Genomic DNA, 56,499 nt, shown 5'->3' with positions numbered 1-56,499 from the left:
GCGTGCGGCAGGGCAAGTCCGTCACAGACAGGCAGATCCCGGCATGAGCCTCCACGGCAAGCGCATTCTTCTGATCATCGGCGGTGGCATCGCGGCCTATAAAAGCCTCGATCTCATCCGCAGGCTCAAGGAGCGCGGGGCCGAGGTGCGCCCGATCATGACATCGGCGGCCGAGCAATTTGTAACGCCGCTTGCCGTTGGGGCGCTTTCGGCCTCCCATGTCTATACAGATCTCTTCTCGCGGGAGGATGAGCAGGATGTCGGCCATATCCGGCTGGCGCGGGACTGCGATTTGATCGTGATCGCGCCTGCGACCGCCGATTTGATGGCCAAGATGGCCCATGGTCTCGCGAATGACCTGGCCTCTGCCGTGCTTCTGGCGCGCGACAGGCCGGTGCTGGTGGCGCCTGCCATGAACCCGCGCATGTGGGAAAACCCCGCCACGGCGCGCAATGTGGAGCAGCTGACGGGCGATGGCATCCGCTTTATCGGTCCCATGCGCGGCGAAATGGCCGAAAGCGGCGAGGCGGGCCTGGGCCGGATGGCCGAACCGCTGGAGATCGTCGCCGCTGTCGAGGCGGTTTTCACGCCACAGCACAGACCCTTGGCTGGCAGGACGGCGATTGTCACCTCCGGCCCCACCCATGAGCCGATCGATCCGGTGCGCTATATCGCCAACCGTTCCTCCGGCAAGCAGGGCCATGCCATCGCCGCTGCCCTTGCCCGGCTGGGGGCAGAGGTGACGCTGGTCTCCGGCCCCGTCGCGCTTCGCGATCCCGATTGTGTCCATGTCGTGCATGTCGAGCGCGCCGAAGAGATGCGCGACGCCGTTCTCGCCCATCTTCCTGCGGATATTGCGGTCATGGTGGCTGCCGTTGCCGATTGGCGGGTGGCAAGCTCGGCGGAGCAGAAAATCAAGAAACAGCCCGGCGAAGGCCCGCCAGTGCTGCAGCTTACCGAAAATCCCGATATTCTGGCCACGGTCGGCCACCACGCCAACCGCCCGCGCCTCGTCGTCGGCTTTGCGGCGGAAACCCAGAATGTCAGCGCCAATGGCCGCGCCAAGCTTGAGCGCAAGGGGGCGGACCTGATCGTCGCCAACGACGTCTCTCCGGAAACCGGCATTATGGGTGGAGAGAAAAACAGCGTGCGGCTGATCAGTCGGCAAGGGGAAGAGAACTGGCCGGAGCTTTCCAAAGCCGAAGTGGCTGAAAGGCTGGCAGAGAAGATTGCGGCGATGCTGGGCTAGAGCACGTCCGGTGAACACGGGTTCACCGGACGTGCTCTAAGCTTCTGTTTTTACGCATTTCCGGACGGAAAACCGTGACTACACTTTTCCTGGAAATGCTCTAATCGCTGACTGGTTCCGAGAGAAGTTTCGTCGCACTTTTCCCTCCGGAAATACATAGCATCTCCAGCCTTCCCGTGTTTCAATGAAACACGGGAAGGCTGGAGATGCTTTACCCTTCGAAAAACTCCTTCATCCGGGCGAAGAAGCCGGTGGATTCAGGGTTGTTTTCCTTGGAGGAGATCTGTTCGAATTCCTGCAATAGCTCGCGCTGGCGCTTGGTGAGCTTTTGCGGGGTTTCGATCTGGATCTGGATATAAAGGTCGCCCATCTGCTGCGAGCGCAGCACCGGCATGCCCTTGCCCTTCAGGCGGAACTGCTTGCCGGACTGGGTGCCCTCCGGCACGGTGACGCGGGATTTCGTGCCGTCCAGCGTGGTCACGTCGAAGGTGCCGCCGAGGGCGGCAGTGGTCATCGAGATCGGCACGGAGCAATAGAGATCCGCGCCCTCCCTCTGGAAGAACTGGTGCGGCTTGACCGACAGGAAGATGTAGAGATCGCCCGAAGGGCCGCCGCGCAGGCCCGCTTCTCCCTCGCCCTGCAGACGGATGCGCGTGCCGTCCTCGATCCCCGCGGGGATGGAAACGGAAAGCTGGCGCTCTTCCGTGACGCGGCCCTGGCCGTGGCACTTGGTGCAGGGATCAGAAATCGTCTGGCCCCGGCCATGACAGGTGGGGCAGGTCCGCTCGATGGAGAAGAAGCCCTGGGCTGCACGCACCCGGCCCGAGCCCTGGCAGGTAGAGCAGGTGGTGGGCTTGGTGCCTGGCTTTGCGCCGGAACCGGAACAGACATCGCAGGTTATGGATGTTGGAACCCTGATCTGCGCCGTCTTGCCCGCATAGGCTTCCTCAAGCGAAATTTCCATATTGTAGCGCAGGTCGGCGCCGCGTTCGCGCCCGCCGCTGGAGCGGGCTCTTGCGCCACCGCGTCCACCGCCCATCATCTCGCCGAAGATGTCTTCGAAAATATCGGAGAAGCCGCCGCCTGCGAAACCGCCGCCACCGCCAAAACCGCCACCGCCCATGCCGCCCTGCTCGAAGGCTGCATGGCCGAAACGGTCATAGGCTGCCCGCTTCTGCGGGTCCTTCAGCGTTTCATAAGCCTCGTTGATCTCCTTGAACGTCTTTTCCGCCTCGGCATCGCCCGGATTCTTGTCCGGGTGATATTTCATCGCGAGCTTGCGAAAGGCGCTTTTCAGCTCCTTTTCATCCGCGCTTCGGGAGACGCCGAGGGTCTCGTAGAAATCTGCCTTTGCCATGGTCTTACAAAGCTCTCAAAGCCCGTTCCACGCCAGCGTGGTTGCCCGTTTTCTGTCCGGCCTGCACATCGCAGGCTGCCATATCCCTGCTGAAATCGGCTGCTGCCTCCCGCGCGTCGCTCATCAGAAGCTTGCGGGGTTCGCCACGCTGGGTGATGGCCTGCGCAAGCGAGGTCGCCGCAAATCCCAGTGAATGCGCCGCCAGATCGCAGGAGGACACCTGTCCGCCTGCCTTCTTGCGCTTCAGGCCGTTTTCGATCAGGGGCGCCAGATCGTTGACGGTCTTGCGCAAAAGCGCCGAATCCCGTCTGGAAACAGCCTGGAGAACGGCGGCTTCCGCTGCACTCACCTTCTGACGGACATCGTTTGCCGATTGCGCTTCGGCAACGGAACCGATCATCAAAGCAAGGACGGCTGGCCCGAAGGCCAGCCACTTCTTCCGAAAGGACATCGTGCGAGACGTCTGCATCAAGCCGACTTCTTCGCAGAATCGTCCTTCACTTCTTCATAGTCGGCATCGACCACATCGTCCTTGCCGCCAGCAGCGCCTTCCTGACCGGCTTCAGCCTGCTGCGCCTCGTAAATGGCCTGGCCGAGCTTCATGGACACTTCCATGAGTGTCTGGGTCTTGGCCTGGATGTCATCGGCATCCGGCTCGGAGGCTTCGAGCGCCGTCTTGACGCTGGCAATCGCGTCTTCGATGGCCTTCTTGTCGGCTTCCGAAACCTTGTCGCCATAGTCCTTCAGCGACTTTTCGGTGGAGTGAACGAGGCTTTCGGCCTGGTTCTTGGCTTCCACCACGGCGCGGCGCTTCTTGTCGGCTTCGGCATTGGCTTCGGCGTCCTTGACCATCTTCTCGATGTCGGCGTCAGAAAGACCGCCGGAGGCCTGGATGCGGATCTGCTGTTCCTTGCCGGTGCCCTTGTCCTTGGCGGAAACCTGCACGATGCCGTTGGCGTCGATGTCGAAGGTCACTTCGATCTGCGGAACGCCACGCGGTGCCGGCGGCAAGCCAACGAGGTCGAACTGGCCGAGCAGCTTGTTGTCGGCAGCCATTTCGCGCTCACCCTGTGAAACACGGATGGTCACGGCCTGCTGGTTGTCTTCGGCGGTGGAGAACACCTGGCTCTTCTTCGTCGGGATCGTCGTGTTGCGGTCGATCAGACGGGTGAAGACGCCACCGAGCGTTTCGATGCCGAGCGACAGCGGGGTTACGTCGAGCAGCAGCACGTCCTTGACGTCGCCCTGCAGCACGCCGGCCTGGATGGCGGCGCCCATGGCAACCACTTCATCCGGGTTCACACCCTTGTGCGGCTCCTTGCCGAACAGCTGCTTGACGACTTCCTGCACCTTCGGCATGCGGCTCATGCCGCCGACCAGAACCACTTCGTCAATTTCGGAAGCGGTAACACCGGCGTCCTTGAGAGCGGCCTTGCAGGGGGCAACGGTGCGCTGCACCAGATCGTCCACCAGGCTTTCGAACTTGGCGCGGGTCAGCTTCATCGTCAGGTGCTTCGGACCCGACGCATCGGCGGTGATGAAGGGCAGGTTGATTTCCGTCTGCTGCGAGGACGACAGCTCGATCTTTGCCTTTTCAGCGGCTTCCTTCAGGCGCTGCAGGGCAAGCTTGTCGTTCTTCAGCTCGATGCCGTTGTCCTTCTTGAACTCGGCTGCGAGATATTCGACCAGACGCATGTCGAAGTCTTCACCGCCAAGGAAGGTATCACCATTGGTGGACTTCACTTCGAAGACGCCATCGCCGATTTCCAGGATGGAAATATCGAAAGTGCCGCCGCCAAGGTCGTAGACGGCAATGGTCTTGCCGTCGCGCTTGTCCAGGCCGTAGGCGAGGGCGGCTGCTGTCGGCTCGTTGATGATGCGCAGCACTTCAAGACCGGCGATGCGGCCTGCATCCTTGGTGGCCTGACGCTGGGCGTCGTTGAAGTAGGCCGGAACGGTGATGACGGCCTTTTCGACCTTCTCGCCGAGATAGGCTTCCGCCGTTTCCTTCATCTTCTGGAGAACCATGGCGGAGATCTGCGAGGGCGAATAGCCCTTGCCATTGGCTTCTACCCAGGCATCGCCATTGTCACCCTTGACGATGTGGTAGGGAACCAGACCCTTGTCCTTCTCGACGGTCGGATCCTCGAAGCGGCGGCCGATCAGGCGCTTGACGGCGAAGAGCGTGTTGGTGGGGTTGGTCACGGCCTGACGCTTGGCAGGCTGGCCGACCAGACGCTCACCATCTTCCGAAAAGGCCACCATGGAGGGCGTGGTGCGTGCGCCTTCCGAATTCTCGATCACCTTCGCATCCTTGCCGTCCATGACGGCAACGCAGGAATTGGTCGTTCCGAGGTCGATACCGATTACTTTTGCCATGTTATTCTCTCCTTGAAGCAGGCTGTCGGAACCCCAAAAGCATTCCTGGGACAGCCCCTCGACGTGGATTATTCTCTTCGGGTTTGCGCAGCGATGCTGCCTTATGCGGCGTATATAAGAACGGGAATTTGCGACTGCAAGGCACCAAATTCACTGTGTTTCAAACCGTGTGAAAAGGCTGCCAAATCCTGTCGCAACTCCCCGCGGCAGAAACCTGCCAAGCAAAAATTCCTTCATCTTTAGTTTGCCTGGCTTGCGCCGGGCGTAAGCGGCAAGGTTCTCACCGCCCCATGATGATATCGAGCAGCGTGGTATTGCCGCCCTGGCGTCGCGGTACCGGGGCCGTCTGATCCTCTCCCACATCGCCCGGTGGCACCATGGTGTCATAGGGCGGCGGCGCTTCCTCCTGCGGCCAGCCGTTGGCAGGCGCGCGCTGGGCAGGATAGTGCGGAGGGTATGGCTGGCCGTCAACCTGCGGCGCTACATCCGGCTGCCCACCTGCAGGTGGCATCTGTCCGGCAGGGGCCATTTGCCCGGCGGGAGAAGGGGCGGGCGGATAGGCGTTGACATTGCCGGTGTCTTTTTCCTTGGTGCCGGACAGAACCTGCTGGATCAGCGAGGTCAGCGACGGTTCGCTCTCTTCCGCCGGGCGCTGGTCACCGAAGAGCGGAACCGGGGTCAGGCCCTTATGCGCCGCCGTCATGAACTCCTTCCAGGTCTTGGCCGGCAGGCCGCCGCCCGTCACCTTCTTCATCGGCGTGCCGTCGTCATTGCCAAGCCAGACACCGGTGGTCAGGTTGCTGGTAAAGCCGACGAACAGAGCATCGCGGAAGGATTGGGTCGTGCCGGTCTTGCCCGCCACCTGCCAGCCCTTGATCTGGGCGGCCTTGCCGGTGCCTTCGGTCACGGTGCCCTCCATCAGCCGTGTCATCTGCTGCACCACCTGCTGGCTCAGCACGCGCGGCGGCTCGCCATAATCGGCCTTGTAGAGGGATTTGCCATTGAGATCGGTGATGTCGGCAATGACATGCGGGGTGGCCTTGAAGCCGCCGTTCATGAAGGGAGCATAGGCCGAGGTCAGTTCCAGCAAGGACACTTCCGAGGTGCCGAGCGCGATGGAGGCATTGCTTTGCAGATCGGATTCGATACCAAGGCGATGAGCAAGCTTGATGACCTGATCCGGCCCCACCTCCATCACCAGCTGGGCGGCGATGGTGTTCAGCGAATGGGCGAAGGCATAGGCCAGCGTTACCGGGCCATTGTATTTCTGTTCGTAATTTTCGGGCGTCCAGTTGCCGATGCGGATTGGCGCGTCGTTGCGCACCGTATCCGGCGTGTCGCCAATCTCCATGGCGGCGGCATAGACGAAGGGCTTGAAGGCCGAGCCCGGCTGGCGTTTAGCCTTGACGGCGCGGTTGAACTGGCTGGTGGCATAGTCGCGCCCGCCCACCAGCGCCCGGATGGCGCCATTGCCGTCGATGGCAACCAGCGCCCCCTGCGAGACGTTCTGCTTGGCGCCATCCTTGGAAAGCGTCGTGGTCAGCGCCTTTTCCGCTTCCTGCTCCAGGCTCGTGTCGATGGTGGTGGTGACAATGACGTCGCCCTTCACCTCGCCGATCAGGCCCTTGACCTCGTCCATCACCATATCGGCAACATATTGCCCGGCCCCGGACCAGTAGCTCTTGGCCCGGGCCGGGGGCTGCGCCATGGCGCGGGAGAAGTCGCTGTCGTTGATGAAGCCCTGTTCGCGCATGGCGCCCAGTACTACCTTGGCGCGGGCCTGGGCGGCTTCCGGATTGGCGGCGGGCGAAAGCTTCGAGGGCGCCTTGACGAGGCCGGCCAGCATGGCGGCCTCGCCGAGATTGATATCGCGGGCGGACTTGTTGAAATAGCGCTGTGAGGCCGCTTCCACGCCATAGGCATTCGAACCGAAATAGACACGGTTCAGATACATGGCGAGGATCTGCTCCTTGGTGAACTTGTGCTCGAGCCAGAGCGACAGCAGCACTTCCTGCACCTTGCGCTCCAGCGTCTTGTCCGGGGACAGGAACAGGTTGCGCGCCAATTGCTGGGTGATGGTGGAAGCGCCCTGCGCCTTCTGGCCGACCAGGATATTGGTGACGAAGGCGCGAGCAATGCCGATGGGGTCGACGCCGAAATGCGAATAGAAGCGCCGGTCCTCGATTGCGACGATGGCCTCCGGCAGGTAGGGCGACATTTCCTCCAGCGCCAGCGCCTCGCCGCCGGTGGCGCCGCGATTGGCAATCACCGTGCCATCGGTGGAAACGATCTTGATATTGGGCGGACGCTCGGGAATGGTCCAGCTGCTGGCGCTGGGCATTTGCGCGGCAAAATAGATGACAAGCCCCGCCACCGCGATGCCGCCCCAGATGCCGAGCACGACACACCAGTAGAACAGCCGCCGGATCAGGCCAAAAAAGCCGCCGCGGGGTTCATCGCGCTCCCTGCGGCGCTCGCGGCGAGCTGCCCTGTCGCGGGCGGGCTTCGCCTTGCGGGAGTTCGTCTTGCCACGGCCACCCGTGACGCGGTCGTCGCCGTCCAGACGAATATCGTCTTCCTCCTCGTCATCCGAGGGGCCAAGGGTCGGTTCTATGCGTCTGGGTGAATTGCGAGTGCCTGCCATGCGTAGCGGCCAGTCTCCAAAATGCCGGGTCATCGAGACCCCTGCCTATAATGGATCGATGCCGGTGAAAAGACCAGGTCATGCTTTTGGCGCGCTCAAAACCCCGCGACTGAGCCCCTTTGGCTGTGTCGGGACGGCAAAAAACGGAACAAATTCCGCTGGCGTCCGTTTTCGAAGCAGATCAGGCAGATGCATCAGAAAAGGAGTTGTCATGGCCGACAATATGCGAATGCAAGCCGAAATGCGTGAACTTCAGGCTCAGATTGCCCAGTTGAAGGACAGTTTGACCTCGCAGGGCTATTCAGTGGCCGATGAGGTGCGTCATCGCACTTCCGCCGCTGCCCGCCAGGCCGAGCATGCCGCAAAATATGCCCGTGACGAGGCCGCGACCGTGGCTGGTATCGTCCGGGAGCATCCGACGGCAGCCTCCACGGCGCTGCTCGGCATGGCGCTGGTCGGTGGTCTTGTCGGCTATCTTCTGGGCTCCCAGCAGCCGGATCATCGCCGTCGCTGGTACCAGTATTGATAACCAGCCTGCGCTCCAGTCGGGTCGGGTGAGGAGGAAAGGGTGGTGCCTGCGGGCACCGCCCTTTTGTGTTGAGATTTATACGAAGAGTCATTGAAGATGACTCTTCGTATTCCCCTTTCGAATATCTCAAGCCCATGATGCATTTGAGATATTCGAAATTCCTTCAAGGCGAGGATGCTGTAAGACTTTAAATCTGCTGCATAGTTTTATCCTTAAATCGGTTCCGATTTAAGGATAAAACTATGCAGTAGCATCTTCGAGCCTTGGTATTATTGACAGACATCCACCCATTCGGCCGCCGTCAACGTGACCAGACGGTCGGGCGTCAGCTTCACGGCAGAATTATGCGCGCCCGCCGCGGGCACGATCTCCTGATGATCCTTCAGCGACAGGTCGCAGAAGACCGCAAGCGGTGTGGCAAGACCGAAGGGGCAGACGCCGCCGACGGGATGGCCGGTGAGTGCCAGCACCTCTTCCGCCTCCGGCATGCGCGGCTTGGCGCCGAAGCGGTCTCGGAACTTCTTGTTGTCCAGCCGCCGCATGCCGGCGGCCACCACCAGCACCACCTGATCACCGGCACGGATGCACAAGGTCTTGGCGATCTGGTCGGGTTCCACGCCATGGGCCTCCGCCGCCATGGCAACGGTGGCCGAGCTTTTCTCGGTCTCGATTACGGAAATATCCGGCGCATGGGTGGCGAAGAAGTCTTTGACGGATTGCAGGCTCATCGTTCGGAATCACACCTTCTTCAATGCTGGAAACAGGGGGGGCTTGAACAGGTACAAGCCCATCCCCATTTCATCGTCAAGTCATTGGGCAGATTTATGCGTAATGTCGAAATTGCTGACAATGCTTAACCTGTTGTTAGGCATTTGGCGCAATCATCCTTCTGAAGCGGATGGACATGCCTCTGCTCAATGTCTGGGCCTCGCGCCTTTCTGACCACGGATGTACTGGCAGAATGGGCAGCGAGTGACGAAAGGTCGGGATTGCTCCCGACCTTTTTGTTTTTGCGGGAGATGCTTTATGCGTCGCGCTTTCCAAGCGCCGCCATGATCCTGATCCACGAGCGAATGCCCTTGTGGAAGGAGTTGAGCTCGTATTTCTCATTGGGCGAGTGAATGCGGTCGTCCACCAGGCCGAAGCCGACGAGCAGGGAATCCATGCCGAGCATGGTTTGAAAATCGCCGACGATCGGAATGGAGCCTCCCATGCCGATGGTGACGGCAGGCTTCGGCCATTCATCTGAAAGCGCAGTCTTCGCCTTGGTCAGCACCGGCGAGTCAAAGGGCAATTGAATGGCGGGGGAGGCGCCATGTTCGGCGAATTCCACCTTGCAGTCCGATGGCAGACGGGCTTCCACGAAGGCCCGGAAGGCTGCGCGGATCTTGTCCGGATCCTGCTGGCCAACGAGACGGAAGGAGACCTTGGCGGAGGCCTTGGCGGCGATGACGGTCTTGAAGCCTTCGCCGGTATAGCCGCCAATCATGCCATTGACCTCCGCCGTCGGGCGCGCCCAGGTCAGTTCCAGCACGCTGCGGCCCTTTTCGCCCGCAGGTTCGGAAAGCCCCACTTCCGCCAGAAAACCGGAAGCGTCCCGGCCCAGCGTTTCCCAGGAAGCCTTGATGTTTTCCGGCGTTTCCTCGACACCCTCGTAAAAGCCGGGAATGGTCACGCGGCCGGTTTCATCATGCAGATCGGCCAGGATTTTCGCCAGGATATGCAGGGGATTGGCGGCAGCGCCCCCGAACAGGCCGGAATGCAGGTCGCGGTCGGCGGCGAGAATGGTGATTTCCTCGCCGACGAGGCCGCGCAGGGTGGCAGCGATCGCCGGGGTTTCGCGGTCCCACATGCCGGTATCGCAGACAAGCGCGAAATCCCGCTTCAGTTCCTCCGCATTGGCCTCCAGGAAGGGCTTGAGCGAGGGGGAGCCGGATTCTTCCTCGCCCTCGAACAGAATGGTCACGCTGATCGGCAGCTCTCCGAGCGTGGCCTTATAGGCCCGGCAGGCTTCCACAAAGGTCATCAACTGGCCCTTGTCATCGGCGGTACCGCGACCGGTAATGACCTTGCGGCCCGGCGCGATCTCCTTGATGGCGGGCTCGAAGGGATCGTTTTCCCAAAGCTCCAGCGGGTCGACCGGCTGCACGTCATAGTGACCGTAGAAGAGAAAATGCGGCGCATCCGCTGCTGCCGCCTTGTGATGTGCCACCACCATGGGATGGCCGGGCGTGTCGCGCAGCGAAGCCTCGAAACCGAGAGAGGCCAGTTCCGCCACCAGCCACTCGCCCGCCTTGCGGCATTCCGCCTTGTAGGCGGGGTCGGTGGAGATGGACCTGATCCGCACGAGATCGAAAAGCCGGTCGAGGCTTTGCGGCAGGGCCTTGTCGGCGGCGTCCAGAACGGTGGTGAGAGAAGTCATGATGTCATCCAAACGGCTGATTGCGTCGTGCGGGACGTTATCCTGTCCTTACCCGTGAGAAAAGACGGGCTCGCGAGACGAAGCGCCTTCCTCCAGAAGCGGGTCGCCTTTTTCGTCCCGCTTCGGAGAAATCGCGGTCAAGGGCAGGGTCAGTGTCACGATGGCGCCGGTTTCGGGAAAATCGATGGAGACGGTGCCGCGCACCGCGCCGATGACACGGTTGATCAGCACGGAACCGAAGCCGCTGGAACCGGGCGAGGGCGGGTTGGGAGCGGGGCCGCCGATTTCACGCCACTCCACCGTCAGTGCCGGTTCCTGCATGTCGTCCCGGGTGATCGTGTGCAGATGCCAGCCCAGCCTGATCTTGCCGTCCTGCACGGACAGCGCGCCGTATTTGGCGGCATTGGTGCCGAGTTCATGAAGGATGAGGCTGAGCAGCACCACGGCCTGACCGCTGACGGGCACCAATGGGCCATGCAGGTCAAGCCGCACGGTTTCCGCCTTGTCGAAGGGCTCGAGCGCCTGAATGATGACGCTTCTCACCGTGGTTTCATCGCCAGGTCTCAACCCGCGCAAAAGAAGGTTGGAGCGCGCCATGGCGTTCAGCCGTTCGCGCAGCGAGCGGGCGAAGCTCTGCACATCGCATGCATGTTTTTGCGACAGGCTGACGATGGCGTTGATGGTGGCAAAGACGTTTTTCAGCCGGTGGTCCAGTTCACGGGCCATCACCTCCTGCTGCTCTGCCAGCATTTCCACCTCGGCCCGGGCCTTCTGCTCGGCGCGATAGGCCGACATCATCAGCGCCGTCAGCCCGAGATCGGTGATGACCACGAACGTGTACAGCGCCATGGCCAGCACGGTGCTCAGCGACGTGTCGAAAGTGTAGTAAGGCGGAATGAACATGTACCAGGAGGCAAGGCCGCACAGAAATGCGACCAGGGCGCCCTGGGCAATTCCGAAGAGAAAACCGACGATCAGCACCGCGGGAAAGAAGGTGACATAGGGAAAGGTGCCCTGCAGCAGCGGGTCTATCCACAGCCGAAGGCCCACCATCGCCATGAAAATCACCAGCGACGCAATATAGGTGAGAACCAGTTCTGCAACCGTCAGCGGCTTTCGCATCGCCTTGAAGGACGGCAGTCGATCCAGCTTGCTTCTGAGGCGCATTCGTTTTTCCGCTTCGCCGACCATTCGAGCGCGAAGAATAGACCAGCCATCGAATATGCGCAATCAATGGAACATGCTGAAATTGAGAGATAACCGGCGTTCCGCAGCCCGTCTCTACAGCGCCGTGCGTCCAAAGGTTCGCGGTAGCGCTTCATAGCTGCTGCATGATCCTTAAATCGATTCGGATTTAAGGATCATGCAGCAAGCCGGGCTGCGGGTAAGATCGACTATTCGCCGAGGCCCGCGAAAAGTGCTGTGGAAAGATAGCGCTCCGCGAAGGAGGGGATGATCACGACGAGGGTCTTGCCAGCGTTCTCATCCCGGCTGCCCACCTTGATGGCCGCCGTCAGTGCCGCGCCCGAGGAAATACCGACCGGCACGCCCTCCAGTTTCGCCACCAGACGGGCGGTCTCGAAGGCCTCGTCATTGGTCACGGTAATGACTTCGTCGTAGATTTCGGTGTCGAGGATTTTCGGTGCAAAGCCTGCGCCGATGCCCTGGATCTTGTGCGGGCCGGGCTGACCGCCGGAGAGAACCGGGCTGTCGGCCGGCTCCACAGCGATCACCTTGATGCCGGGTTTGCGGGCTTTCAGCACCTGACCGGTGCCGGTAATGGTTCCGCCGGTGCCGATGCCGGAGACGAAGATATCCACCGCGCCATCCGTGTCGTTCCAGATTTCCTCCGCCGTGGTCTTGCGGTGGATTTCCGGATTGGCCGGGTTTTCGAACTGTTGCGGAATGATGGCATCGGGAAGCGCGGCGGCCAGTTCCTCGGCCTTGGCAATGGCGCCCTTCATGCCCTTCGGCCCTTCCGTCAGCACCAGTTCGGCGCCCAGCAGCGCCAGCATCTTGCGCCGTTCGATGGACATGGTTTCCGGCATGGTGAGAATGAGGCGATAGCCCTTGGCGGCGGCGGCGAAGGCCAGCGCAATGCCGGTATTGCCGGAAGTGGGCTCCACCAGCACGGTCTTGCCGGGGATAATCTTGCCCTGCGCCTCAAGGCTTTCGATCATCGCCACGCCGATACGGTCCTTGACGGAGGCGATGGGATTGAAGAATTCGAGCTTGGCCAGAAGATTGGCCTTCACACCCTTTTCCTTCGCCAGCTTGTCCAGCCGGACAATCGGGGTATCGCCGATGGTTTCGGTGATCGAACCATAGATGCGGCCGCGGCCGGGCTTTTTCGTCTCCGACATGGATGTCTCCCTTCAACTGTTTTCGCCGCGAAGAGTAAGGGCAAAGGTGCAATTTCACCAGAACCCTTTATTCATCACCATGCGCTGCCGAGGAAAAAACGCGTCGAAATGCGGTTGGTTTCAAATCTTTATTTCAGGCTGCCCTGACGGCGATCCAGGCGGCGGTCGTGGCCAGAATGCTGGCGGCAGCCCGGTTGAGAACCTTGAGCGCAGACGGCTTTTTCAAAAGCTGACGGGCGCGGGCGGCAAGTAGAATGTAAGGAACTAGCACTGCCAGCAGAACACTGAAGGTGATCACGACAAGAGCTGCATATTCCCGAAGCCCCACCAGTTGCAGCGGAATGAGCGTCGGCACCAGCGCCACGTAAAACAACATGGTCTTGGGATTGCCAAGCGTCACCAGCAGGCCTGACACAAAGGCGGAAAACAGCGAACCGGAGGGTTTGTATGCCTCCACATCCTGGGCAATAAGCCCGGCAGTCCAGAGTTTCCAGGCAATCCAGGCGAGATAAAGCGTGCCGAGGAGCTTGATGATGAGGAAGGGCGTGACGAAACTTTGCGCAAGCCACGCAAGGCCGAGAATGACGGCGGTGAGATAGGTAAGGTCCCCCAGGATCAGCCCAAGTCCCATAAACAGGGTCGGGCGAAATCCCGAACCGAGCGCACGCGCGACAATGGCTGTCATGCCCGGACCCGGAATGGCCGCAGCTATGAAAAGAGCACCGGCATAGGCAAAAAGCGTGGCGAAAGACATAAGACACCTTTATCAGGTCATTCAAATCTATCTGTTAGGGGCTGCTGCGGCAAGAGAACACTACACGCCGGTGGAGCCGAAACCGCCTGCTCCGCGTGCCGTATCCGTGGTTTCGCCGACCTCGGCCACGCGCACCTGCGTGACCGGCGCAATCACCATCTGGGCAATGCGCATGGCGCGGGTGATGGTGAAATCCTCCTCACCGAGGTTGATCAGCAGCACCTTCACCTCACCGCGATAATCGCTATCGATGGTGCCGGGCGTATTGAGGCAGGTCATGCCATGCTTGAAGGCAAGGCCGGAGCGCGGACGGATCTGCGCCTCGAAGCCCTCGGGAATTTCCAGGATGAAGCCGGTGGGCACCAGCGCCCGCTTGCCGGGAGAAAGCGTCAGCGGTGCCTCTTCCGCCACGGCGGCGCGAAGGTCCATGCCTGCGGCCCCTGCGGTTTCATAGGCGGGCAGGTCCAGTCCTTCGCCATGCGGCAGGCGCTGGAGGAGGAGGCGGGGGGCAATCACATCGGTCATGGCGCTTTCCTTATTTGCGCTCCTCAATTGCATAATCGGCTCTGAAAGGCTAGATAACGCCCAATTCACAAGGATATTGCAGACCCATGCCCGAGACGCTCGCAGAAGCGGTCGCCCGCCGCCGCACCTTTGCCATCATTGCCCACCCGGACGCCGGTAAAACCACGCTCACCGAAAAGCTGCTGCTGTTCGGCGGCGCCATCCAGCTCGCCGGTGAGGTCAAGGCCAAGAAGGACCGTATCCAGACGCGATCCGACTGGATGAAGATCGAGCGCGAGCGCGGCATCTCCGTCGTGACCTCGGTGATGACCTTCGAATATGACGACAAGGTCTACAATATTCTCGATACGCCCGGTCACGAGGACTTTGCCGACGACACCTACCGCACGCTGACCGCCGTCGATGCCGCTGTCATGGTCATCGACGCCGCCAAGGGTATCGAGCCGCGCACGCTGAAGCTGTTCGAAGTCTGCCGCATGCGTGACATTCCGATCATCACCTTCATCAACAAGATGGACCGGGAAAGCCGCGATCCCTTCGAGATTCTCGATGAGGTGGAAGAAAAGCTGGCGCTGGACACCGCCCCCGTTACCTGGCCGGTGGGGCGGTCCAAGACCTTCTGCGGCTCCTACAATCTCAAGGAAAACACCTTCCGGGGCAATGACACGCAGGTGGAAGGCCTTGCCGTCAACGGTCCGCAGAGCGTGGCCGAGCATCTGCCGGAAAACGAGCGCGAAGCCTTTATCGAGGAACTGGAACTGGCCCGCGAAGCCTGCCGCCCCTTCGATGTGCAGGCTTTTCTCGAAGGCCATATGACGCCGGTTTTCTTCGGCTCGGCGCTGCGGAATTTCGGGGTACGTGATCTCATCAACGCGCTCGGGGCCTTTGCGCCGCCGCCGCGCGATCAGGTGGCCGATATCCGCAAGGTGCATGCGGCGGAAGAAAAGATGACGGCCTTCGTCTTCAAGATCCAGGCCAATATGGACCCGAACCACCGTGACCGCATCGCCTTTGCCCGCATCTGCTCCGGCAAGCTGGAGCGCGGCATGAAGGCGCGGCTTGCCCGCACCGGCAAGCAGATGGGCCTGACCGCGCCGCAATTCTTCTTTGCCTCGCAGCGGCAACTGGCCGATACCGCCTATGCCGGTGACGTGGTAGGCATCCCGAACCACGGCACGTTGCGCATCGGCGATACGCTGACGGAAGGCGAAGCGCTCGTCTTCCAGGGCGTGCCGAACTTCTCGCCGGAAATCCTGCGCCGTGTGCGGCTGGAAGATGCGATGAAGGCGAAGAAGCTCAAGGAGGCCCTGCAACAGATGGCGGAAGAGGGCGTGGTGCAGCTCTTCCAGCCGGAAGACGGCTCACCGGCCATTGTCGGCGTCGTCGGTGCGCTGCAGCTTGACGTGCTGAAGGAGCGGCTTTCGGCGGAATATGGCCTGCCGGTGTCGTTCGAAATGTCGCGCTTTTCGGTCTGCCGCTGGATTTCCTGCGACCAGCCCGCCGAGCTTGAAAAGTTCCTGAATGTCCAGCGCGGCAATCTCTGCCGAGATCTCGATGGTGATCCCGTGTTCATGGCGCAGGACAGTTTTTCCCTGCGCTATGAATCGGAACGTTATCCGGCCATCAAGATGGCCGCCATCAAGGAATATCACGTCGCGAAAGCGGCGTGATTAGAGCATAATCCGACCGGAGTGAAACGAGGATCGATCAAGATTATGCTTCAAAAAGAAAAGATTAGAGCGCCGATCTGAGGCAATCAGATCGAAAAGCGCTCTAGTCCCGGCGCGGATAGCGCTGGTTTTCCTCCAGCACGTTGAGGTCCATGTGGTTGCGCATGTAGCGCTCCGAGGCCTTTTGCAGCGGCTGGTAATCCCAGGGGAAATAGGCCCCGTTGCGCAGCGCCGGATAGACCACCCAGCGCCGCGCCTGACTTTCCCGCACGGCGTCGTCAAAGCGGTAAAGATCCCAGCGGGCGCGCATCGCCGCCGTCATCCGCGCCAGTGTTTCAGCATGGGCGGGGTCTGCGGCGAGATTGGTCAGTTCCTTCGGGTCGTTTTCCAGATCGAACAGCAGGGGCGGGTCGGCCTCGCAGAGTGTCAGCTTGTAGCGACCGTCGCGCAGGCCGATCAGCGGGGCGATGGATCCTTCCGCCGCATATTCCATCGGCACGGCGCTGCGGCTGCCCTTGCCCGTGGCGAGCGGGGCGAGATCCTCGCCATCCGTCCAGCGGGCCAGCGAGGCAAGGTCAAGACCTGCAAGGCCGGCAAGCGTCGGCGTGACATCCAGCGTCGAGACCGGCTGGTCGATCCGGCCCGGTGTCCAGCCCGGTGCGGCAATCATCAGTGGCACGCGGGCCGAGCCTTCGAAAAAGTTCATCTTGAACCAAAGGCCGCGCTCGCCCAGCATGTCGCCATGGTCGGAGACGAAGAGGATGATGGTGTTGTCCGCCATCCTTCCGCGTTCCAGCACATCGAGGATCTCGCCGATCTTTTCGTCCACGTAGGAAATATTGGCGAAATAGCCCTGCCTTGCGCGGCGCACATCCTCCTTCTTAATGTCGAAGGCGCGAAAATCGCAGGCTTCCATCAGCCGCTTCGAATGCGGGTCCTGCGCCTCGAAATCGATTGCGACGACCTCAGGCTCCAGCGCCTCGCAATCCGCATAGAGGTCCCAGAAGCGCCGCCGCGCCACATAGGGATCATGTGGATGGGTGAAGCTGACGGTAAGGCACCAGGGCCGCTCATCCTGCCGCCGCGACAGATCGTAGAGTTTGCGGGTGGCGTGATAGGCCACCTCGTCATCATATTCCATCTGGTTGGTAATTTCGGCCACGCCCGCGCCGGTGACGGAACCGAGATTGTGATACCACCAGTCGATCCGCTCGCCGGGCTTGGTGTAATCCGGTGTCCAGCCGAAATCAGCGGGGTAGATGTCGGTGGTCAGCCTTTCCTCGAAGCCGTGCAGCTGGTCCGGCCCGACGAAATGCATCTTGCCGGAGAGCGCCGTCTGGTAGCCCGCCGCCCGCAAGTGATGGGCGAAGGTCGGGATGTCGGAGGCAAATTCCGCAGCATTGTCGTAGACGCGGGTGCGGCTCGGCAACTGCCCGGACATGAAGGACGCCCGGGCCGGGGCGCAAAGCGGACTTGCGGTATAGGTGTTGGCAAAGCGCACAGAGCGCTCCGCCAGTTTTTTGAGCGCCGGGGCATGGAGAAAACCGGCAGGGCCATCGGGACACAGCGTTCCGTTGAACTGGTCCACCATGAGAATGAGAATATTCGGCTGCGGCATCGATAAGCTTAAAGTCCGATTGCGGTTTTCACGGCGGCCAGACCGGGCTTGCCATCGAGCGTCGTCACACCCTTCAGCCAGGGTTCGATCACGGCAGGATGGGCCTTGAGCCAGGATTTTGCCGCCGCCTTGGCATCGGTGCCGCCAAGAATATCGCCCATCAGCTCGTTTTCCATGCCGATTTCAAAGCGGAGCTGCTTGAATAGCGTTGCAGCATTCGGGCACTGTTGCGCCCAGCCGCTGCGGGCCAGCGTATAGACTTCGGCGCCGCCGAAATTCGGGCCGAAATAGGCATCTCCTCCGGAGAGATAGGCGATCTTGAAATCCCTGTTCATCGGATGCGGCGCCCAGGCCAGGAAAACGATGTTTTCCTTCTGTTGTTCGGCGCGCTTGACCTGCGCCAGCATGGCCTGCTCGCCGGACTCCACCACCTCCCAGCCCTTGAGGCCGAAATCATTGGCGTCGATCATTTTCTGAATATTGGCATTGGCGGGTGCGCCGGGCTCGATGCCGTAGATCTTGCGGGAAAAGCTGTCGCCATTCTTCGCCAGATCGGCAAAATCATGAATGCCCTTGTCCGCCACATATTGCGGCACGGCCAGGGTGAACTTGGCCCCTTCCAGGTTCCGGCCCAGCACGTCTGCTGCCTTGGCCTTGTCGAGATCGTCGCGGAAGGCTTTTTGCGCAGGCATCCAGTTGCCGAGGAAGACGTCGATCTCGCCATTCTTCATCGACTGATACCCGATGGGCACGGAAAGCGTCTTCACATCCGGCTGGTAGCCGAGCGCGTCCATGAGGGCGGACGCCACACCGTTGGTCGCGGTAATATCCGTCCAGCCGGGATCGGAAAGCCGAACCGTCTTGCAGGCCGGGGCATCGGCAGCCTCAGCGGCGCCGGTTGCGGCAATGGACAGGAACAGGCCGGCAAGAAGCCGGAGCGAAGCATGGGCAGTTTTCATGTGCGCTTCCCCTTTATCTCTCTTTACGCATTCCGCACGGAAAACCGGTTCCCACTTTTCCTGGAAATGCTCTATTCATAAATCTTATTGAAATGCCACCACAGGAGGCCTGTGAAGGCGGTGTTTTTCGATTGCAGGGATAAAGAAAATTTATGGCAGAGCGCGCTCTCGATCTGGGCTGGATGCGGGTATTCCGGGAGGTCGGGCGTCTGAAGACGCTGTCTGCCGCCGCCGAAAGCCTTGGGCTCAGCCAGCCTGCTGTCTCCTATCAGATCCGCCAGCTGGAAGAGGCGCTGGGGGTAGGGCTTCTCATCCGCCAGCATCGCGGTGTGTCCCTGACGGACGAGGGACAGCAATTGTTCGAGGCCGTCTCAAAGGCGGTGGAGGATATGGATGCGCTGGCGGCAAACTTCCGGGCAAGGCGTGAGAGGCCGGTGCTCAGGGTAAAGACCGATTATGCCTTTTCCTCGCTCTGGCTGATGCCGCGCATGCAGATCTTCCGCGACGCCCATCCCGACATGGATATCCAGATTGTCGCCACCCAGCGCACCCAGCACAATCTGTCCGAGGCCGGTGAGGTGGCGGTGGTCTTCGGCACGGCGGAGGAATTTGCGAGCCATGGCACCTTGCTGCTGCCGGAGCGGGTGGTGCCGGTGTGCAGCCCCGGCTGGTTCACGCGGCATGGGACGCTGGACGACCCGGCGGGCACTCCGCATCCTGAGGGGCCGAGGCTGCTGCATCTTGATGTGGAGCGCGCCGCACCCTGGTTCGACTGGGCTGCCTATTTCGACGCAACGGGCCTGCGCCCCGCCGCTGGAATTGCAGTTGGAGAACTGCGCTTCAACACCTATGCGCTGGTGGTGCAGGCCGCTATTGCCGAACAGGGCGTGGCGCTGGGCTGGATGGGGCTGGTGGATGAATTGCTGGCGGCAGGGCTGTTGGTCAAAGCCGGGCCGCAGGTGGAGAAAGCCGGGCGCGGCTACTGGCTTTTGCCGCCCCGGCAGAGATCGGCGGGTGCCGATCACCTCTGTGCGTGGCTGCGCAGCCAGTTTACCGGCTCCGGATGATCGCCCGCCTGCTCTTCCTCGGTCAGGTCGCGCAGGAAATCGTCACACCAGCGGGTGACATCATGTTCCAGCAGGTGGTCCATCATCTGCCGCCAGCGGGCCTTGCGCTCATCGAGCGGCATGTCGATAGCACGCGCAATGGCATTGGCCGTGCCTTCGATATCGTAGGGGTTGACCAGCAGCGCGCCGCTCATTTCACGGGCCGCACCGGCAAAGCGCGATAGCACCAGCACCCCGGGGTTTTCCCCGTCCTGCGCCGCCACATATTCCTTCGCCACCAGATTCATGCCGTCGCGCATCGGCGTGACCAGGCCGACGCGGGCAAGCCGGTAAAGCCCTGCCAGCACCGGACGCGCTACCGAGCGGTTCATATAGCGGATCGGCACCCAGTCCACCGTGCCCAAGGCGCCATTGACCCGGCCCGCCTGCTCGGCCACGGTGCGCTGCATGGCCTCGTATTCCGGCACTTCCGAGCGGGATTTCGGCGTGACCTGAAGATAGGTCACATTGCCCTGATGCCTGGGATTTTCCAGGATGAAGCGCTCGTAAGCGTCGATGCGCTGGGTCAGGCCCTTGGAATAATCCAGCCGGTCCACGCCGATGATCAGCGGCCGGTCAGCCATGCTGTCGCGAGCGCGCCGCACCATGCTGTTATGGGCAGCCCTTTCGGCGAAGCCGGCAAAGGCCGCCGTTTCGATGCCGATCGGGTAATGGCCGCCGCGGAAGCGCCGCTCGAAGGAGGCAAGACGACCATTGCCCAGTGAACGGCCAATGCCCTCCCGCTCCAGCGCGCCAACGAAATTGGCCAGATCGTGATCGGTCTGGAACCCCACAAGGTCGTAATGGGCCAGCGCGCGGATGATCTCTTCATGCACCGGCATGGCAAACAGCACATCGGCGGGCGGTAGCGGAATATGCAGGAAGAAGCCGATGCGGTTCTTCACACCCATCTGCCGCAATTCGCTGGCCAGCGGAATCAGGTGATAGTCATGCACCCAGATGGTATCGTCGGGTTTGAGCATCGGCACCAGCCGCTCGGCAAAGAAGCGGTTGACGCGGAAATAGCCGGTCATTTCCTTACGGCCGTAATCGGCCAGATCCAGCCGGTAATGGCAGATCGGCCAGAGCACCCGGTTGGCGAAGCCGTGGTAATATTCCTCGACGTCGCGGTCGGTCAGATCGGTCAGCGCATAGGTGATATTGCCGTCTTCCAGAATGGAAAGATCACCCGGGTTTTCGTCGCCGCTGGAATTGCCGGACCAGCCCAGCCAGATGCCGCCGCGTTCGGAAAGGGCGGCGCGCAGCGCCACGGCCAGTCCCCCGGCGGGGGCGGCTTTCTTCTTGTCGGGAACGGGAACACGGTTGGATATGACGACGAGTCTGCTCATGGTCTTGCCTCTCCTGTTGCGGACCTGACCTCTCCGGCCAGCGCGAACAACACCGCGCGCACGGCGTCAGGGTCCGGAATCTGATGCGTGGCGGCGCTTTTCTCCGCGCCGCCATCTCCCACCTTGATAGAAAGCCCGCCCAGCCGGTTGGCGACAGCAAACATCGCTTCATCCGTCAGGTCGTCGCCGATGGTGATCGGCAACCGGCCCTGAAAGGGCGGGGAAGACAGAAACGCCTCCACCGCACGGCCCTTGTCGGCCATATCCGGGCGGATTTCGAAAACCATCTTGCCGCGCTGCAACTCATAGCCCTTGCCGGCAAGATGCAGGGTTTCGGTCATCACCTCTTCCAGCTTTTCGACCAGTACCGGGGCTTGGCGGTAATGGGCGGCGATGGCCGCGCCCTTGTCTTCGATCAGAATGCCGGGAAGCGTCTCGGCTGACTGCCGCAGATGCGCCTTGGCCTTGATGAAGCTGGCCGTGGGGTCTGCGCGGAAGATCGCGCCTTCCGCGTCCCGCCGTTCGGTGCCGTGCAGGCCAGCCAGGGGAAAACGCTGGGGGGCAAAGAGCTGGTCCGCATAGGCAAGCCCCCGGCCCGTCACCAGCGCCAGCGCCCCGCCAAGCCGCGCGGATACCGAACCCAAAGCCTCGCCAAGCCCTGCCGGAACGGTAATTCCATCCGGTGTGGCGGCCAGATCGATCAAGGTGCCGTCAATATCGAGAAAAAGCGCATAGCGGTCCGGCCTCTCACGCAGGCATTGATGCAGGATAAGCCCCGTCTCTGGGGTGATGGGGGCGGCTGATGGCGATATGGCTGTTTCTCTCTGTCCCATGGCGGGTCCGGAAATCCTCTTTGACAAAACAATTTGAGCGGGGACACACCCCGACATATGCCCGTTAATGTCAAAACACGCTGTGCGGTTCCATGCCGTTTGCCGACGCGCGAGGATGACAGGCGTCGAGGAAGCTGGCATAACAAGGCAAGACAGGGGCGTCCGCCGGATTGTGAATTTTTTTCGCTGCTCGATCCGACAGGCTGAGAAGCACCCTTTGAACCTGAACCGGATCATGCCGGCGGAGGGAGTCGCGGATCATCTTTCGGAATCGGAGATGGGCGTCTTCCGTGCCGGCCACGGAGAAGATGCGCCATGCATGACGCCGCAGTTGAAAGCCAGCCTTCCTCAAGGATTGCCAATGTTCTGTCTATTGCCGGTTCCGACCCTTCGGGCGGGGCGGGCATTCAGGCGGATCTGAAGGCGTTCAGCGCTCGGGGCGTCTATGGCATGGCGGTGCTGACGGCACTGACGGCGCAAAATACGCGCGGGGTCACGGCCGTGACGGCGCTGGAGCCCGCTTTCGTGAAGGTCCAGATAGAAGCGGTCTTTGCGGATGTGCGGGTGGATGCGGTCAAGATCGGCATGATCGCCAATGCCGGTATCGCCGAGGCGGTGGCAGAGTGCCTGGAGGCTCACCCGGAGGTTCCCGTGGTGCTCGATCCGGTGATGATCGCCAAGGGCGGTGCTTCGCTGCTGGATGGCGCTGCCGTTGCGGTGCTGCGGGGCAGGCTTTTGCGCCGGGCAAGCCTTGTGACGCCGAACCTGCCGGAGGCTGCCGATATTCTGGGTGAGGTGGAGGCGACGACCCGTGCCGCCATGATCCATCAAGCTCAAGCCGTGCTGGAACTTGGGGCAAGGGCGGTGCTGATGAAGGGAGGCCACCTGCCGGGACCGGAAAGCCCCGACCTGCTGCTGACGTCGGATGAGATGCCAGAGTGTTTCCAGGAAAAGTGGGAACCGGTTTTCCGTCCGGAAACACGGGGAGACAAAGAGTGTTTCCAGGAAAAGTGGGAACCGGTTTTCCGTCCGGAAACACGTGAAAGTAAAGATCTAGAGTGTTTGCGTGGTTCTATGAAGCACGCAAACACTCTATGGCTGGAAGGCGTGAGGGTTGCGACAATGAACACCCATGGCACCGGCTGTTCACTGTCCAGTGCCATTGCGGCGGAACTCGCCAAGGGAAAAACGCTTGCACAGGCCGTCTGCACCGCCAAAAGCTGGCTGACAGGGGCGATTGCGCATGCGGATGATCTCACCGTTGGCTCAGGCCACGGGCCTGTTCACCACTTTCATGCGCTTTGGCCTCCTGCATAATTCCTTAAATCGGAATCGATTTAAGGAATTATGCAGCAGATTTAAAGGCTTACAGCGCCTGACCGGCGTGAACACTGTCAGCTGTCGAGGCCGATGACCTTCTCGAAATTCTCCCAGCTTTCATCCATGGCGAAGGATTTCGACAGGAAGGGAATGCCGACATGGCCGTACACGATCGGCCAGAGCTGCATTTCCGCCGTTTCCTCATCGATGCCGGCAACCTGCTGGAGATAGATGACCGAGGCCAGACCGCTGCGGTCGGCCCCGCTCAGACAGTGGATCAGGATGGGTTTCGGGGCGTTCTTCAGGATCTCCACCAGCGCCATCGCCTTGTCGGAGGGCAGGTCCCGGCCAGCCGACATCGGGAAATCCACATGGGTGATGCCGAGCTTGGCGGCGGTCTCCACCTCGTCCTTGTACCAGCTGCGGGACGAGGCGCCGCGCAGGTTGACGATGGTCTTGATGCCGTAGCGATGGGCATAGCCCTCGATCTCGGCACCCGTGGGCTGCGCCGAACGGTAGAACTCTCCTGCGATGACCTCGTGGAAGTTCCCGGAAAGCTGCAGATAGGAGAGATAGATGGCTGAGCAGGCCACGAAAGCGGCAAGCCCCTTGACGGTGCCGCGAAGAAGGCGTTTTCCGGAAATAGGCATGAAAAGCACCGTGTTGAACTCACAGGCATGGGTTTCGGTTCTGTCTGCTGTCAAAGCATACCAAATCAGGCTTTATTATGTATGATCACTTGCGAATTTGCGCCTGAAAAGTCCTTCAGGTAAAATTTGTGTCAACATCCTGTCGCATAGGCGTGTTTTACACGTTTAGCTTTGTTATAGAATCGGACCGCACGATATGGCCCTTGATCTTCTGGACCGCACTTTGGCTTTTGATGCGACTTCTGCCGTCGCACCGGATGAGGTGGCGGGCGGTGACATTTTCGGGCGGATTGGTCCGCTGGAAGTGCGTCTGGCGCGCAATGATCGCGAGATCGAGGCGGCGCAGGCCTTGCGTTACCGTGTCTTCGTGGAGGAGATGAATGCGCGGCTGCCTCCCGAGGCCATGCTGGCGCGCCGCGACTTCGATGCCTATGACGATTTCTGCGATCATCTCCTGGTACTGGACAATGCCCTCGATGGGGATGTCGAGGATCAGGTAGTCGGTACCTACCGCCTGTTGCGGCAGGAGGTGGCGATGCGCCATGGCGGCTTTTATTCGGCAGGCGAGTTCGATATCGAGCCGCTTCTGGCCCGTCACCCCGACAAGCAGTTCATGGAGCTTGGCCGGTCCTGCGTGTTGCCGAACTACCGTACCAAGCGCACGGTGGAACTTTTGTGGCAGGGCAACTGGGCCTATGCGCTGAAATACAAGATGGGCGCCATGTTCGGCTGCGCCTCTTTCCCCGGCACGCAGCCGGAGGAGCATGCGCTGGCGCTGTCTTTCCTGGCGCAGACGGTGGGTGCGCACGGCGAATGGGCGGTTTCCGCCCGGCCCGAGCTTGCCCGCCCGATGGATCTCATGCCCGCCGAGGCGGTCAATGCCCGCAAGGCCTTGAGCGCCATGCCGCCGCTGATCAAGGGCTATCTGCGGCTCGGCGCCATGGTCAGCACGGAGGCGGTGGTGGATCAGGCCTTCAACACCACGGATGTGCTGATCATTCTGCCCATCGCCAGCATTTCCGATCGCTATGTGAATTATTACGGGGCGGATGCAGGCCGGTTTGCCAGCTGAACGGACCTTGGAGCAGTGCTGCAACCGTCATGGTGCAGCAGGCTGTGGAACGCGGCGCTTGCCTGAGGGCAAGTGCATTGCCGCAGGACGTTTGGGCCAATAAGGTCTCGGCATTTCCGGCAATGACATGGACCGTCCGTGACCAGCACTCTTGATGTTCTCAATACCGCCCATCTCACCTCGGAGGAGAGCCGCGCCGTGGCGACCCCGATGATGGAACAGTTCATCGAGATCAAGGCCAACAATCCGGGCTCGCTGCTGTTTTATCGCATGGGCGATTTTTACGAGCTGTTCTTCGAGGACGCCATCGAGGCGTCGCGGGCGCTCGGCATCACGCTCACCAAGCGCGGCCAGCATCTGGGGCAGGATATTCCCATGTGCGGCGTGCCTGTCCATGCCTCGGATGATTACCTGCAGAAGCTGATTGCGCTCGGTTACCGCGTGGCCGTCTGCGAGCAGGTGGAAGACCCGGCAGAGGCGAAGAAGCGCGGCTCGAAATCCGTCGTCAAGCGCGATGTGGTGCGCCTCGTCACCCCCGGTACGCTGACGGAAGAAAAGCTGCTGTCGCCTGCCGAAACCAATTATCTCATGGCGCTTGCAAGGGTGCGTGGCGGTGCGCAGGAACTGGCGCTGGCCTGGATCGACATCTCCACCGGGGTCTTCCGGCTGGCCGAAACCACGCCGACACGGCTTCTCGCTGATATCTTCCGCATCGATCCCCGCGAAGTGATCGTGCCGGACAATCTCATGCAGGATGGCGAGCTGAAGCCGGTCTTCGACGTGCTGGGCCGCCTCGTCGTGCCGCAGCCGTCGGTTTTGTTCGACAGCGCATCCGCCGAGGGCCGGATGACCCGCTATTTCGGCGTGCAGACGCTGGATGGCTTCGGTTCCTTCTCGCGAGCGGAAATGGCGGCGGCCTCCGCCGCCATTGCCTATGTGGAAAAAACCCAGATTTCCGAGCGCCCCCCGCTTGGCCTTCCGGAGCGGCAATCCTCTGCCTCCACTCTCTTCATCGATGCGGCAACCCGCGCCAATCTGGAACTGGTGAAAACGCTGTCCGGCCAGCGGGAAGGCTCGCTGCTCAACGCCATGGACCGCACCGTCACCGGCGGCGGCGCGCGGCTTCTGGCCGAGCGGCTGATGTCGCCGTTGACCGATCCGCAGGAGATTGCCGCGCGCCAGGATGCCGTGGCCTGGCTTCTCAGCGATAATTTCCTGACCGAGCAGTTGCGCAGCCTGCTGAAGGGCGCGCCCGACATGCCGCGCGCGCTCTCCCGCCTTGCGCTCGACCGTGGCGGCCCGCGCGATCTTGCGGCCATCCGGCAGGGTCTGATCACGGCGGGCGAGGTGGCGGCGCTGATGCGCGGCACGGTTCTGCCGGATGAGCTTTCCGTGGCGCTCACCGATCTCGAACTTCTGCCGCCCTCGCTCGAATATCTGCTCTCCTCCATGCTGGCCGAGGATCTGCCGCTTTTGAAGCGCGACGGCGGCTTCCTGAAGGAAGGCGCGGATGAAGGGCTGGATGAGGCCCGCGCGCTGCGCGACCAGTCGCGCCGGGTGATTGCCTCGCTGCAATTGCAATATTGCGAGGAGACGGGCGTCAAATCGCTAAAGATCAAGCACAACAATGTGCTGGGCTATTTCATCGAGGTTTCTGCCAACAATGCCGGCCCCCTGACGGAGGGTGAGGCCAAGGCGCGCTTCATTCACCGGCAATCCATGGCAAACGCCATGCGCTTCACCACCACCGAACTGGCCGATCTCGAAAGCCGGATCGCCAATGCGGCGGGCCAGGCGCTGGAGATCGAGCTTGCGGCTTTCGAGCGGATGCGTCTGGCCGTGACCGAGGCGGCAGAGCCGATCAAGAAGGCAGCCCGCGCGCTTGCCGTGCTGGACGTGGCGGCAGGGCTTGCCACGCTGGCGGAGGAGCAGGGCTATTGCCGCCCGCTGGTGGATGACGGCCATGCCTTTGCGATTGTGGCTGGCCGCCACCCGGTGGTGGAGCAGGCGCTGCGCAAACAGGCCGAAAGCCCCTTCATCGCCAATGATTGCGATCTTTCCCCGAAAAGCGGCCGGAACGGTGCGATCTGGATGCTGACCGGCCCGAATATGGGCGGTAAATCCACCTTCCTGCGCCAGAATGCGCTGATTGCCATCATGGCGCAGATGGGGTCCTTCGTGCCGGCGGGCTCGGCCCATATCGGCGTGGTGGACCGGCTGTTTTCCCGCGTCGGCGCTTCCGACGATCTGGCGCGAGGCCGCTCCACCTTCATGGTGGAAATGGTGGAAACGGCGGCCATTCTCAATCAGGCCACGGAAAAATCATTGGTCATTCTCGATGAGATTGGCCGGGGCACGGCCACCTTCGACGGGCTTTCCATCGCCTGGGCGACGGTCGAGCATCTGCATGAGGTGAACCGCTGCCGGGCGCTGTTCGCCACCCATTTCCATGAGCTGACGGCGCTGTCGGAGAAGCTGAACCGACTGTCCAACGTCACCATGAAGGTCAAGGAATGGCAGGGCGAGGTGATCTTCCTGCATGAGGTCGGTCCCGGTGCGGCGGACCGGTCCTATGGCATTCAGGTGGCGCGTCTGGCGGGGCTTCCCGCCGCCGTGGTGGAGCGCGCCCGCGATGTGCTGCACCAGCTGGAGGATGCCGACCGCAAGAACCCGGCCAGCCAGCTGATCGATGACCTGCCACTGTTCCAGGTGGCGGTGCGGCGCGAACAGAAGGCGGACGCTGCCGCTTCGGTCTCGGCGGTCGAAGAGGCGCTCAGGGCGCTCGATATCGACGATTTGACGCCACGTCAGGCGCTGGAGGCGCTCTACGATCTCAAGAAACAGCTTGGCAAGACTTGAGTGATATATCTTGCCGATGAGGCTGTGGCCATGACCTGTTTCCCTTCAGCGGAAAAATCGGCTACAGCGCCGTGCGCCATATATGGCGCACAAAGGTTCGCTGTAGCACTTTAAATGTGCTGCATAATTTTATCCTTAAATCGATTCCGATTTAAGGAATTATGCAGTAGAGCATGTCGCGCAAAAGTGTGCAGCGGTTTTGCGATAACGACATGCGTTAAACCAAGAACGTAAAGCACGTTGCATGAGGCTGATAAGCCGCAACGGGCTTTAACAGGCTTTGGCGTTAACCATGCCGCATCGAGGCGGTAGCGGCGAAAGAATGGACCATCATGGCTGACATCGAGATGACTGCACCGGCTTTTCCCGATTTCGATGCGCTGGAAAAGGAATGCCTGGCCATTGCCGAGCGTGAGGAAAAGGTGCTGGACATGCGTGCAGCCCTTCTGCCGATCCTGAAAAAGGCCAGCGCCGATGGCCGCGAGGCCGCCCGCAAGCTGCTCTTTGCCGATGGCAGCGGTCTGAAATGCGCCGAGCGCATTGCCGAGGTGCAGGACCGGCTGATCTCTCTCACCCATACCATCGTGCTGAAGGCGGTCTACCCAGACACGAAAACGGAATTCGCCGTGGTGGCGGTGGGCGGCTATGGCCGCAAGACGCTGGCGCCCGGCTCCGATATCGACCTTCTCTTCCTGCTTTCGCAGAAGGCCGGCGCCGATGCCCGCAAGGCCGTGGAATTCCTGCTCTATATTCTTTGGGATCTTGGCTTCAAGGTGGGGCATGCCACCCGCACGGTGGAGGAATGCATCAAGCTGTCCCGCACCGACATGACGATCCGCACCGCCATTCTCGAAACCCGCTTCATCTGCGGAGAAAAGCCGCTGGTGGCCGATCTTTTGAAGCGGTTCGAGGTGGAGGTCGTGGAAAAGACCGCCCCGGAATTCATTGCCGCGAAGCTTGCCGAGCGTGACGAGCGCCACCGCAAGGCGGGCGATACGCGCTATCTGGTGGAGCCCAATGTCAAGGAAGGCAAGGGCGGGCTGCGCGATCTGCACACGCTGTTCTGGATTGCCAAATATTACTATCACATCAGCGATCCGGCGGAACTGGTAAAGCTCGGCGTGCTGTCGCGCGAAGAATGGCGCATGTTCCAGAAATCCGAGGATTTTCTGTGGGCGGTGCGCTGCCACATGCATTTCCTGACCGGCAAGCCGGAAGAGCGGCTTTCCTTCGATATCCAGCCGGAAATTGCCGCCAATCTCGGTTATCAGTCGCGTCCGGGCCTGTCCGCCGTCGAGCGCTTCATGAAGCATTACTTCCATGTGGCCAAGAGCGTGGGTGACCTGACCCGCATCATTTGCGCGACGCTGGAGGAAAAGCAGGCCAAGGCCGCTCCCGGTCTTACCGGCGTGATCGGACGTTTTGCCAACCGTCCGCGCCGCATTCCCGGCACGCCGGAATTCATCGAGGACAAGGGCCGTATTGCGCTGGCCGATCCGGACGTGTTTCGCCGCGATCCGCTGAACATCATGCGCTTCTTTCATGTGGCGGATCTGCACGGGCTGGAACTGCATCCGGATGCGCTGAAGGCGCTGACCCGTTCGCTGCCGCTGATCAATCATGAATTCCGCGAGAACGAAGAGGCGAACCGCCTGTTCCTCGCGGTGCTGACCTCGCGGCGCGATCCGGCGCTGATGCTGACGCGGATGAACGAGGCAGGCGTTCTGGGCCGCTTCATTCCCGAATTTGGCAAGATCGTCTCGATGATGCAGTTCAACATGTATCATCACTATACCGTCGATGAGCACCTGATCCGCTCCGTCGCCGTGCTTGCCGAGATCGAGCAGGGCAAGGTGGAGGACCTGCATCCGCTCACCGTCAAGCTCATGCCGCTGATCGAGGAGCGCACGGCGCTTTTCGTGGCCGTGCTGCTGCATGACGTCGCCAAGGGAAGGCAGGAGGATCACTCGATTGCGGGCGCCCGCGTGGCCCGCAAGCTCTGCCCGCGTCTCGGTCTCAACGAAAAGCAGACGGAGCTGGTGGTCTGGCTGATCGATCAGCATCTGACGATGTCGATGGTGGCCCAGACCCGCGACCTGCATGACCGCAAGACCATTACCGACTTTGCCGACAAGGTGCAGTCGCTGGACCGGCTACGCATGCTGCTGGTGCTGACGGTCTGCGACATTCGCGCCGTTGGCCCCGGTGTGTGGAATGGCTGGAAGGGGCAGCTTTTGCGCACGCTCTATTTCGAGACGGAGTTGCTGCTCTCCGGCGGGTTTTCGGCAAGCCCCCGCAAGGAGCGCGCCAAACACGCCGCCGAGCAATTGCAGGCCTCCCTCTCCGACTGGAGCCAGAAGGACCAGAAGACCTATACCAAGCTGCATTACCAGCCTTATCTCCTGACGGTGCCGCTGGAGGATCAGGTACGGCATGCGCATTTCATCCGTCAGGCCGACAAGGCAGGGCAGGCGCTTTCCACCATGGTGCGCACCCATTCCTTCCATGCCATCACGGAAATCACCGTGCTGGCGCCGGACCATCCGCGCCTTCTGTCCATCATCACCGGCGCCTGTGCGGCTGCCGGGGCCAACATCGCCGATGCGCAGATCTTTACTACCTCCGACGGACGCGCGCTGGATACGATTCTCGTCAACCGCGAGTTTCCGGTGGACGAGGATGAGATGCGGCGCGGCAACACGATCAGCAAGATGATCGAGGACGTGCTTTCGGGCCGCAAGCGGCTGCCGGAAGTCATCGCGACGCGGGCGAAATCCAAGAAGAAAAACAAGACCTTCATCGTCAAGCCGCATGTGACGATCGCCAACAGCCTGTCCAACAAGTTCACCGTCATCGAGATCGAATGCCTTGACCGCATCGGTCTTCTGGCGGAGGTGACGGCGGCGCTGGCCGATCTGTCGCTCGATATTCACTCCGCCCGCATCACCACCTTCGGCGAAAAGGTCATCGATACCTTCTACGTCACTGATCTGGTGGGGCAGAAGATCACCAATGAAAACCGGCAGGCCAGCATTTCGGCCCGGCTCAAGGATGTCATGAGCGATCCCGCCGACGAGGCGACGCCCGAAACCGCCCGTCTGCCCAGGAAGGCCCGCGCCTGAGATGTCGCTCGTCAAGAAATTCATGACCGTGGGGGCTGCGACGCTTGGCAGCCGCATTTTCGGCTTTGCCCGCGAAACGCTGATGGCCGCAGCCCTCGGTACGGGGCCGATGGCGGATGTGTTCTATGCCGCCTTCCGCTTTCCCAACCTCTTTCGCCGCCTTTTCGCCGAAGGAGCGTTCAATGCCGCCTTCGTGCCGCTGTTTTCCAAGGAGATCGAGGCGCATGGCATGGATGGCGCCAAGCGCTTTTCCGAGGAGGTCTTCGGCGTCCTGTTTTCGGTGCTCTTGCTGATCACCATCCTCATGGAACTGTCCATGCCGCTTCTGGTGCGCTTCATCATCGCGCCGGGCTTTGCCGATGACGCCGACAAGTTCGATCTCACCGTGCGGCTTGCCGCGGTGATGTTTCCCTATCTGATGTGCATGTCGCTGACAGCCATGCTATCGGGCATGCTGAATTCGCTCCATCACTTCTTCGCCGCCGCCGTCGCGCCGATCTTCCTCAATCTGGTGATGATCACCGCCCTGTTTTATGCGCTCTACACCGGCGCGGAACCGGTTCAGACCGCCTGGTATCTCTCCTGGTCGGTGCTGGTGGCGGGCCTGTTGCAGATGCTGGTGGTCTATCTCGGGGTACGCCATGCGGGCATGCGGATCGGCTTCAAATGGCCGAAGATCACGCCGAATGTGAAGCGGCTTCTGATTTTGGCCATTCCGGCAGCGATCACCGGCGGCGTCACGCAGATCAACCTCGTCATCGGCCAGGCCATCGCCTCCGGCAAGGAAGGGGCGATTGCCGCCCTGCAATATGCCGACCGCATCTATCAATTGCCCCTCGGTGTCGTCGGCGTGGCCGTTGGCGTCGTTTTGTTGCCGGAACTGGCGCGGGCGCTGAAGGGCGGCAATGCAGCCGAAGCCAATACAATCCAGAACCGCTCCATCGAATTCGTGCTGTTTCTGACACTTCCCGCCGCTGTCGGGCTGTGGGTTCTATCGGACGATATCATCCGCGTGCTCTACGAGCGCGGGGCCTTCAGCGCCGAAAACACCGCCATTGTCGGCGGTATTCTTGCCTGGTATGGGCTGGGCCTGCCGGGGTTCGTGATGATCAAGGCCTTGCAGCCGGGCTTTTACGCCCGTGAGGACACCCGCTCGCCCATGCGCTTTACCGGCATTTCGGTGGTGGTCAATTCGGTGCTCTCCATTGCCCTCTTTCCCTTCCTGTTCGAGCGCGGCATTGCCATTGCCGAGGCGGTGGCGGGGCTTTTGAACACCATCCAGCTTTTCACCACGCTGGTGAAGCGCGGCCATCTGAAGCCGGACTGGCCGCTGATCTCGCGGGCACTGCGGCTCCTGGTCTCGGCGCTCTTCATGGGGGCGGTTCTTCTGGCGCTGGGGCCGAGCTTTGCCCCTTATCTTGCCACCGGTGCGCCGTTCCTGCACAAGGTGGCGGCGCTGTTCATCGAAATCGGCATTGCCATGCTGGTCTATTTCGGGCTCGCCTTCGCCATCGGCGGCGCAGATCTCGGCATGTTGCGGAAAAACCTGAAGCGCAAGCCCCGGAGCAAGAACAATGGCTGAGAAGGGCCGGAAAATCGCCACCGTTACCCTGGTGGTGGATGATTACGAAAGGGCGCTTGCTTTCTACTGCGGCTGCCTTGGCTTTCAATGCCTGTCGGATGTCGATCTGGGAGAGGGGAAGCGCTGGGTGCGCGTGGCTCCTGCCGCTCATGCAGGGGCGGCCCTGCTGCTGGCCAAGGCGGAGGGCGGGCAACAGGCCGCGGCCATCGGCCATCAGACCGGCGGGCGCGTGGGCTTTTTTCTCGAAACGGATGATTTTGCCCGCGACCATGCCGCCTTTTTGGCGGCGGGCGTGACCTTTCGTGAGCCGCCCCGTCATGAGGCCTATGGTTCGGTGGCGGTGTTTGAAGATCTTTATGGAAATCTGTGGGATTTGATCCAGCCAAAATAATCACGGCGCCGCTTGATTGGACATCGGCGCCCGTGCATAAGCGCGGGCAAGACAAACCCTGAGGTATCAGGCCCTCCACAAGCCTGTTGAGGTTCATATGAGCGAATTCAAGCCACTGGTCTTTTCCGGCGTGCAGCCGACCGGCAATCTCCATCTCGGCAATTATCTCGGCGCGATCCGCAAATTCGTGGCGCTGCAGGAGAAGAATGATTGCATGTATTGCGTCGTGGACCTGCATGCGCTGACCGCGCAGCTGGTGCATGAGGACATGATCGGTCAGATCCGCTCCATCACCGCCGCCTTTCTGGCCGCCGGCATCGATCCCAAGCAGCATATCGTCTTCAACCAGAGCCAGGTGCCGCAGCATGCGGAACTGGCATGGATCTTCAACTGCGTGGCGCGCATCGGCTGGATGAACCGCATGACGCAGTTCAAGGACAAGGCGGGCAAGGATCGCGAGCAGGCCTCGCTCGGCCTTTACGCCTATCCGAGCCTGATGGCCGCCGACATTCTCGTCTACCGCGCCACCCACGTGCCGGTGGGCGAGGACCAGAAGCAGCATCTGGAACTGACCCGCGACATCGCCATGAAGTTCAACATGGACTTCATGGAGAAGATCCGCCCGACGGGACTCGGCATCGACATCACCGTCGGCGATGAGCCGGTGCATGCCTATTTCCCGATGGTCGAGCCGCTGATCGACGGTCCGGCGCCCCGCGTCATGAGCCTGAAAGACGGCTCCAAAAAGATGTCGAAGTCCGATCCGTCGGATCTGTCGCGCATCAACCTCATGGATGATTCCGACGCCATCTCCAAGAAGATCCGCAAGGCCAAGACCGATCCGGATGCGCTGCCAAGCGAAGTGGACGGCCTGAAGGGCCGACCGGAAGCCGACAATCTGGTGGGCATTTTCGCAGCCCTTGCCGACAAGACCAAGGCCGATGTTCTGGCCGAATTCGGCGGGCAGCAATTCTCGGTGTTCAAGCCGGCGCTGGTGGATCTGGCGGTGGAGGTTCTTGCACCGATCAATGCCGAGATGCGCCGCCTGATGGATGATCCCGGCCATATCGACGCCGTGCTGCGCGATGGCGGCGAAAGGGCGCGGGCGCGCGCGGAGAAAACCATGACGGAAGTGCGCGACATCATCGGTTTCGTGCGTTAGGGTCAAAACTCAATCAGGATGGGTGTTCTGTTGAACGGGATGGGATTGAATGGCCGCGAACAAGCGCAAGGCAAGGCCCTGAGGCCTTGTCGAGCATTGTTCGCAATCAGGCGGTCCATCCCGCTCAACCCTTCGGGCAAGGCGTATTTTGCGCCTGCGGGTGTCGGAAAGGTTTGAAAATGATCGGCATTTCCTGCACCTTTCCTCCTACTCAGACACAAAATACGCCTTGCAGAACACCCATCCTGATTGAGTTTTGACCCTAGAGCGCTTTTCGATCTGATTGAATCAGATCGGCGCTCTACCGTTTTCTTTTTGAAGCATAATCTTGATCGTCCTCGTTTCACTCCGGTCGGATTATGCTCTAAGTTCCCTCTTCTGGAGGGCGGCGTTTTCGCCGCACCTCCCGGTTGATGAAACAGGGCAGAGCGGGGCATCCATGGTCTCAAAACGTCTTTCGCGGCTGGAAGGGCACCGGCGCAAGTTTCTGGCGGTGATCGATGAGACGCCGGAATGTCTGCGCGCCTTGCACTATGCGGCGCGGCGCGCCAAGAATTCCAATGGCGGGCTGGTGTTGCTCTATGTGATCCCGGAGGGCGACTTCCAGCAATGGTTGGGCGTGGAAGAGATCATGCGCGCCGAGGCCATGGAAGAGGCCGAGGCGGCGACCGCGAAGGCCGCGCAGACGGTGCGTGACACCATCGGCATCGAGCCGGAAATCGTTATTCGTGAGGGTGCCGCCGCCAGTCAGATCCATGCGCTGATCGAGGAAGACCGCGACATCGCCATTCTGGTTCTTGCTGCCGGTTCCGCCAAGGATGGGCCGGGGCCGCTGGTCTCGATGATTGCCGGACGTACTGCGGCTTTCCCCATTCCCGTCACGGTGCTGCCGGATAATCTGAGCGATGAAGAGATCGATGCGTTGTGCTAAGATAGCTGTATCGCGCCCTTGAAGCTTGACTGCAAAAGTCTTATTTTGGAAGAATTCTAAAGTGTTTCCGGGAAAGGTGGGATCCGGTTTTCCCTTGGGAAACACGTCAAAACTCGAAAACTGCGGATGATCTGCCCGCAAGGAGCCCCAGATGTTCATTCAAACGGAAGCCACGCCCAATCCGGCCACGCTGAAATTCCTGCCGGGTAAGGTCGTGCTGGACAATGGCACGGCGGAATTTCGGGATCGCGAGCAGGCGGCGGCCTCGCCGCTTGCGGAGCGGCTATTTGCCATTCCCGGCGTGGCGGCCGTGTTTCTTGGTTATGATTTTGTCACTGTCACTAAGGACGGTGCGGAATGGCCGCATCTGAAGCCTGCTATCCTCGGCACGATCATGGAGCATTTCATGAGCGGCGCGCCGATCATGGGTTCGGCCAGAACGGCGGAAGCCGGGGATCTCGATGGCGAGTTCTTCGATGAGGGCGATGAAACCATCGTCGCGACCATCAAGGAATTGCTGGATACCCGCGTGCGTCCCGCCGTGGCCCAGGACGGCGGCGACATCACCTTCAAGGGTTTTCGCGATGGCAAGGTCTATCTGAACATGAAGGGCTCCTGCGCCGGCTGCCCCTCTTCCACCGCCACGCTGAAGCATGGCGTGCAGAACCTGCTGCGCCATTTCGTGCCGGAAGTGCAGGAAGTCGAGGCGGTCTGATTCCGTCATGATCCTTCTTGCCATCGATACGGCGGGGGCCGATTGCGCCGCCGCCCTTTATGATTCATCTTCGGCAAAGCTGCTGGCCAGCGTGTCGGAACGGATCGGACGTGGCCATGCCGAACGGCTGATGGCGATGATCGACGAGGTGCTGGCAGCGGCGGGCAAGGGCATGCACGAGATCGGCCGCATCGCCGTGGTCATCGGTCCTGGCTCCTTCACCGGCATTCGTGTCGGCCTTGCTGCGGCGCGCGGACTGGCGCTTGCGCTTTCCGCCGACATTGTCGGCGTGACGACGCTTGCCGCGATTGCCGGTGCCGATCAGGCGGAACAGGGTGCGCTTCCCGTTATTGCCGCCATGGATGCCAAGCGGGAAGAGGTCTATGCCCAGAGCTTCGGCGCGGATGGCGGGCCGCTCGATGCGGCGGCGATCATGTCCTACGAGGATTTCAGGGCGCTCTGCGCAAGAACGGGCTTTCGCGTCGCAGGCTCGGGCAGGGCGGTGCTGGGGCTGGATGGGCCTGAGGACGGCGACTGCTTTCCGCTTGCCCAGATTTGCCGTCTGGGTGCGGCGGCTCCGGTTTCGGGCAAGCCGAAGCCGCTTTATCTCAGGGGACCGGATGCCAAGCCGCAAACGGGTTATGCCGTCGCGAGAGCCTGAACCATGATCGACACCCTGTTTTCCTGGAAAGCCGAATATGAAGTGCTTGCCATGGAGAGCCGTGACTGTGCCGAAGTGGCGGAACTGCATGCCGAACGCTTTCCAAGGCCTTGGACGGATGGGGAATTCGTCAGCCTGCTGTCCCAGTCCACCACCTTCGGCTTTGTCGCGCGTCCCACCAACAATCTCGTGTTCAAGCCTGCCTTGAGCGGTTTCGTCCTGGCGCGCCAGGTGGCAGGCGAGGCGGAAATCCTGACCGTGGCCGTGCAGGAAAAGGCAGGCCGTGCGGGTCTTGGCTGGCGGTTGATGCAGGCTGCCCTGCGCCAGGCCGCACTGGATGGTGGCCAGACGATGTTTCTGGAGGTGGAGGAAGGCAATAGCCCTGCCATCGGTCTTTACCGCAAGCTGGGCTTTGAGGTGGCGGGCAGACGGCCGGCCTATTATACCGATGCCGAGGGCCGCAGAACGGCTGCGCTTGTCATGCGGCGCGATCTTCGTTAACTGCTGTGTTTTGTTCCGGCAGGTTTGAGTTTTTCATGACGGCACCCCAGAAAACCCTGGAAGAGCTTTGCACCGAGCGCGGCATGCGCATGACCGAGCAGAGGCGCATTATTGCCCGTATTCTGCAGGACTCCGAGGACCATCCCGATGTCGAGGAGCTTTACCGCCGCTCCTCCGCCATCGACAGCCGCATTTCGATTTCCACGGTCTATCGGACGGTGAAGCTGTTCGAGGACGCAGGCATCATCGCCCGCCACGATTTCCGCGATGGCCGCTCGCGCTTCGAGACCGTTCCGGACGAGCACCATGATCACCTCATCAATGTCCAGTCGGGCGCGGTCATCGAATTCTACTCCGCGGAACTGGAAGCGCTGCAGGAAAAGATTGCGCGCGAACTTGGCTTCCAACTGGTCGGTCATCGGCTGGAGCTTTATGGAGTTCCGCTCGACCGCGACAAGGAGGACGCCAATCATCCTCCGGAAAAGCAGGGCTGACTGACGTGATTCTGCGCATCCGGGCTGTCGTGCTGCTTTGCCTCCTGGCTATCGTCACCTTTTTCATGCTGCCGGTACAATTGCTGGGGCTGGCTTTCGACTGGAAGATTCGTCGCTTCCTACCGCGCTACTGGCACAAGGTGGCCTGTTTTGCGCTGGGGGTGAAGGTGCGGGTGCATGGCGAAATTGCGCGCCGCCGCCCGTTGATGCTTTCGGCCAATCACTGTTCGTGGCTGGACATCATGGTGCTGAGTTCCGTTGCCGATGTCGCCTTTATTGCCAAGACGGAAGTAGCGGACTGGCCGATCTTCGGGACGCTGGCCAAATTGCAGAAGAGCGTCTTCGTCAAGCGCGAGGAAAAGCGCTCTACCGGCAAGCAGGCCAATGACATTGCCGAGCGCATGGCGGCGGGTGAGATCGTCGTGCTGTTTCCCGAGGGCACGACCTCGGACGGCAACCGGCTGCTGCCCACCAAATCCTCGCTCTATGGCGCCGCCGCCATGGCGCTGCCGCTGGCGCCGGAGGGCACGGTCTATGTTCAGCCGGTGGCTATTGCCTATACCGGCATTCAGGGCATGCCGATGGGGCGCTACTATCGCCCGGTCGTCAGCTGGCCGGGAGACGTGACGCTGCCGCCGCATCTGGCAGGATTGCTGCGCGTGGGCGCGGTGGAAGTGGATGTCTGCTTTGGGCCGCCGGAGGAATATCGCGAAGGGGTGAACCGCAAGCACCTCGCCAGCAGCGTGGAGCGGCGCATCCGCGCCATGCTGAGTGCGAAGCTGCTGGGCCGGGAACTTCCATAGGACGGAAAACCGGTGTCCACTTTTCCTGGAAACACTCTCGCTGTTTACTTTACGTGTTTCCGCACGGGAAACCGGCCCCCACTTTTCCTGGAAACACTTTCGCTGTTTATTTTACGTGTTTCCGGACGGAAAACCGGTCCCCACTTTTCCTGGAAACACTTTGCGGGCTGGTGAATTCGCTTCACAGCCATGGGGTGCTTGCTGTAAAAGCCCGCCCATGACCCAGGACATCCAAACCCTTGCAGAGCCAGCGGCCGAACCGCGCAAGGTCTTCATCAAGACCTATGGCTGCCAGATGAATGTGTATGACAGCAGCCGCATGGCCGATGCGCTGGCGGCGGAAGGCTATGAGCCGACCGAAAATGTCGATGAGGCAAGCCTTGTGCTGCTCAATACCTGCCATATCCGCGAAAAGGCGGCGGACAAGGTCTATTCCGCCCTTGGCCGATTGCGCGAGATGAAGAAGACGCGCACGGCGGAAGGCAAGGAATTCACCATCGGCGTTGCGGGCTGCGTGGCCCAGGCCGAGGGCGAGGAAATCATTCGCCGCGAGCCCGGGGTGGATATCGTCATCGGCCCGCAGACCTATCATCGCCTGCCTGCTGCCCTGAAACAGGTGCGCACCGGCCGCCGCGTGGTCGATACCGAATATGCGGTGGAAGACAAGTTCGAGCATCTGCCGGATCCGAAGAAGGTGGCCGGGCGTCCGCGCATGGTCACGGCGTTTTTGACCGTTCAGGAAGGCTGCGACAAGTTCTGCACCTTCTGCGTCGTGCCCTATACGCGCGGTTCGGAAGTGTCGCGTCCGCTGGCGCAGATCCTGCGCGAGGCGGAAAAGCTGGTGGCCAACGGCGTAAAGGAAATCACCCTGCTTGGCCAGAACGTCAATGCCTGGCATGGCGAGGATGAGAAGGGCCGCCCCATGGGGCTCGGCGATCTTCTCTACCGGCTGGCCGAGGTGCCGGGCATTGCGCGGCTGCGCTACACGACCAGCCATCCCCGCGACATGGATGACCGGCTGATCGAGGCGCATCGCGATCTCCGGCTGCTGATGCCCTATCTGCACCTGCCGGTACAGGCAGGCTCCGACCGGATTTTGAAGGCGATGAACCGCCGCCACAAGGCAGCCGATTATACTGCCCTGATCGACCGCATCCGCACGGCGCGCCCGGACATCGCGCTTTCCGGCGATTTCATCGTCGGCTTCCCGGGCGAGACGGATGCCGATTTCGAGGCGACGATGCGGCTGGTTGAAACCATCGGCTACGCTCAGGCGTTTTCGTTCAAATATTCCACCCGTCCGGGCACGCCGGGGGCGGAGCTGACGGATCAGGTGCCGGAGGAGGTCAAGACCGAGCGGCTGGCGCGGCTGCAGGAATTGCTGTTGAAACAGCAGCATGATTTCGCCCGTTCGCTGGTGGGCAAGACCATGGATATCCTGCTGGAAAAGCCTGGCCGCATGGACGGCCAGATGATCGGTCGTTCGCCCTGGCTGCAATCGGTGAATGTTGATGCAAAAACTTTGCAAATCGGCGACATTATTCATGTACGAATCACCGATACCGGCCCAAACAGCTTGTTTGCCGAGGTGGCACAGGGTTAGAGTGGGGGCAGGAACCATCGTAACAGGAGCCTGATCGCTTGAACGGACAGGAAGTGGTATCTTCACCCTCGCGCAACACCAAGAGTGCAGCGTCCGACGCCAATCACTTCATCTTGACCTTCGAGAACAACCGACTTGCCAGTGAGCTGTTCGGTCAGTTCGATCAGAATTTGAAGCTTCTGGAGCAGCGCCTCCACATCGATGCCCGAGCGCGAGGCAATTCCGTCGCGATTTCCGGCGATGTCGTGGCGACCAACCAGGCGCGGCGCGCCCTCGATTACCTCTATGCACGGCTGCAGAGCGGCGGCACGGTCGAGCTTTCCGATGTGGAAGGGGCGATCCGCATGGCGGCTGCCGCCGACGATCAGCTGACGCTGCCGACGCTGGAGCGCAAATCGCGTCTGACCATGGCGCAGATTTCAACCCGCAAGAAAACCGTCGTGGCCCGGACGCCGACGCAGGACGCCTATATGCGGGCGCTTGAGCGTTCCGAACTCGTCTTCGGTGTCGGTCCCGCCGGGACGGGCAAGACCTATCTGGCCGTGGCCCATGCCGCGCAATTGCTGGAGCGCGGCGCCGTCGATCGCATCATTCTTTCCCGCCCCGCCGTGGAGGCGGGTGAACGTCTCGGCTTCCTGCCGGGCGACATGAAGGAGAAGGTCGATCCCTATCTGCGTCCGCTTTACGATGCGCTTTATGACATGATCCCCGGCGACAAGGTGGAGCGGGCCATCACTGCCGGTGTCATCGAAATTGCGCCGCTTGCCTTCATGCGCGGGCGAACACTGGCCAATGCCGCCGTCATTCTCGATGAGGCGCAGAACACAACATCCATGCAGATGAAGATGTTTCTGACCCGTCTTGGCGAGAATGCCCGGATGATCGTCACCGGTGACCCCAGCCAGGTGGACCTGCCGCGCGGCGTCAAATCCGGTCTGGTGGAGGCGCTGCAGATCCTGCAGGGCGTAGAGGGCGTGTCCTTCGTGCAGTTCAAGGATGTCGATGTGGTGCGTCACCCGCTTGTCGGACGCATCGTCAGGGCCTATGACGCCCAATATGCCGAGCGGGCCGAGCCTGTTCCGGCGGTGATGGGTGAAGCAGAAAGCCGAGATGAGCAAGCTTGACATACAGGTCGCCGTCGAAGACGGCGACTGGCCTTCAGAGGCCGAACTGGAAGCAATGAGCGCCCGTGTTCTGGGCGCTGCCGCTGATTTTCTTCTGCGGGAGGAAGAGCAGCCCTTCCCGGACATGCCGGTGGAGGTTTCGCTGGTCTTCACCAATGACGAGGAGATCAGGGGCATCAATGCCGAATGGCGCAGCCAGGACAAGCCGACCAATGTCCTGTCCTTTCCGGCCTTTCCCATCATACCCGGCGACAGGCCGGGGCCGATGCTGGGCGATATCATCATTGCGCGGGAAACGGTGCAGCGGGAAGCGGTTGATCTTGAGAAGAGTTTCAGCGAACATCTGACGCATTTGATGGTTCATGGATTTCTCCACCTTTTCGGCTATGATCATATGACCACCGAGGACGCGGAGGAAATGGAAGGGCTTGAGACTCGCATTCTGGCGGAGCTTGGCCTATCTGACCCCTATGCGGGGCAGGAAACAGTTTGATAGATGGAACGATGAGCGATTTTTCGACACGACCGGCGGCGGAGACCGCAACGAGCCAGGACGGCTCTTCTTCTGAAGAAGGCTCCAGTAGCTCTCACCGAAGTCCCGCGGCGTCAAAGCCGCATTCCTTCTGGGCGCGTGCCGCCCGCATTCTGAGGCCGTCGAGCGCGGAAACCCTGCGCGAGGATATTGCCGACGCGCTTTTGACGGCCCCTGCCGCCAACGAGGCCTTTTCTCCTGAAGAGCGCACCATGCTCAACAACATTCTCCGCTTCCGCGAGGTGCGGGTGGAGGATGTGATGGTGCCCCGCTCGGATATCGAGGGCGTCGATCTTTCCGTGACCGTGGGTGAGTTGATGGCACTGTTCCAGGAAAGCGGCCATTCGCGCATGCCTGTCTATTGCGAAACCCTGGACGATCCGCGCGGCATGGTGCATATCCGCGACCTTCTCTCCTACATCACCCTCAAGGCCATGCAGGATGGCGGGCTGGATCTGGCGAAGGTGGATCTGAGTGTTTCGCTGGAGCAGGCGGGCATCATGCGCTCCATCCTTTTCGTGCCGCCCTCCATGCAGGCCGCCGATCTGTTGAGCCGCATGCAGGCGGCCCGCACGCAGATGGCGCTGGTCATCGACGAGCATGGCGGCACCGATGGTCTCGTTTCCCACGAAGACATCGTGGAAATGGTGGTGGGCGACATTGATGACGAGCATGACAAGGATGAGGCGCTGGTCACCCGGGTCTCCGAAGACGTCTATATTGCCGATGCCCGCATCGAGCTTGAGGAAATCGCCGAGGCCGTCGGTCCCGATTTCGACGTCAGCGAGGAGATGGAGGAAGTCGATACGCTGGGCGGCCTGATTTCCTCGGCGCTTGGCCGCATTCCGGCGCGTGGCGAAATCGTCGATGCCGTGCCCGGTTTCGAACTGCATATTCTCGAAGCCGATCCCCACCGTATCAAGCGTGTCAGGATCACGCGCATGGCTCCGATCGCAAGGCGCAAGCAGTCGCCGGAGGCCGGAACGGCTGAGACCGTGCTGGAAGCCACGTCTGGAGATCCGGCTGCCTGAGGCGGCCGGATGCAATGCATTTAATATTAGAATTATTTAAAATATCTTTTGTTAAAGATAAAATTTACCACCGTCCCTCATGCTCGCCTGAGACGCAAAACCAATCCGGCATAACCGAAGCGCGCAATGGGCGCAGGCCATGACACGGGCAGCGATCATGCTGCGAAGCGTCAGCGCAAAGCTTTACAGAAGCATCCGGTGTCCTGAAAACCGGGTTTGTAAAGCTGCGCGGAGCAATGACAATTTTGGAGGGAGAGGGTAGATGGCGCGTTCACAGGAAGAGGAAGGTCTGGCAAAACGGTTGGACTTCATGGGGCTCGACAGCGCTTCGCTTGCAGTGCTGCAGGAGATATCTCCGGCCATCAAGGCCCATATCGGTGCTGCCCTGGACAGTTTCTACGGCAAGGTAAAGTCCACGCCGGAGACGGCGCGCTTTTTCCGCAATGACGCGCATATCAATGGCGCCAAAGGTTTGCAGCAGCAGCATTGGGCCACCGTCACCGGCGCGAAATACGACCAGCAGTATGTGAAGGGCGTGCAGGCCATCGGGCGGGCGCATGCCCGCATCGGGCTGGAGCCGCGCTGGTATATCGGCGGTTACGCGCTGATCGTCGAGAAACTGGTGCAGGCGATGATGCAGGAGCGCTGGCCGAGCCGTTTCGGCAAAGCCAATGCCGGAAAGCTCTCCCGTGAGGTCGGGGTTCTGGTCAAGGCGGCGATGCTGGACATGGATTATTCCATCTCCGTCTATCTGGAGAGCCTGGAAGAGGAGCGGCGGCAGGCGGAGGCCGCGAAACTGAAGGCGGAAGAAGAGCAGAAGCAGGCGCTGGCGGCGCTCAAGACAGCGCTGTCCAAGCTGGCGCATGGCGATCTGGAATATCAACTGCCGTCCGACCTGCCTGCCGAGTTTCAGGAACTGGCGCAGGATTATAACGCCACCGTTCAGACCTTGCGTGGGACGCTAGGCACGGTGCGGGAGGCGGGTGACGAGATTCTGAAATCCACTCGCGCCATTGCCGATGCCGCCGACAATCTGGCCCAGCGGACCGAACAGCAGGCCGCAGGCTTGCAGGAAAGCACCACGGCGCTGACCGAACTGACCGGCAATGTCGCGCTGGCGGCTGAAGGCGCTCACAAGGCTTCCGATCTGGTGCGCGAGACGCTGGAGGAGGCGCAAAGCTCCGGCGTCGTCGTGACCCGTGCGGTGGATGCCATGGGGGCGATCGAACAATCGTCGGACCGGATTTCGAAAATCATCGGGGTGATCGACGAGATCGCCTTCCAGACCAATCTTCTGGCGCTGAATGCCGGTGTCGAGGCAGCGCGCGCCGGCGAGGCCGGGCGCGGTTTTGCCGTGGTCGCGCAGGAGGTGCGCGATCTGGCGCAGCGCTGCGCCAATGCCGCGCGCGAGATCAAGGGGCTGATTTCGGAAAGCTCGGCCCAGGTGCAGAACGGCGTGGAACTGGTGCATGGCGCGGGCGATGCGCTGGGCAAGATCATCACCCGTATCGATGAGGTCAACGCCATCGTCAGCCGCATCGCCGCCGCATCCGCCGATCAGTCGAGCGGTCTCAAGGAGGTGAATTCCGCCATTGGCAGCATGGACGGCATCACCCAGCAAAACGCCGCCATGGTGGAGGAAACCTCTGCCCAGACGGCGACGCTGCGCGAGGAGGTGGAGCGGCTGGTGCATTCGCTGCAGCATTTCCGCACGCGGCCACACGCGGCGGGGCGCGGGCCGGATATGGCAACAGCGCTTTCTCCGCTGAAACGGGCGGTGTGACAGGTCTTCCCTATTTCCTTGCGGAATATGATGGGGTAAGGGAAGCCCATGACGACAAAGCCTATCATCATTCTTCCCGATCCCCTGCTGCGTCAGGTCTCCCAGCCCATCGAGCGGGTGGATGACGACCTGAACCGGTTGATCGACGACATGTTCGAAACCATGTATGAGGCGCCCGGCATCGGGCTCGCCGCCATTCAGGTGGCTGTGCCGCGCCGCCTGCTGGTGATCGATCTGGCCCGCGAGGGGGAGCCGAAGGAACCGCTGACCTTCATCAATCCCGAGATCATCCGCTCGTCGGACGAGCGCTCCACCTATGAGGAAGGCTGCCTGTCCATTCCGGATTACTATGCCGAAGTGGAGCGCCCGGCCTCCATCACCGTCAAATCGCTGGATCGCCACGGCAAGGAACAGATCACCGAGGCCGATGGCCTGCTGGCCACCTGTCTACAGCACGAAATCGACCATCTGAACGGCACGCTGTTCATCGATCACATTTCGCGGCTGAAGCGGGACATGGTGATCAAGAAATTCACCAAGGCGGCCAAGGGCAAAGCAGGGCTCTGAAGCATTTCCAGAAAAAGTGGAAACCGGTTTTCCGTCCGGAAATGCGTAAAAACAAAAGCCCAGAACTCTCCTTGAAGCGACCAGAGGAAGCAGAGCATGGCACTTTCCATCATCTTCATGGGGACGCCCGCTTTCTCGGTGCCGACGCTTCAGGCGCTGGCCGAGGCGGGGCACAGGATCGTTTGCGTCTATAGCCAGCCACCGCGCCCGGCAGGGCGGCGCGGGCTCGATCTCACCAAATCTCCTGTGCATGAGGCTGCCGAGCAGTTGGGCCTTGCGGTGCGCACGCCTTTGAACTTCAAGGCGGAGGAAGATCGTGCTGCCTTTGCCGCGCTTGACGCCGATGTGGCGGTGGTGGTGGCCTATGGTCTGCTTTTGCCACAGGCCGTTCTCGAGGGCACGCGGCTCGGCTGCTATAACGGCCATGCTTCCCTGTTGCCGCGCTGGCGTGGCGCTGCTCCCATCCAGCGCGCCATCATGGCCGGCGATACCGAGACGGGCATGATGGTGATGAAGATGGACAAGGGGCTCGATACCGGCCCGGTCGCCCTGACCCGGCGCGTGCCAATCCCGCCGGCCATGACAGCCGGTGAACTGCACGACTCCATGAGCCTTGTGGGTGCTGAGGCCATGGTCGAGGCCATGGCGCGGCTGGAGGCGGGCGACCTGCCGCTGACGCCGCAGCCGGAAGAGGGCGTGCTCTATGCCGCCAAGATCGACAAGGCCGAAACCCGCATCGATTTTTCCCGCTCTGCCTGGACCGTGCACAATCACATTCGCGGCCTTTCGCCCTTTCCCGGAAGCTGGTGCGAAATCACCATCAATGGCAAGCCGGAGCGGGTGAAGATCCTGGCGAGCGAAGTGACGGACGGCAAAGGCCAGCCGGGCGTGGTGCTGGACGAGCGCCTGGCTGTTGGCTGTGGCGACGGTGCGGTCCGACTGATGCGTTTGCAGCGTGCGGGCGGCAAGCCGCTGGCGGCGGAGGATTTCCTGCGCGGCACGCCCATCTCCAAGGGCGCGGAGATCGGCTGATGCCCCGCTTCAAGATGACCGTCGAATATGACGGCACACCCTATGTCGGCTGGCAAAGGCAGGAAAACGGCCCCTCCGTTCAAGGCGCGCTGGAAGCGGCGATCCTGTCGCTCACGGGAGAGACGGTGTCCATTCGTGGTGCGGGCCGCACCGATTCCGGTGTGCATGCCCTGGGACAGGTGATCCATGCCGATCTGACGCGCGCCTGGCAGCCCTATAAGCTGCGCAATGCGCTGAATGCGCATCTGGCGCTGGCGGGCGAGGCGGTGAGCGTACTCGATGTCGAGGCGGTCACAGAGGCATTCGACGCCCGTTTTTCCGCCACCAAACGGCATTATCTCTATCGCATCATCTCCCGGCCCTCGCGGCTGGCCGTCGAGGCCCACCGCGCCTGGTGGGTGGCGAAAATTCTCGATCACGAGGCCATGCATGCTGCGGCGCAGCAATTGGTTGGGCATCATGATTTCACCACCTTCCGCTCCGCCCATTGTCAGGCCAACAGCCCGGTTCGCACACTTGACCGGCTGGATGTGACACGGCAGGGCGACCTCATCGAGATCCGCGCTTCGGCCCAAAGCTTTCTGCACAACCAGATCCGCTCTTTTGCCGGAACGCTGAAGCTGGCGGGCGAAGGCAAGATGACCCTTGATGATGTGCGTGCCGCGCTGGAGGCCCGGGATCGGGCCGCCTGCGGGCCTGTCGCGCCGCCGGAGGGGCTGTATTTCATGAAGGTTGATTATTAAGAGTAAGTATTTACTTACGTTTCCGGAGGAATTGGATCATGCTTGCTGCCAGCCCTTCGGGCCAACCCCAGGCCTTTTCCGTTACCCATACCAGCGTGCTGACCATCGCCGTGCCGATGACCATTGGCTATATCACCACGCCATTGCTGGGGCTGACCGATACGGCGGTGATTGGCCATACCGGCGAGGCGGCAGCATTGGCGGGGCTCGCCATCGGGGCGGCCTTGTTTGATCTTCTCTTTTCCAGCCTGAATTTCCTGCGCGCTTCCACCACGGCTTTGGTGGCGCAAGCCTTTGGCCGGGGCGATGAGGCAGAGCAGATGGCGGTCTTCTGCCGGGCGCTGATCCTGTCCGTGGGTCTGGGGCTTCTGTTGCTTCTCGCCTCGCCGCTGCTTTTGAAGGTGGGCCTGTCGCTGATGGGAGCGGAAGGGCGGGTGGCGGAGGTGACCTCCACCTATTTCTCCATCCGTATTCTGGCCGGCCCGTTGTCGCTGGCCAATTTCACCGTCATGGGTTTCATCCTGGGGCGGGGCAGGGGCTCGACGGCGCTTGGCCTGCAAATCCTGCTGAACGGTGTCAATATCCTGCTTTCCATCCTGCTGGGGCTCAGCCTGGGCTGGGGGGTGCGGGGTGTTGCCTGGGGCGCCTTTGCCGGTGAAGCGACGGCGCTTGTCGCGGGGCTGACCCTGATCTTTGCAAAACGCGGCGGCCAGCCCCTGCCATCGCTGCCGACGCTTCTGGACCGGCAGGAATTGCGGCGGCTTTTCACGCTCAATCGCGATATTCTCATCCGCAGTTTCGTGCTGGTCGCCGCCTTCACGCTGTTGACGCGGATCGGCACCGGCTTCGGGGCCGTGGTGTTGGCGGCCAATGCGGTGCTGTTGAATTTCTTCATGGTGGCGAGCTTCTATCTCGACGGCATCGCGGCGGCGGCGGAGCAGATCATTGGCCGGGCGGTGGGCGCGCTTTATCGCCCCGCCTTCGTAAAGGCGGTAAAGCTGACCGGCCTGTGGTCGCTGGGACTGGCGCTGACCAGCACGCTGTTTTTCCTGCTGTTCGGGCCGGCGCTGATCGACCTGATGACCACGGCGGAGGAGGTGCGCGCCGCAGCAAGGCTCTTCCTGCCCTGGGCGGCCGTCACGGCGTTGACCGGGGCGCTGGCCTTCCAGATGGACGGAATTTTCATCGGCGCCGCCTGGTCCGGCGATATGCGCAACATGATGCTGGCGGCCTTTGCCGCCTATCTGGCGGGGCTTGCCATCTTTGTCCCACTTCTCGGCAATCACGGGCTCTGGCTGGGGCTCAACCTGTTTCTCGCCTGCCGGGGGCTGTTACTGCTCTCCCGGCTGAGGCGGCGGGCCGATCAGACCTTTACCGAAAGCCAGTAATCCAGACGGCTGTCACGCAGGTCGCGCAGCGAGGAGGCGCCTTCCTCCGTCAGGGCTGCCGAAAGGCCGTGCACGATTTCGGCAGGCAGGCCCGGCCCCTCATAGACCATGCAGGAATAAAGCTGCACCAGATCGGCTCCCGCCCGGATTTTTTCCAGCGCCGTCTTGGCGGAGGAAATGCCGCCGACACCGATGATCGGCAGGTCCTTGCCCACACGCTTGCGCATGCGCGCCAAGACAGCGGTGGACCGCGCAAAGACGGGTTTGCCGGAAAGCCCGCCCGTTTCGCCGGTAAACCGCTCCGGCCGCAATTCCGCGCGCGACAGCGTGGTGTTGGAGACGATCAACCCGTCCAGATCCCGCGCCAGCACCACTTCGGCAATGTCATCCATGCCTTCCTCGGTGAGGTCAGGGGCGATCTTCAGAAACACAGGCACCCGCCGGCCCGCTTTTTCGGCTTCCTCGGCCCGGGCTTCCAGCACCCGGTCCAGAAGTTCGCCCAGGCTTTCCTTGGCTTGCAGATCCCTGAGGCCCGGCGTGTTGGGAGAGGAGATATTGGCGGTGAAATAGGAGGCAAGCCCATAGAAACGGCGAATACCGGCGACATAATCGCCGATCCGGTCCTCGGCATCCTTGTTGGCGCCGATATTGACGCCGACAATGCCGGGACGGCCCCGGCGGGCCTCCAGCCGCGCCAGAACGGCATCGTGGCCCTCATTGTTGAAGCCCAGCCGGTTGATCAGCCCTTCATTACGCACCAGCCTGAACACGCGGGGTTTCGGATTTCCGGCCTGCGGTTTCGGCGTGACGGTGCCGATCTCGGCAAAGCCGAAGCCGAGGCCCAGCAATTCATCCGGCACCTCGGCGTTCTTGTCATAGCCTGCCGCCATGCCGACGGGATTGGGAAAAACAAGGCCCGCCAAGGTTTGCGCCAGGCGGGGATCGACCGGGTGCTGGCGGCGGATGAGGCTGCTGGTCTTCAGCCCGGCAATGGAGAGCTTGTGGGCCGTTTCTCCCTCGAAAAGAAAGAGGCTGGGCCGTGCGAAGGTCTTGAACACGCTCATCAGGCGATCTCCTCGGGAAACTGGTGGCGGCCATCGGCGCCAAGGGGCAGCGGTTTGATCCAGAGCACGGCGTTGAGTGGCAGACTGCCGTAAAGATGGGGAAAGAGATCGCCGCCACGCGAGGGCTCATATCGCAGCGCATCGCCCAGCGTCCCGGGATCAACGGCGGCCAGTAGCAGGCCGGACTGACCGGTAAAATGCCTCTCCGCCGTCTCCCGCACCTGGGCGGCGGTGGATAAATGAATGAAGCCATCGGCATGATCGACCGGGGCACCGGCAAAGACGCCCGCCTTTTCGGCCTCCTGCCATAATTCCTCGGAAAGGATCTTGTATATCGCCATGGTCATGATCTTGTCCCCGGAGCAGATGATCCGGGTTTGCCGCAAAGCGGCGCGCTTGTCCATGCGCTTGTCCGCAGCCTTTTGAAACGCAACCCGGCCATTACCGTTTTTTGGAGGAAAACATGAGGTTCGCAGCATTTCCGACCCGGCAGAACGGCGTGCGTTTTCTGGCGCTGAGCCTTCTTCTGGCGGCCTTCGCGCCGCAGGCAGGGGCCGAGGACGATGGCAAGGGCCGTTTCCGCATGCTGGAAAAGGGCGACAGCGTCATCAGGCTCGATACCGAAACCGGGGCCATGTCGATCTGTCAGGAAAAGGATGGTGAACTCCTGTGCCGTCTGGGCGCGGATGAGCGCCAGGCCTATCAGGAGGATATGGAGCGGCTGGAAAAGCGGGTCGAGGCGCTGGAAAAGAAGGCTGCGGTCTCGGGCGGCGGCGTGCCCTCCGACGAGGAGGTGGACCGGTCCCTCTCGATCATGGAGCGGATGATGCGGCGGTTCTTCGGGCTGATCGAGGAGTTCCGAGCATTTCCGGGAAAAGTAGACGCCGGTTTTCCGCCCGGAAATGCAAAAACGAAAGCTTAGCTCAGGCGGGAAGCCAGCAAAACAACCGGCGGCGGCATATAGACCATTGTCTGAAATCTGACTTGGGGCTAAAACATTGTAACAACGGATGATCGCGGCGCGGCATGCAGGGTTTGACCCCGCTGCGACCGTTTCGGCAGGGAGTGGCCGAAGCGTGATCCATGCTCTTGGGAGGGGGCATATGATGGCCGAAGGAACAATCCTTATTGCAGATGACCACCCGCTGTTTCGCGGCGCGCTCCGTCAGGCCGTGGATGGCATGGCGGAAATCGGCCACGTTGTCGAGGCGGGGGATTTCGACACCGCCCGCAAGGTGGCCTCTGACAATCCGGAGGCGGATGTCATGCTGCTCGATCTGGCGATGCCGGGCGTCAGCGGGTTTTCCGGGCTGATGACGCTGCGGGCAGAATTTGCCAGCCTGCCCATCATCATCTGTTCCGCCACCGATGACAGCGCCACGGTGCGCCGCTCGCTGGAACTGGGTGCCTCCGGCTTCATCTCCAAATCCTCGGGCATCGAGGAAATCCGCGCCGCCATCCGCTCGGTGCTCAGCGGCGATATCTGGACCCCCGCCAGCTATGATGGCGCGCAGGAGCAGGATCCCGAACTGGCCGATCTGATGGCCCGGCTCAGAACGCTGACGCCGCAGCAGAGCCGGGTGCTCGGCATGTTGTGCGAGGGATTGCTCAACAAGCAGATCGCCTATGAACTGGGGGTCTCCGAGGCCACCATCAAGGCGCATGTCTCGGCCATCCTGCTCAAGCTCAAGGTCGATAGCCGCACCCAGGCGGTGATCCAGCTTGGCCGGTTGAACATGGCGCTGGTCGCCTGATGGCCGTATCGGGGTGTTCCTGGCCCATATTCTCTTTCTTTCCGTCCAGATTTAAGGATTTTATTCCTTATCCATCTTTACTCCGCGCCCGATCTGCCCAATAAAGGAAAGGGTTCGGAGGTGGGTTTTTGAGGGTTTCCAGAAAAAGTGGAATCCGGTTTTCCGTCCGGAAACACGTCACAACAAAGATCTGCAGCGAACCTTTGTGCGGATTATATGGCGCACGGCGCTTTAGAGCATGTCGCGCAAAAGTGTGCAGCGGTTTTGCGATAACGACATGCTTTAAAACAAGAACTTAAAGCATGTTGCATAAGGCTGATAAGCCGCAACGTGCTTTAGTGGCCGGCACTTCAGGGGCGGTGGGGCTTCGGTATATGCTTTCACATGACGACATTTGGGGAGCGATCGACAGGCTGGCGGAGCGGCATCAGCTGACGCCTTCGGGTCTGGCGCGCCGTGCAGGGCTCGATCCCACCTCCTTCAACAAATCGAAGCGTGTGGGGCCGGATGGACGCATGCGCTGGCCCTCGACGGAATCCATTGCCAAGGTGCTGGAGGCTACGGGCGCAAGTCTCGATCAGTTCATGGGCCTGATCAGCGGCAACCGTGAGGAAACAGGGCTGGTGCGCGAGGAATTCGGCCCGGAAGCAGGCGCTATTCCGCTTCTCGGCTTCGCCCAGGCGGGGGCTGGCGGTTTTTTCGATGATGGCGGCTTTCCTGCGGGCCAGGGCTGGGATGTGGTGGAGTTTCCCGCCTCTCCCACCGGCAAGGCGGGCGTCTATGCGCTGGAAGTGCAGGGCGACAGCATGAAGCCGCTCTATCGTGACGGCGATATCCTGATCGTCGAGCCGGGCGCACAGGTGCGCCGGGGCGACAGGGTGGTGGTCAAGACCCGCGAAGGCGAGGTCATGGCGAAGATCCTGGCGCGGCAAAGCCCCCGCTCCATCGAACTCAATTCCCTCAATCCGGAGCATCCGAGCCGCAGCCTCGAACTTGCCGAGGTGGAATGGATGGCGCGGATCATCTGGGCCAGTCAGTAGGAATATTTGCCGCTTGCCGAGGTGGGGCAAAATAGCCCGTTGCGATTTCGGTTTCGGCATTCCATAGAGGGGGCGGCGTTTTTTATGAGCAGCCCGCTTCTCCGGGGCTTCTCAGCAGAGCTTGAGGAAAAGCGAGCGTGACAACCTCCGTAACCATTCAGGATGCCCTGATTTTCACCATGGTGATGGCGTCTGCCGTCGATAATGCCATGCATGACCAGGAACTGCGCCGCATCGGCGATCTGGTGGATCAGACGCCGATCTTTGAAGGCTTCGATGGCGGAAGCCTTATTGCGGTGTCGCAACGTTGCGCCTCCCTGCTGGCACAGCCGGAGGGGCTGGATATCGTGCTGGAAACCATTCGCGATGCCTTGCCGCAGCGGCTTTACGATACGGCCTATGCGCTGGCCGTGGAAGTGACGGCCGTGGATCAGGCCGTGCGGCCCGAGGAAATCCGCCTGCTGCAATTGCTGCGGGACCGCCTGCAACTGGACAAGCTGACCTGCGCCGCCATCGAGCGCAGCGCCATTGCCCGCTACCGCAGGGCTTGACACCGGCAGGTGGCCATCAATTCCCCGGCAAGATCCTGACCGAGTAGAGATTGACGCCCTGACCCTGGCCGTTCATGTCGGCATTGATGAACAACTGCCCTTGCGTGCCTGATGCAAGGGTTTGCGGCAGGGTGACCCGAAACAGCAGATCGGCCTTTTCCGGGTTGGCGGTGAAGCGGTGCCGGGAGCAGCCCTGCTCAGCGCCAAAGGCGCAGGTGACGGAGAATTGCAGCGGCTTTTCACCGGCGGCCTGAATGGTCAGCGCCAGGGTCGAGGTCTTGCCCGCCATCTGGCCGATGACATCGGCAGGCAACTGGATGACGGCTGCACCATCCTGATCGGCGCTGCGCGAGGTGATCCGCACCGCCTGGCCGTCGCTGGCGCCCACCACATCCACCGTTGCATTCGGGCGGGCGCTGATCAGGCGGATATCGGCGGGCTTGAAGACCTCGGCCCAATCATTGGAAAAACCGCGTTGCGGATCGATGGTCTTCGGTTCTTCGGTGGCGCCTGCATCCTGATCGGAAACGGTCGGCACGGGGTCCGGCAGGCCGCCATCGCGCTCATCGGCACTCAGCAACAGGCCGGTGGAGTAGATCCACCATGCGGCAATGCCAACGAAGGTCAGGGCCGTGACCAGAATGAAGAGCCGTGAAAAGAAGCCGCGCCGCCGCCTGGGCCGTGCCACCGGCTCAGCCCGGAGGGTGGGCTTGCGTCTCGGCTCCACCTCCGGCTCGGCGGTGAAGTCCTCCGATTCGTCAAGGCGCGGGTCGTCGCGTTCGGCGCGGACATCATCGAGATCCGCCACCGGGGCGCTTGTCGCGGATGGCGCGGCACGATCGGCTCCGAAGCTCAGCGCACCGTCATCGGCAGTGCGTGCAGGCTCCTGCGGGGAGGAGGCGGGGCGTAGGGCAGGCTCTGGCCGTGGCGGCTCCACGCTGGCTGCGGCTTTCAGCCGGGCGCGTTCTTCCTGCTCGATGGCGTGGATGGTGCGCTCCAGCCGATGCCGCTGTTCGGCCATGGTTTCGGGATCGTTGATGTTCTGCTTGCTCAGCCCTGCTTCCAGCGCCTGGCGCGCCGACTGGTAGATCCTGGCCCGGATCTCCGCATTGCTGCGGTCTGCCCGCTCCAACGCGCTTCTGATGGCCGACTCCAATCCGCTCACGCAATTCCTTTCCGTCCGATGGCCGCGTCTCGCGGCAACTTGATCCGAATCGGTAACGGCAGACCGATCAATCCGCAAGTGCTGCCACAACGCCATGCGCCAAATATGGTGCTGTAGCACTTTATAGATGCTGCATAATTTTGCCCTTAACCCATTTGGATTTAAGGGGGAGATTATGCTGTCGCCTTCAAACCCGCAGAAAACCGCAAGCCTGCTCTTTTGTGGCTAAACGGGAACCCTTTTCAAAGCAACGCCGCTTTGATAGCGTGTTGACGTTTACGCAAACGTCAATTGGAGGAATTGATGTCTCTCCCCTCGGTTCTGACGGCCAATCTCAGGCTGCCGGTCATTGCCTCGCCGCTCTTTATCATTTCCCATCCGGCGCTGACGCTTGCGCAGTGCAAGGCGGGTGTCATCGGCGCTTTCCCGGCATTGAATGCCCGGCCCGAATCGCAGCTCGATGAATGGTTGGCCGAGATCACCGAAGAGCTTGCCCGCCACAATGCCGCCCATCCGGAACGGCCGGCGGCGCCCTTTGCCGTCAATCAGATCGTCCACACCTCCAACAAGCGGCTGGAGCATGATCTCGGGCTCTGCGTCAAATACAAGGTGCCGGTGGTCATTTCCTCGCTCGGGGCTGTGCCGGAGGTCAATCAGGCCATTCATTCCTATGGCGGCATCGTGCTGCATGACGTCATCAACAATCGCCATGCCAACTCCGCCATCCGCAAGGGCGCCGACGGCCTGATCGCCGTGGCCGCCGGGGCCGGCGGGCATGCGGGAAGCCTCTCGCCCTTCGCGCTGATCCAGGAGATACGGTCCTGGTTCGATGGCCCGCTGCTGCTGGCCGGCTCCATCGCAACCGGCGGTGCCATTTTGGCGGCGGAAGCAGCCGGGGCCGACATGGCCTATATCGGCTCCCCCTTCATCGCCACGCAAGAAGCGCGCGCCAGTGACGCCTATAAACAGGCCATCGTCGAGGCTGGCGCGGAAGATGTGGTTCTCTCCAATTACTTCACCGGCGTGAAGGGCAATTACCTCAAGTCCTCCATCCGCGCGGCGGGGCTCGACCCGGATAATCTCCCGGAAGCGGACGCCAGCAAGATGGACTTTCACAGCGCCGTTGCCGATACCGGCGCAAAAGCCTGGAAGGACATCTGGGGCTGCGGCCAGGGTGTGGGCGTCATCAAACAGGTGGAGCCGGTGGCAAGCCTGGTGGACCGGCTGGAAAGCGAGTATCTCGCTGCACGGGCAAAGATCTGCGCAAAAATGGAAGACTTGCGAAAAGCATCTTGAAATCCGCAAACTTTGCCTGTATCCACCCGCCAACAAAGCGAACCGGAGCTTACCGGTTCGCCGGGCCGCTTTAGCTCAGTCGGTAGAGCACATCATTCGTAATGATGGGGTCACGTGTTCGAGTCACGTAAGCGGCACCATTCAACTTCCCCAAGATAACAAATGAATCGAATGCGCCTCGGTTTACGCTCCGAAGGGCGCAAACTTGACCTCAATCAAGTGATTGAAGCGGGGCTGTGAGAGTGTATCCTCCGTGTGGTTCGCGGACTGACCGGGTCAGGCCGCGAAGGGCAGCAATGCCGGGGTGTTTACGGGGCGCAGTGGCATGATCGAGGAGAATGGGATTTCAACACCGGGCGAAATCCGCGCGACATGTGTGATCGCAGGCGCTGGACCAGGTGGCTTGATGCTGGGCTATCTTCTGGCACGGGCCGGGGTCGAGGTGGTGGTGATTGAAAAACATGCGGATTTCCTGCGTGATTTTCGGGGTGATACGATTCATCCCTCCACCTTGCAGGTCATGCATGAACTGGGCTTGCTGGACCGGCTGCTGGCCCTGCGGCATACCAAGGCGCCCAGGCTGCATGCCGAGATTGGCGGACAGGATGTGACGATTGCCGATTTTTCACGGCTGCCCACCGTCTGCCGCTTCATTGCGTTCATGCCGCAATGGGATTTCCTGGATTTTCTGGCCGGGCAGGCGAAGGCCTATCCCAATTTCCGCTTGTTAATGCAGACCCGGGTGGTGGACCTTCTGGAAGAAAAGGGGCGGGTGCGAGGGCTGGTCGTGCACACGCCCGAGGGATGCGTGACGCTCAGGGCCGAGCTGGTCGTCGGGGCCGATGGGCGCCATTCCGTGGTACGCGCCAAGGCGGGGCTGGTGGTGGAAAGTTTTGGCAGCCCGAGCGATGTGGTCTGGATGAAGCTCTCCCGCCAGCCGCAGGATCCGCCTTACACCATGGGCCATGGCGGACCGCGCCAGGGCTTCGTGATGATCGACCGGGGCGATTACTGGCAATGCGGTTTCGTGGTCCGCAAGGGCAGTTTTCAGGATATCAAGGAAAAGGGGCTGGAGGCCTTCCGCACTGCCGTCGCCGCCGTTTCGCCGCTCCCGGCGGAGCGGATGCAGGAGGTGCGTTCCTGGGAGGATGTCTCGCTTCTCAGCATCCGCATCGACCGGTTGAAGCAGTGGTGGAAGCCCGGGTTGGTGTGTATTGGCGATGCGGCGCACGCCATGTCGCCCATTGGCGGCGTGGGCGTCAATCTGGCCATTCAGGATGCGGTGGCGGCGGCCAATCTTCTGGCAGGGCCGCTGAAGCAGGGGGCGCCGCTGGAACCAGCCTTGCAGGCGCTGGAAAAACGCCGCCGCTTTCCAACCGTCGCCACGCAGAAGCTGCAATTGATGATGCGTCGCAAACCGTCGAAGACCGAAAGCACCCGGCAGGGGCCGCCCGGCTTTATCAAGGTCATTGCCCGCTGGCCCCTGCTGTCACATCTGGCAGGACGCCTGATTGGTCTCGGGTTCAGGCCGGAGCATATAAAATAGAGCATTGTCCTGAGAAAAGTGCTTATAGCGCCGTGCGCCACATATGGCGCACAAAGGTTCGCGGTTTCCGTCCGGAAATGCTTGAAAACTCTAAAGCGGCGCTACGTCGAGATAGCGCTCCAGGAAGTCCGAGAGCAGGGTGGCCGGGACGAGCAACAGCATGGTCAGTGTCGAGACCAGCAGGGTCTGCGGGCCGATGATGGCCAACAGCAGCCGGAAGATCGCGACCACGACGCCGATCAGCAACAGCATCCACAGCA

The 56,499-nt window shown here is 61.4% G+C and carries 51 protein-coding genes, 1 tRNA gene and 1 riboswitch (1 of these 53 cut by a window edge); of the genes, 33 read left to right on the top strand and 19 right to left on the bottom strand.

From position 1 onward, the window contains the following. Positions 1-43: 43 nt before the first annotated feature. Positions 44-1,249: a bifunctional phosphopantothenoylcysteine decarboxylase/phosphopantothenate--cysteine ligase CoaBC gene (gene coaBC / locus QO005_RS08190; protein ID WP_307157512.1), complete on the top strand. Its 1,206-nt coding sequence runs from the start codon at positions 44-46 to the stop codon at positions 1,247-1,249. A 211-nt stretch (positions 1,250-1,460) separates the two neighbouring features. On the opposite strand, the gene dnaJ is transcribed toward coaBC, so the two are convergent. The 4 genes from dnaJ to QO005_RS08170 form a co-directional block, all read right to left on the bottom strand. Continuing rightward, positions 1,461-2,606: a molecular chaperone DnaJ gene (gene dnaJ / locus QO005_RS08185; protein WP_307157511.1), complete on the bottom strand. Its 1,146-nt coding sequence runs from the start codon at positions 2,604-2,606 to the stop codon at positions 1,461-1,463. Between the two features lie 4 nt (positions 2,607-2,610). Next, positions 2,611-3,075 carry a hypothetical protein gene (locus QO005_RS08180; protein ID WP_307157510.1) on the bottom strand — a complete coding sequence of 155 codons (465 nt, stop codon included), beginning with the start codon at positions 3,073-3,075 and terminating at the stop codon, positions 2,611-2,613. Further along, positions 3,075-4,985: a molecular chaperone DnaK gene (gene dnaK / locus QO005_RS08175; protein WP_307157509.1), complete on the bottom strand. Its 1,911-nt coding sequence runs from the start codon at positions 4,983-4,985 to the stop codon at positions 3,075-3,077. The genes QO005_RS08180 and dnaK overlap by 1 nt, the downstream gene beginning before the upstream one ends. Before the next feature lie 280 nt (positions 4,986-5,265). After that, positions 5,266-7,629, bottom strand: coding sequence for a PBP1A family penicillin-binding protein (locus QO005_RS08170; protein WP_307157741.1), 2,364 nt, complete (start codon positions 7,627-7,629; stop codon positions 5,266-5,268). A gap of 211 nt (positions 7,630-7,840) precedes the next feature. On the opposite strand from QO005_RS08170, the gene QO005_RS08165 reads away from it, so the two are divergent. Continuing rightward, the gene (locus tag QO005_RS08165) at positions 7,841-8,155 is read left to right on the top strand and encodes a hypothetical protein (RefSeq protein ID WP_307157508.1); all 315 of its coding nucleotides are present in this window, start codon (positions 7,841-7,843) and stop codon (positions 8,153-8,155) included. A 272-nt stretch (positions 8,156-8,427) separates the two neighbouring features. Here the strand turns inward: QO005_RS08165 and QO005_RS08160 are convergent, their stop codons facing one another. The 6 genes from QO005_RS08160 to dut form a co-directional block, all read right to left on the bottom strand. Then, positions 8,428-8,886 (bottom strand): YbaK/EbsC family protein, encoded by a 459-nt coding sequence (locus tag QO005_RS08160; RefSeq protein WP_307157507.1) that lies wholly within the window; start codon positions 8,884-8,886, stop codon positions 8,428-8,430. Between the two features lie 296 nt (positions 8,887-9,182). Then, complete coding sequence (locus QO005_RS08155; RefSeq protein WP_307157506.1) at positions 9,183-10,580, bottom strand: M20/M25/M40 family metallo-hydrolase; 1,398 nt, start codon at positions 10,578-10,580, stop codon at positions 9,183-9,185. Positions 10,581-10,628: 48 nt separating this feature from the next. After that, positions 10,629-11,747 carry a sensor histidine kinase gene (locus QO005_RS08150; protein WP_307157505.1) on the bottom strand — a complete coding sequence of 373 codons (1,119 nt, stop codon included), beginning with the start codon at positions 11,745-11,747 and terminating at the stop codon, positions 10,629-10,631. Between the two features lie 227 nt (positions 11,748-11,974). Beyond that, positions 11,975-12,943: a cysteine synthase A gene (gene cysK / locus QO005_RS08145; protein ID WP_307157504.1), complete on the bottom strand. Its 969-nt coding sequence runs from the start codon at positions 12,941-12,943 to the stop codon at positions 11,975-11,977. Positions 12,944-13,076: 133 nt separating this feature from the next. Continuing rightward, positions 13,077-13,697 carry a LysE family translocator gene (locus tag QO005_RS08140; RefSeq protein ID WP_307157503.1) on the bottom strand — a complete coding sequence of 207 codons (621 nt, stop codon included), beginning with the start codon at positions 13,695-13,697 and terminating at the stop codon, positions 13,077-13,079. 60 nt (positions 13,698-13,757) lie between these two features. Next, the gene (dut, locus tag QO005_RS08135) at positions 13,758-14,222 is read right to left on the bottom strand and encodes a dUTP diphosphatase (protein WP_307157502.1); all 465 of its coding nucleotides are present in this window, start codon (positions 14,220-14,222) and stop codon (positions 13,758-13,760) included. Positions 14,223-14,308: 86 nt separating this feature from the next. On the opposite strand from dut, the gene QO005_RS08130 reads away from it, so the two are divergent. Next, entirely contained in the window at positions 14,309-15,892 is a 1,584-nt protein-coding gene (locus tag QO005_RS08130; RefSeq protein WP_307157501.1) for a peptide chain release factor 3, read from the top strand. A 103-nt stretch (positions 15,893-15,995) separates the two neighbouring features. Here QO005_RS08130 and betC read toward each other — a convergent pair whose 3' ends face one another. Both betC and QO005_RS08120 read right to left on the bottom strand, forming a co-directional pair. Further along, the gene (gene betC / locus QO005_RS08125) at positions 15,996-17,510 is read right to left on the bottom strand and encodes a choline-sulfatase (RefSeq protein WP_307157500.1); all 1,515 of its coding nucleotides are present in this window, start codon (positions 17,508-17,510) and stop codon (positions 15,996-15,998) included. Between the two features lie 8 nt (positions 17,511-17,518). After that, the gene (locus QO005_RS08120; protein WP_307157499.1) at positions 17,519-18,469 is read right to left on the bottom strand and encodes a choline ABC transporter substrate-binding protein; all 951 of its coding nucleotides are present in this window, start codon (positions 18,467-18,469) and stop codon (positions 17,519-17,521) included. Positions 18,470-18,621: 152 nt separating this feature from the next. Here QO005_RS08120 and QO005_RS08115 point away from each other — a divergent pair, with 152 nt between their 5' ends. After that, entirely contained in the window at positions 18,622-19,536 is a 915-nt protein-coding gene (locus tag QO005_RS08115) for a choline sulfate utilization transcriptional regulator (RefSeq protein WP_307157498.1), read from the top strand. On the opposite strand, the gene otsA is transcribed toward QO005_RS08115, so the two are convergent. Together otsA and otsB are read right to left on the bottom strand one after the other, a co-directional pair. Further along, positions 19,491-20,924, bottom strand: coding sequence for an alpha,alpha-trehalose-phosphate synthase (UDP-forming) (gene otsA, locus QO005_RS08110; RefSeq protein WP_307157497.1), 1,434 nt, complete (start codon positions 20,922-20,924; stop codon positions 19,491-19,493). The genes QO005_RS08115 and otsA overlap by 46 nt on opposite strands. Beyond that, positions 20,921-21,757, bottom strand: coding sequence for a trehalose-phosphatase (gene otsB, locus QO005_RS08105; RefSeq protein ID WP_307157496.1), 837 nt, complete (start codon positions 21,755-21,757; stop codon positions 20,921-20,923). The genes otsA and otsB overlap by 4 nt, the downstream gene beginning before the upstream one ends. Positions 21,758-21,901: 144 nt before the next feature. After that, a riboswitch (TPP riboswitch) is annotated at positions 21,902-22,024 on the top strand. 48 nt (positions 22,025-22,072) lie between these two features. Here otsB and thiD point away from each other — a divergent pair. After that, positions 22,073-23,074, top strand: a complete 1,002-nt coding sequence (gene thiD, locus QO005_RS08100) for a bifunctional hydroxymethylpyrimidine kinase/phosphomethylpyrimidine kinase (protein WP_307157495.1) — start codon at positions 22,073-22,075, stop codon at positions 23,072-23,074. A gap of 77 nt (positions 23,075-23,151) precedes the next feature. Here the strand turns inward: thiD and QO005_RS08095 are convergent, their stop codons facing one another. Then, the gene (locus QO005_RS08095; RefSeq protein ID WP_307157494.1) at positions 23,152-23,727 is read right to left on the bottom strand and encodes a dual specificity protein phosphatase family protein; all 576 of its coding nucleotides are present in this window, start codon (positions 23,725-23,727) and stop codon (positions 23,152-23,154) included. Between the two features lie 196 nt (positions 23,728-23,923). Here QO005_RS08095 and olsB point away from each other — a divergent pair, with 196 nt between their 5' ends. The 21 genes from olsB (at position 23,924) to QO005_RS07990 (ending at position 47,823) form a co-directional block, all read left to right on the top strand. Continuing rightward, positions 23,924-24,799 (top strand): l-ornithine N(alpha)-acyltransferase, encoded by an 876-nt coding sequence (gene olsB / locus QO005_RS08090; protein ID WP_307157493.1) that lies wholly within the window; start codon positions 23,924-23,926, stop codon positions 24,797-24,799. Positions 24,800-25,009: 210 nt separating this feature from the next. Then, positions 25,010-27,658, top strand: a complete 2,649-nt coding sequence (mutS, locus tag QO005_RS08085) for a DNA mismatch repair protein MutS (protein WP_307157740.1) — start codon at positions 25,010-25,012, stop codon at positions 27,656-27,658. A 332-nt stretch (positions 27,659-27,990) separates the two neighbouring features. Continuing rightward, on the top strand, positions 27,991-30,780 hold the full coding sequence (locus QO005_RS08080) for a [protein-PII] uridylyltransferase (protein ID WP_307157492.1): 2,790 nt from the start codon (positions 27,991-27,993) through the stop codon (positions 30,778-30,780). 1 nt (position 30,781) lies between these two features. Beyond that, positions 30,782-32,362 carry a murein biosynthesis integral membrane protein MurJ gene (gene murJ, locus QO005_RS08075; RefSeq protein ID WP_307157491.1) on the top strand — a complete coding sequence of 527 codons (1,581 nt, stop codon included), beginning with the start codon at positions 30,782-30,784 and terminating at the stop codon, positions 32,360-32,362. After that, positions 32,355-32,753 (top strand): VOC family protein, encoded by a 399-nt coding sequence (locus QO005_RS08070; RefSeq protein ID WP_307157490.1) that lies wholly within the window; start codon positions 32,355-32,357, stop codon positions 32,751-32,753. The genes murJ and QO005_RS08070 overlap by 8 nt, the downstream gene beginning before the upstream one ends. A 97-nt stretch (positions 32,754-32,850) precedes the next feature. After that, the gene (gene trpS / locus QO005_RS08065) at positions 32,851-33,915 is read left to right on the top strand and encodes a tryptophan--tRNA ligase (RefSeq protein WP_307157489.1); all 1,065 of its coding nucleotides are present in this window, start codon (positions 32,851-32,853) and stop codon (positions 33,913-33,915) included. Positions 33,916-34,354: 439 nt separating this feature from the next. Next, positions 34,355-34,846: a universal stress protein gene (locus QO005_RS08060; RefSeq protein ID WP_307157487.1), complete on the top strand. Its 492-nt coding sequence runs from the start codon at positions 34,355-34,357 to the stop codon at positions 34,844-34,846. Between the two features lie 151 nt (positions 34,847-34,997). Continuing rightward, on the top strand, positions 34,998-35,561 hold the full coding sequence (locus QO005_RS08055; protein ID WP_307157486.1) for a NifU family protein: 564 nt from the start codon (positions 34,998-35,000) through the stop codon (positions 35,559-35,561). Positions 35,562-35,568: 7 nt separating this feature from the next. Continuing rightward, entirely contained in the window at positions 35,569-36,222 is a 654-nt protein-coding gene (gene tsaB / locus QO005_RS08050) for a tRNA (adenosine(37)-N6)-threonylcarbamoyltransferase complex dimerization subunit type 1 TsaB (protein WP_307157485.1), read from the top strand. Positions 36,223-36,225: 3 nt separating this feature from the next. Then, complete coding sequence (locus QO005_RS08045; protein ID WP_307157484.1) at positions 36,226-36,723, top strand: GNAT family N-acetyltransferase; 498 nt, start codon at positions 36,226-36,228, stop codon at positions 36,721-36,723. 35 nt (positions 36,724-36,758) lie between these two features. Further along, a complete protein-coding gene (locus QO005_RS08040; RefSeq protein WP_307157483.1) occupies positions 36,759-37,217 on the top strand; it encodes a Fur family transcriptional regulator in 459 nt (152 codons plus the stop codon). A 5-nt stretch (positions 37,218-37,222) separates the two neighbouring features. Then, positions 37,223-38,020 carry a lyso-ornithine lipid O-acyltransferase gene (olsA, locus tag QO005_RS08035; protein ID WP_370878022.1) on the top strand — a complete coding sequence of 266 codons (798 nt, stop codon included), beginning with the start codon at positions 37,223-37,225 and terminating at the stop codon, positions 38,018-38,020. A gap of 217 nt (positions 38,021-38,237) precedes the next feature. After that, positions 38,238-39,623 (top strand): tRNA (N6-isopentenyl adenosine(37)-C2)-methylthiotransferase MiaB, encoded by a 1,386-nt coding sequence (gene miaB, locus QO005_RS08030; RefSeq protein ID WP_307157482.1) that lies wholly within the window; start codon positions 38,238-38,240, stop codon positions 39,621-39,623. Between the two features lie 38 nt (positions 39,624-39,661). Continuing rightward, positions 39,662-40,747, top strand: a complete 1,086-nt coding sequence (locus QO005_RS08025) for a PhoH family protein (RefSeq protein WP_307157481.1) — start codon at positions 39,662-39,664, stop codon at positions 40,745-40,747. Beyond that, positions 40,734-41,240 carry an rRNA maturation RNase YbeY gene (gene ybeY / locus QO005_RS08020; RefSeq protein ID WP_307157480.1) on the top strand — a complete coding sequence of 169 codons (507 nt, stop codon included), beginning with the start codon at positions 40,734-40,736 and terminating at the stop codon, positions 41,238-41,240. Before QO005_RS08025 ends, ybeY begins: the two co-directional genes overlap by 14 nt. 11 nt (positions 41,241-41,251) lie before the next feature. After that, positions 41,252-42,310, top strand: coding sequence for a hemolysin family protein (locus QO005_RS08015; protein WP_307157479.1), 1,059 nt, complete (start codon positions 41,252-41,254; stop codon positions 42,308-42,310). A 262-nt stretch (positions 42,311-42,572) separates the two neighbouring features. After that, the gene (locus QO005_RS08010) at positions 42,573-44,093 is read left to right on the top strand and encodes a methyl-accepting chemotaxis protein (RefSeq protein WP_307157478.1); all 1,521 of its coding nucleotides are present in this window, start codon (positions 42,573-42,575) and stop codon (positions 44,091-44,093) included. A 48-nt stretch (positions 44,094-44,141) separates the two neighbouring features. Then, complete coding sequence (gene def / locus QO005_RS08005; protein ID WP_307157477.1) at positions 44,142-44,660, top strand: peptide deformylase; 519 nt, start codon at positions 44,142-44,144, stop codon at positions 44,658-44,660. Between the two features lie 96 nt (positions 44,661-44,756). Beyond that, a complete protein-coding gene (fmt, locus tag QO005_RS08000; protein ID WP_307157476.1) occupies positions 44,757-45,692 on the top strand; it encodes a methionyl-tRNA formyltransferase in 936 nt (311 codons plus the stop codon). After that, positions 45,692-46,435, top strand: coding sequence for a tRNA pseudouridine(38-40) synthase TruA (gene truA / locus QO005_RS07995; protein ID WP_307157475.1), 744 nt, complete (start codon positions 45,692-45,694; stop codon positions 46,433-46,435). Before fmt ends, truA begins: the two co-directional genes overlap by 1 nt. 38 nt (positions 46,436-46,473) lie before the next feature. Then, positions 46,474-47,823, top strand: coding sequence for an MATE family efflux transporter (locus QO005_RS07990; RefSeq protein WP_307157474.1), 1,350 nt, complete (start codon positions 46,474-46,476; stop codon positions 47,821-47,823). Here QO005_RS07990 and QO005_RS07985 read toward each other — a convergent pair. Together QO005_RS07985 and QO005_RS07980 are read right to left on the bottom strand one after the other, a co-directional pair. Then, positions 47,799-48,887, bottom strand: coding sequence for a quinone-dependent dihydroorotate dehydrogenase (locus tag QO005_RS07985; protein ID WP_307157473.1), 1,089 nt, complete (start codon positions 48,885-48,887; stop codon positions 47,799-47,801). The two genes, QO005_RS07990 and QO005_RS07985, sit on opposite strands and share 25 nt — an antisense overlap. Next, a complete protein-coding gene (locus QO005_RS07980) occupies positions 48,887-49,234 on the bottom strand; it encodes a DUF952 domain-containing protein (protein ID WP_307157738.1) in 348 nt (115 codons plus the stop codon). The genes QO005_RS07985 and QO005_RS07980 overlap by 1 nt, the downstream gene beginning before the upstream one ends. Positions 49,235-49,350: 116 nt before the next feature. On the opposite strand from QO005_RS07980, the gene QO005_RS07975 reads away from it, so the two are divergent. From QO005_RS07975 to QO005_RS07960, 4 genes are all read left to right on the top strand, one after another. After that, entirely contained in the window at positions 49,351-49,809 is a 459-nt protein-coding gene (locus QO005_RS07975) for a hypothetical protein (RefSeq protein WP_307157472.1), read from the top strand. 184 nt (positions 49,810-49,993) lie between these two features. Continuing rightward, on the top strand, positions 49,994-50,641 hold the full coding sequence (locus tag QO005_RS07970) for a response regulator transcription factor (RefSeq protein WP_307157737.1): 648 nt from the start codon (positions 49,994-49,996) through the stop codon (positions 50,639-50,641). 374 nt (positions 50,642-51,015) lie between these two features. After that, complete coding sequence (locus tag QO005_RS07965; protein ID WP_307157471.1) at positions 51,016-51,681, top strand: S24 family peptidase; 666 nt, start codon at positions 51,016-51,018, stop codon at positions 51,679-51,681. A gap of 137 nt (positions 51,682-51,818) precedes the next feature. Next, complete coding sequence (locus tag QO005_RS07960; protein ID WP_307157470.1) at positions 51,819-52,232, top strand: tellurite resistance TerB family protein; 414 nt, start codon at positions 51,819-51,821, stop codon at positions 52,230-52,232. 16 nt (positions 52,233-52,248) lie between these two features. Here QO005_RS07960 and QO005_RS07955 read toward each other — a convergent pair whose 3' ends face one another. Next, positions 52,249-53,397, bottom strand: a complete 1,149-nt coding sequence (locus tag QO005_RS07955; RefSeq protein WP_307157469.1) for a serine/threonine-protein kinase — start codon at positions 53,395-53,397, stop codon at positions 52,249-52,251. A 303-nt stretch (positions 53,398-53,700) separates the two neighbouring features. Here QO005_RS07955 and QO005_RS07950 point away from each other — a divergent pair, with 303 nt between their 5' ends. The 3 genes from QO005_RS07950 to QO005_RS07940 all read left to right on the top strand — a co-directional run bounded on the left by QO005_RS07950 (position 53,701) and on the right by QO005_RS07940 (position 56,239). After that, complete coding sequence (locus tag QO005_RS07950; RefSeq protein ID WP_307157468.1) at positions 53,701-54,693, top strand: NAD(P)H-dependent flavin oxidoreductase; 993 nt, start codon at positions 53,701-53,703, stop codon at positions 54,691-54,693. A gap of 64 nt (positions 54,694-54,757) precedes the next feature. Continuing rightward, a tRNA-Thr gene (locus tag QO005_RS07945) sits at positions 54,758-54,833 on the top strand. 185 nt (positions 54,834-55,018) lie between these two features. Further along, positions 55,019-56,239: an FAD-dependent oxidoreductase gene (locus QO005_RS07940; protein ID WP_307157467.1), complete on the top strand. Its 1,221-nt coding sequence runs from the start codon at positions 55,019-55,021 to the stop codon at positions 56,237-56,239. Positions 56,240-56,329: 90 nt separating this feature from the next. Here QO005_RS07940 and QO005_RS07935 read toward each other — a convergent pair whose 3' ends face one another. Further along, positions 56,330-56,499: the 3' portion of a hypothetical protein gene (locus tag QO005_RS07935; protein ID WP_307157466.1), read on the bottom strand. It continues 424 nt past the right edge of the window; 170 of the gene's 594 nt are visible here — the last part of the coding sequence; its start codon lies beyond the right edge, outside the window — the gene reads right to left on this strand; its stop codon occupies positions 56,330-56,332.

Origin of the sequence: Allorhizobium paknamense (genome assembly GCF_030815125.1) — a bacterium.
GTDB lineage: Bacteria > Pseudomonadota > Alphaproteobacteria > Rhizobiales > Rhizobiaceae > Allorhizobium > Allorhizobium paknamense.
Note: the sequence above shows the minus strand (reverse complement) of the source record. Positions and strands in the feature narration are given on the sequence as shown.

Excerpts from the sequence above, each read along its gene's own strand:
- coaBC (WP_307157512.1), top strand. The coding sequence starts at position 44 with ATGAGCCTCCACGGCAAGCGCATTCTTCTGATCATCGGCGGTGGCATC.
- dnaJ (WP_307157511.1), bottom strand. The coding sequence starts at position 2,606 with ATGGCAAAGGCAGATTTCTACGAGACCCTCGGCGTCTCCCGAAGCGCG.
- QO005_RS08180 (WP_307157510.1), bottom strand. The coding sequence starts at position 3,075 with ATGCAGACGTCTCGCACGATGTCCTTTCGGAAGAAGTGGCTGGCCTTC.
- dnaK (WP_307157509.1), bottom strand. The coding sequence starts at position 4,985 with ATGGCAAAAGTAATCGGTATCGACCTCGGAACGACCAATTCCTGCGTT.
- QO005_RS08170 (WP_307157741.1), bottom strand. The coding sequence starts at position 7,629 with ATGGCAGGCACTCGCAATTCACCCAGACGCATAGAACCGACCCTTGGC.
- QO005_RS08165 (WP_307157508.1), top strand. The coding sequence starts at position 7,841 with ATGGCCGACAATATGCGAATGCAAGCCGAAATGCGTGAACTTCAGGCT.
- QO005_RS08160 (WP_307157507.1), bottom strand. The coding sequence starts at position 8,886 with ATGAGCCTGCAATCCGTCAAAGACTTCTTCGCCACCCATGCGCCGGAT.
- QO005_RS08155 (WP_307157506.1), bottom strand. The coding sequence starts at position 10,580 with ATGACTTCTCTCACCACCGTTCTGGACGCCGCCGACAAGGCCCTGCCG.
- QO005_RS08150 (WP_307157505.1), bottom strand. The coding sequence starts at position 11,747 with ATGCGCCTCAGAAGCAAGCTGGATCGACTGCCGTCCTTCAAGGCGATG.
- cysK (WP_307157504.1), bottom strand. The coding sequence starts at position 12,943 with ATGTCGGAGACGAAAAAGCCCGGCCGCGGCCGCATCTATGGTTCGATC.
- QO005_RS08140 (WP_307157503.1), bottom strand. The coding sequence starts at position 13,697 with ATGTCTTTCGCCACGCTTTTTGCCTATGCCGGTGCTCTTTTCATAGCT.
- dut (WP_307157502.1), bottom strand. The coding sequence starts at position 14,222 with ATGACCGATGTGATTGCCCCCCGCCTCCTCCTCCAGCGCCTGCCGCAT.
- QO005_RS08130 (WP_307157501.1), top strand. The coding sequence starts at position 14,309 with ATGCCCGAGACGCTCGCAGAAGCGGTCGCCCGCCGCCGCACCTTTGCC.
- betC (WP_307157500.1), bottom strand. The coding sequence starts at position 17,510 with ATGCCGCAGCCGAATATTCTCATTCTCATGGTGGACCAGTTCAACGGA.
- QO005_RS08120 (WP_307157499.1), bottom strand. The coding sequence starts at position 18,469 with ATGAAAACTGCCCATGCTTCGCTCCGGCTTCTTGCCGGCCTGTTCCTG.
- QO005_RS08115 (WP_307157498.1), top strand. The coding sequence starts at position 18,622 with ATGGCAGAGCGCGCTCTCGATCTGGGCTGGATGCGGGTATTCCGGGAG.
- otsA (WP_307157497.1), bottom strand. The coding sequence starts at position 20,924 with ATGAGCAGACTCGTCGTCATATCCAACCGTGTTCCCGTTCCCGACAAG.
- otsB (WP_307157496.1), bottom strand. The coding sequence starts at position 21,757 with ATGGGACAGAGAGAAACAGCCATATCGCCATCAGCCGCCCCCATCACC.
- thiD (WP_307157495.1), top strand. The coding sequence starts at position 22,073 with ATGCATGACGCCGCAGTTGAAAGCCAGCCTTCCTCAAGGATTGCCAAT.
- QO005_RS08095 (WP_307157494.1), bottom strand. The coding sequence starts at position 23,727 with ATGCCTATTTCCGGAAAACGCCTTCTTCGCGGCACCGTCAAGGGGCTT.
- olsB (WP_307157493.1), top strand. The coding sequence starts at position 23,924 with ATGGCCCTTGATCTTCTGGACCGCACTTTGGCTTTTGATGCGACTTCT.
- mutS (WP_307157740.1), top strand. The coding sequence starts at position 25,010 with ATGATGGAACAGTTCATCGAGATCAAGGCCAACAATCCGGGCTCGCTG.
- QO005_RS08080 (WP_307157492.1), top strand. The coding sequence starts at position 27,991 with ATGGCTGACATCGAGATGACTGCACCGGCTTTTCCCGATTTCGATGCG.
- murJ (WP_307157491.1), top strand. The coding sequence starts at position 30,782 with ATGTCGCTCGTCAAGAAATTCATGACCGTGGGGGCTGCGACGCTTGGC.
- QO005_RS08070 (WP_307157490.1), top strand. The coding sequence starts at position 32,355 with ATGGCTGAGAAGGGCCGGAAAATCGCCACCGTTACCCTGGTGGTGGAT.
- trpS (WP_307157489.1), top strand. The coding sequence starts at position 32,851 with ATGAGCGAATTCAAGCCACTGGTCTTTTCCGGCGTGCAGCCGACCGGC.
- QO005_RS08060 (WP_307157487.1), top strand. The coding sequence starts at position 34,355 with ATGGTCTCAAAACGTCTTTCGCGGCTGGAAGGGCACCGGCGCAAGTTT.
- QO005_RS08055 (WP_307157486.1), top strand. The coding sequence starts at position 34,998 with ATGTTCATTCAAACGGAAGCCACGCCCAATCCGGCCACGCTGAAATTC.
- tsaB (WP_307157485.1), top strand. The coding sequence starts at position 35,569 with ATGATCCTTCTTGCCATCGATACGGCGGGGGCCGATTGCGCCGCCGCC.
- QO005_RS08045 (WP_307157484.1), top strand. The coding sequence starts at position 36,226 with ATGATCGACACCCTGTTTTCCTGGAAAGCCGAATATGAAGTGCTTGCC.
- QO005_RS08040 (WP_307157483.1), top strand. The coding sequence starts at position 36,759 with ATGACGGCACCCCAGAAAACCCTGGAAGAGCTTTGCACCGAGCGCGGC.
- miaB (WP_307157482.1), top strand. The coding sequence starts at position 38,238 with ATGACCCAGGACATCCAAACCCTTGCAGAGCCAGCGGCCGAACCGCGC.
- ybeY (WP_307157480.1), top strand. The coding sequence starts at position 40,734 with ATGAGCAAGCTTGACATACAGGTCGCCGTCGAAGACGGCGACTGGCCT.
- QO005_RS08015 (WP_307157479.1), top strand. The coding sequence starts at position 41,252 with ATGAGCGATTTTTCGACACGACCGGCGGCGGAGACCGCAACGAGCCAG.
- QO005_RS08010 (WP_307157478.1), top strand. The coding sequence starts at position 42,573 with ATGGCGCGTTCACAGGAAGAGGAAGGTCTGGCAAAACGGTTGGACTTC.
- def (WP_307157477.1), top strand. The coding sequence starts at position 44,142 with ATGACGACAAAGCCTATCATCATTCTTCCCGATCCCCTGCTGCGTCAG.
- fmt (WP_307157476.1), top strand. The coding sequence starts at position 44,757 with ATGGCACTTTCCATCATCTTCATGGGGACGCCCGCTTTCTCGGTGCCG.
- truA (WP_307157475.1), top strand. The coding sequence starts at position 45,692 with ATGCCCCGCTTCAAGATGACCGTCGAATATGACGGCACACCCTATGTC.
- QO005_RS07990 (WP_307157474.1), top strand. The coding sequence starts at position 46,474 with ATGCTTGCTGCCAGCCCTTCGGGCCAACCCCAGGCCTTTTCCGTTACC.
- QO005_RS07985 (WP_307157473.1), bottom strand. The coding sequence starts at position 48,887 with ATGAGCGTGTTCAAGACCTTCGCACGGCCCAGCCTCTTTCTTTTCGAG.
- QO005_RS07980 (WP_307157738.1), bottom strand. The coding sequence starts at position 49,234 with ATGACCATGGCGATATACAAGATCCTTTCCGAGGAATTATGGCAGGAG.
- QO005_RS07975 (WP_307157472.1), top strand. The coding sequence starts at position 49,351 with ATGAGGTTCGCAGCATTTCCGACCCGGCAGAACGGCGTGCGTTTTCTG.
- QO005_RS07970 (WP_307157737.1), top strand. The coding sequence starts at position 49,994 with ATGGCCGAAGGAACAATCCTTATTGCAGATGACCACCCGCTGTTTCGC.
- QO005_RS07965 (WP_307157471.1), top strand. The coding sequence starts at position 51,016 with ATGCTTTCACATGACGACATTTGGGGAGCGATCGACAGGCTGGCGGAG.
- QO005_RS07950 (WP_307157468.1), top strand. The coding sequence starts at position 53,701 with ATGTCTCTCCCCTCGGTTCTGACGGCCAATCTCAGGCTGCCGGTCATT.
- QO005_RS07940 (WP_307157467.1), top strand. The coding sequence starts at position 55,019 with ATGATCGAGGAGAATGGGATTTCAACACCGGGCGAAATCCGCGCGACA.